Genomic DNA, 57,483 nt, shown 5'->3' with positions numbered 1-57,483 from the left:
TTCGCCTCACCTGCGGCACTGGGAACATCCTTTGCCATCGATGACAAATAATCCTGCACTCTTGGCTGAGCAACGGGACCTTCGGGTCCCGTTTCTTATGCCCTTGCACACACCCATTGATTTGGATAGGATTCAGGGATGGCATATACTGGAAAAAAAACAAACGCAATGAGGATCCTCGATTCCCTTTCGATCGAGTACGAGGTAGTGCTCTATGAGTGGGATGAAGAACATCTTGATGCCGTGCATGCGAGCCAGGCAGCAGGGCTCTCAAGCGAACAGGTATTCAAGACCATAGTCATGCAGGACAGTGATAATCTGGTCTTTGTGTTCTGCCTTCCTGCAGAGTTTTCCGTAAGCATGAAGAAGGCCCGCTCCCTGACAGGAAGCAAGGAGATGGAGCTCATCAAGATGGATAGCCTGCTCTCCACAACTGGATATATCAGAGGTGGCTGTTCCCCTTTGGGCATGAAAAAGCACTTCCCTACGTTCTTGGAAGAACTTGCCTTATTGCATGAGCATATCTACATAAGTGCCGGGCAACGGGGGTTGCAGCTGAGGATCCGGCCCGAGGATCTGCAACGGGCCGCTGAAGCAACGTTCGCTGACTTTACCTAACTGTGCCGGTTCTGGCTGGTAAAGAACCTTCTGATCCGCCGGCTTACCGAAACGCTTATCAGCAGGAGCATCAGTGCAACTGATGCCGAGAAGAGGCTTACCGACCAGCTAAGGGTCCAGATCCCTGAACCATACCGATTCAGAAAGAGGTCAAGGGCGGTAAAGGTCAGAAACAGCACGATCAGATTGAAGAATATCAGGTCAGCCAGGGGAAGCCTGGTCCGTTTCCGCGTCAGGAACAAAAGGAAAAAGAGCCCAACACCGGCGAACAGCACCAGGGATGTCGGCAATGCTACCGGGAAAAACCAGGATAGCTTTCCTACCACAACCAGGTTGATCATGGCCAGATAGCCCAGGGTTGCAAGCATCAGAAGTGATGCACTGCCCAACGGGCAGGTACGCGCTGTCCTGGTTGTGGTGAATACTGCATAGAGCCACAAGATGGCAATACCCCCTACAGCGATAACCGACCAGCTCAAGGGGCCGGATGATCCGTCAATGCCCAGCAGGTAGAGGGAGACCAGGATGAGGTGGGTAGTAGTCTGGGCAACATAGCTGTGCCGGGATACGAGTGCCATCGCTATGACCAGGGCTGCCATTGCAGTGCTGAACAGGGGGATGAAGCTGTGGGAGAAATTTCCCGAGTACCACATGGTAAGGGCTATGGTAACCTCGCTGACAACCAGCAGGGGGAGTATGAGTTCGATGATGCCCTTGCTGGTCTTGCTGATACCCCCTGTCCCCTTCTCCGGCAAGGGATGAGGGAATAGCGGCTCAGCGGGCTTTTCGACCACATGGGAGGGCAGGAGGACCTCTGTCCGACAGAGGGGGCACTGAACCGCCCCATCCTCAAGCTTGACTCCACACATTACACAATATGCCATTCATTGCTCCTTATGTTCGTCAGAACGGTTGGTCGCGATCTCAACAGGAACGCCATCCTGGACAAGGAATTGGCAGAACAACCGTTCAAGGTCGGTATCGGTGTTGAAAAAGCTGCTGAAGTTGATGGTAACCTTGTCCTTCCAGCCAACGATAGCCAGGGCCACTTTATTCATTTGCCCTGGGCAGAGGTAGAAATCCATGCGGGTAAGGGAACTCTCAAGCTCCGGGGGAATACTCACATAGCCAAGATTGGAGATGACTGCAGTATAGAGGTCATCGCCAAGGGAGTCGGAAAGCAGTTTGAAGAGGGGATTCTTGATGGCCGTAGGGGCAAAACGCATCAGGATGTGACGCTCCCCTCCCACATTCCTGCGAATCTGGCTACGGATCCTTTTTGGATCCTGGGAGAATGCCATGTCAAGGTAGATCTTCTGCAGAATCTCCTCAAAGGTATATTCCCCTAAGGCAGGTTCGATCCCAGGGACCGCAAAGAGGGTAAAATTCCTCATGGTATCGAAATGGAAGATGTTCCTGAGGTTCATGGGAACCGAGAGCTTGAGGGGCTTGCGTCTTTTCTGGACAGGGACCTCCTGTTTCTGGAGTTCCTGCAATGCCCAGAGAAGAATGGAGCATAGGTAGACCGTTACGGTATAGCCACGACTTTTGCAGCGCTCCCGTAGGGTCTTTGCATCAACGGTCGCGCTGATGACCTTCACCCTGTCATCGTAGGATCCCGTCCCTATGCGGTGATAGGCTCGTCCAGTGGAAGGGGTCCCGGGAATCTTGGGGTCAAAGAAGTGTTGGAACGGGTCGCTGAACTCTTGCTTGGACGGACGCTTGGAAAAGTCCAAGGCACCGCTGAAGGTAAACTCTGCTATGCCTGCAAGCCGGCAATACTCGCTTACGATCATCTTCAGGTAGACCAATGCACCTGACCCATCGGTGAGGGCATGGAAACACTCCAAGGCTATCCTATGCTTGCTGTAGAGCACCTTGAACAGGTAGCCGTTGTTTTCCTTGCGAAAGATACGTCCACTGGGAAAGGATCCCTCTTCATGCAGTATTGGGGTTTTATGGTTGGGTGAGAGAAAATACCAGAAGAACCCCTTGTGCAGGCTCACCTTGGCATAGGAGCAGCGCTGCAACATCTCTTGTACTGCAAGATCCAATATCTCAGGGACTATCACCTGCTTGAGGTCAATGGAGACCCGATAGGTATTCGCATTGAACCTTGCCTCGGTAGGAGGGTAGATCAAGGCTGAGTTGTCAAGGGCTATGAACCCATCAGGGGCGTAGCTTTGTACTCGTATCATCGCTCTTCGTCATATCTCTTCCCATGCTTGTAAAAGGGGGTCTTCACCAGCTTCGCCCGCTTTCGCTTTCCATGGATTTCAATGGTTACCTCATCACCAAACTTGAGTTTGATGTCCCGTCTGATCAGCACATAGGCGCAGAAAATATCAAGGGTCGGGCTCTTGGTCCCGCTGGTCACAAAGCCGATCAGCTCATCATCAAGAAATACTTCGCAACCTGAGCGAGGGACAGCCTTGTCGACCATCTCCACCCCGCGCAACGTTCTTGGGACACCCTCATCCTTCTGTTTTGCCAATGCATCCCTACCACAGAAATCCTCTTTCTCCAATCGCACAAACACCCCGAGGTTTGCCTCAAGGGGGGTGATGCTGTCGCTTATCTCATGGCCGTAGAGGGGGAGCTTCGCTTCGAGTCGGAGGGTATCACGGCAGCCAAGCCCACAGGGGATGATGCCTTCTTCCACTCCTGCCTCCAGAAGGGTATTCCACAACAGTTTTCCATCCTCCGAAGCGCAATAGAGTTCGAACCCATCTTCTCCTGTATAGCCGGTGCGGCTGATGAGGGACATGACTTCACCAACAGCACAAGGGGAACGATAGGTGAATGATGGCATATCACTGCATTCAGGAATGAGTTTTGTGAGCACCTGGACTGCAAGAGGCCCTTGCAAGGCAAGAAGCACCGTCCGATCGGAAAGGTCTACTATGGTGGGTCTCTCCTTTCCTGGGAAAGGGACTCCATCCTGCATCCATGCAAGATCCTTCTCGATGTTCGATGCGTTCATAACGACAAGATAGGAGGTACGGTCACGGCAGTAGATGAGCAGGTCATCAACTACTGTCCCGTTGGGGTAGCACATCATGGTGTACATGACCTCGCCCTTTTGCATGCCTCTGATGGCATTGGTGCAAAGGTAGTCCAAAAAGTCGGTTGCCGTCTCTCCGGTAACCAGACACTCTCCCATATGGGAGACGTCAAACAGGCCAACCTTGGTCCTGACAGCCTCATGTTCGGCCAGGATTCCACTGGAGTAGTTGACTGGAAGCTCCCAGCCTCCAAAGTCGATCAGTTTCACGCCTTCGTAGTGACTGTACACATCATAGATAGGTGTGCGTTTCATCCCTTCCCTCCTATTGGTTAGCCTAGAGCAGGGCTATCATCTCTATTTCAAGCGCTACATCCTTGGGAAGCCTGGCTACCTGGACTGCCGATCGGGCAGGGAGGATGCCTTCCCCAAAAAAGGAAGCATAGACCTTGTTTACGGCAGCGAAGTCATTCATGTCCCTCAGGAACACTGTGGCTTTCACCGCCCTGGAGAGATCGGTCCCGGCCTCTGCAAGTACAGCCTTCAGGTTCTCAAATACCTGCTTTGCCTGATTGGCGGCATCACCACCTACCAGTTCATTGGTCTTTGGGTCAACGGGAAGCTGCCCTGAGGTGAAAACGAATGGGGCAGCGATGACAGCCTGGCTGTAAGGGCCGATGGCTGCAGGTGCCTTGTCTGTATTGACCAGTTTTTTCTCAATCTTGTTACTCATATGCACGATCTCCTATCTGAATAGAATACTCTCTGGTTCCCTCTCATGCAAGCAGTTCCAGCTTTTCCAAAACATCCAACGCCATACAGGAAAATTCCCTATAACAAGGAGAGCAGCTCCTGGGGAGAGGAAACAACAGCAAGCATCGAGTCTGTCCTTTGTTGCCCTCGGGGGAATCCGAAACCATAGTCAACGGCGATAAAGGAGACATTGGCCTCTTTTGCACCTTCCTCGTCATGGATGGTATCTCCGATGAGGACTGCTTCAGAAGGATCAATGCCAAGGTCTTTGAGGACCATGTTGACTATATCAGCCTTGCTGAGCTTGGATGACATGTCAGCACCCCTGATTGAGGAAAAATAGGGTTCGAAGCCAAAATGGGACATCATGGTTAGGGCGAGGCTCTCTGTCTTGAGGGTTCCTACCCCAAGCAGGTACCCCTTCTCCTTGAGTTTGGCCAACGTCTCCTTGATCCCCGGATATTCGATGGCATTGAACTGCCCACGTGCAACGTACTCTTCACGATAGTGCCCTATCGCGCTCTCTATGAGCTCTTCATCCAGGTTATAGGTGTTGATGAAACATTGGACTATGGGAGGTCCAATGAACTTGCTCAGCTGTTTGATATCATGCTCGGGTGGGCGGCCCACCAACTCCACAGCCTTGTTGGCTGTAGCAAATATTCCGGCAGAGGTATCCATAAGGGTACCATCAAGGTCAAAGATTGCTAGTTTGAATTTCATGCATGAACCATATGCAATAACCAGTCTTGAATCAACCCATTTGAGGCAACCAGATCACAACGGGTGTCGGTAAATGGAGACAGGGGGTCAGCGCTAGCGAGGGCCCCTCCAGCCTCTTCTACCAGGCAGAGGCCCGCTGCCATGTCATAGTAGCCAAGGCAGAGCTCATAGTACCCATCAAGCCTTCCGGCGGCAATGTAGGCCAATTCAAGGGCACAGGAACCATAGGAGCGAAGGTCGCTACTCTCCATGAAGAGCCTCTTCATGGTCTCAAAATAGGCATCAGCCAGGTCATGGCTACGATGAGGGGGGACACAGACAAGAAGGGCATGGGCAGAATCCTCTATCCTTGAAACATGGATGGGATCTCCGTTGAGGAAGGCCCCTTTACCCTTGCTTGCCCAAAAGAGTTCGTTCTGACGGGGGTTGAACACCACCCCGACCAAGGGTTTGAAGGGTTCCATCTCCCACGCTATGCTGATGGTATAGTTGGGAAGGGACCGGAAGAAATTGGTGGTCCCATCGATCGGATCAATGATCCAACGCCCATGGGAAAGGTCCCCGCTAGCACCTGTCTCCTCGCCGAAGATGGCATCCTCTGTAAAGGTTTTCTTGATGATCGATATGATGAGCTCTTCTGAAAGCCTATCGGTTTCAGTGACAAAATCATTGGTGTGTTTGCTATGAATGGCATGATGACCCAGCTTCCCAGCTTCCAATACCAGTTTTCCAGCTTCTTTGGCAGCCAGTAAGGCTACCTCAAGATGCTCTGCAATAGAGTCTTCGATCATGCTCATTTCTTTTTCCTTTGGAGGATCCTCTCTCCAAGATTGACGACGTACTTCCAATCGGTCTGGGAGAAATCCTCAAACCTGATGGATTTCTCCTCTGCATGGAGAAGTAGTCCCGATACCGAGTAGTTCAGATAGAGAACTTCCCAGCTAGTTTTTTTCTGGCTATACATGATGGCAGCCACATTGTTTTTCCGGTCCCATGACCGAAGCATATCGCTACGTCCGGTTGTCAGGACAACGGTAAGGTCATACCCTGGAATGGTAAACATCTTGTCCTTGTTGTCAAAAAGTTGTGCCTGCCGTGCTTGCTCAATGAGGGCTGATGTCGTCTTCAGCAGGTCTATTTCTGCTGTCTTGCAAAAATCAAAGAAGACATTTTCGCCCTTCTCTTCAAGCTTTTCCAGAATATCGCGCAATCGATTGGGCAACGAACCATCCAGCGATGATTCCAGCTCCTCAAAGTGAATTACCGTCTCCTCCCCCTTATTTGCAGGTGCATCTTCGCTTTTCTGGGAAACTGTCTCTGCCAAGATAAAACGGGGAGGACCCTGTACTTTGGCAGGAGGTAGTTCAGAAATAGGTTTTTCAAAGCTAGGTGGCATTGCCGGCCTATCGTCGTGGTGCACAGGCTCAGGAGCGAGTTCTGCCTCAGGGACAGGTTCTGCCTCAGGGACAGGTTCGGCCTCAGGGACAGGTTCTGCCTCAGGGACAGGTTCTGATTCAGGGACAGGTTCTGCCTCAGGGACAGGTTCTGCCTCAGGGACAGGTTCTGCCTCAGGGACAGGTTCTGCCTCAGGGACAGGTTCTGCCTCAGGGACAGGTTCTGCCTCAGGGACAGATTCTGCTTCAGGAGCAGGCACAGGCTCTTTGGTATGCACTGGTTCTTCAGCGATGGGAGCTTCTTTTTTGGGGACAGTTGGTTTATTGGCTATCGAAGAGAGATGGGAAAAAAAGGAAAAAGAGCTAGCAGGTTTATCTGAGGCAATCTCTTGGATTGTGTCTTCCTCTTCATCTTCAGTATCTTTGCTAAGCTGGGTGTAGTCATATGGCCTGCTGTCGTCCTCGAGATCCCCTTCCATTTCATCGTCAGCCTGAATGAGGGAGCTTCCCATTGCTGGGAGGTCCCCTTCTACCTGATGATCTTCAAGGATACAAAAGGCTTCATCCTCATATTCATCCAAATCATCATCATCGTCATCTTCAGAATAGGGGGAATTATCAACGAGGTTGCCATGGGTAAACAGATCCCTGTCTTCAAGGCTAAAGAGCGAAGGCTGTTCTTCTGAAAGGGCAAGCTCATCGGCAGTCTCTTTTTCATCTTCCTCTAGGTCTTTATCGTCAAAATACGAAAATTCACTTTCAGATTCGTACTCCTCTTCATCAAGTTGTTCATCCTGCAAATAGAAATCATCTTCAAAGAACAAATCATCATCCAAGTCAACCCTGGGGGCTTCTTCCATTACGGTAGGCTCTTCCTCTACGGTAGGCTCTTCCTCTACGGTAGGCTCTTCCGCTACGGTAGGTTCTTCTGTTGCTGCAGGCTCTTCCATTACGGTAGGCTCTTCCGCTACGGTAGGTTCTTCTGTTGCTGCAGGCTCTTCATGATGGTGTTGCCCAAAGGTTGGCAGGCCCAAAACTTCCTTGATCTGGCTTACTCCTTCCCAAGTTGTGGCAAGCTCTACAAGTTGGATAAAGGAAAGCGTCAGTTTGTTCTCTTTCAGCTCCATGGGATAGCTTATGCTCTTGTTGGTGATGTCAACAACAACTGAAGGATGGGTGCTCTGGCCCAACAGGGTTATGGCTTCGCGTTCACTCTCCAGAAGGAGGAGGGCATCCTCACTGTGGGTAAAAGGATTATAGGGGTAGTAACCGATGTGGGTCGCAGGAACCTGCACACGCAATACCCGTTGAGCATCCTCAAAAACAGCATCAATGTAGCCATCACCTTCCAGGACATTCCTGGTGTAGTTCATGGTACCGAGCATCGCCGAGAAAAACGTGACCGGTACGAGGGCCTGCTTTTCCTGCTCAATGGTTTCCCAACGGAATTTCAGTTCATCGCTTTTTGCACATACAGCCTTTCGTATGATCCAGTATGCTCGATGGAGCAGGGTTTCCCCATCAAAACAGAGGATGGAATTGTATATCCGCAGAAAAGGTCGTTCGGTCAACAAGGAGGGTCTGGTAAGCCAGCCCTTCTGTTCGGAATCCAGAAAATTCGAGTCATGGCCTGCATCCACGGAAAGGAGGAGGGCATCAGACAGGGAGAGTTCGGTAAGCTTCCGTACATCGAAAAGGTCGTAGCCATCCCTTCTTCCTACAATATCGGAGACCCAGCTCTCCCAACCCTGCTCACGGATTACCTGCTCCATGAGCTGCTGCACACTACCCTTCACTGTCCCGCGGCTTTTGAGCACCTCAAGCTGCAACATACTCGCCTGCTTGAAAACAGAGCTGTCATCACGGAGCTTGTCGATCCCTTCGTGGGCATTGGTTACCAACTGGGAAAAGGCTGCAAGAAGCCCATCAAGACCACCTTCAAACACTTCAGAAATGAGGGCATTGAATGGTTGCAACTGATATTTGAGGGCCATTTTCTGTTTGGATATGGTATTTTTTTGGGGCACTGGGGGCAACATGAAGCTTGTTGCATACTCCTGGAACGCAACCAGAAGGTCCTCATCAGCAATGCTCTTTGCTGAATAGAGGGAAAGTGCATAGTTATCCACATGGCGGATGCTTTTTCTGCACAGGTCCTCAAACAACTGGACAAGCCGCTTCCAGTCCTTCTCTTTAATTTCGGCATTTTGGGAGAAGGGGCCTTTCTTGGCCCCAACAACCGACTGAAGATAGGAAACCAACCTTGCGGAAACCAGCTGGGAGAATTCATCATTGGGACGGTCATGGGCTATCCTACGCTGTTCCCAACATGCCATCTTGAGCAATGCCAAAGGATGGTACCGGTCGAGGATTGCAATGATATTGGAAACATCATTGGTGAGGAAAATGGATACCTCTTTCAGGTTCTTCTGAATCTTCTCAGCTGAAACATCCACCATACTGACAAGATCCCATCCTAGGCTGTTCTTCACAAGTAGCATCTCCTTACCTTTGAGCATAGCACACCTTGCGCCCTCATTCAAACTTCCTCTGTTTTCCTGAGCATCCAAGCATGGTCAATTTCCATACCGCAGTACTATCCAGCAATGTGTCGATCTGATTGGCGATCCCAACCATGTTTGAAGGAGCGAACCTCTGGCACAAAGCTGCCAAAGCCCGCTTCTTCTCCAGTTTGTCCAGAACTTCTGTTGCTTCGGCAAAGAAGGTTGCACTCTCATAGACGACAGAAAGGGCAGCCTCGTCACTGACGGCTTGTCCAACACAGGTGATGCATACCCGCCCATCAGATTTGAGGTTGTCCACCTTATGCCCTTCGGTGGCACAATGAAAGTAGAAACAACCTCTCGATTCCACAACTGATATGGGAACGGCATAGGGAGAACCCAATCCAAGAGGGGATTCTGTTCTGCAATTGACCGTTGAAAGAGTAACCCAAAGGCACTCTCGGAGCAACTGGTAGGCTTGTCCTTCCTCCATAGCCCTATCGGACCTTCTCATAGGAACCATTCTACACCTCTTCTATAGCCGGAGTGCGCATTTTTTTCCAAAATACCAGACACAGGAGTACTGAGAGCATGGAAAAAACGGAAAAACTCTCAAACATCACCTTATAACCAAAGCCCTCAGTCAAGATTCCACCCAAGGTTGCGCCCAATACCGAGGGAAGGCCAGTACCCAGGGAGATATACATCGACATGCCCAGGGCACGATGGCTCCGCTTCACTCGCCTTGCCACAAGCTGGATGGCGGCGGGGTGGAAAAACCCAAACCCCACACTATGGAGCAACTGCCCGACCACAACCCCTGCAAGGGAAGGAAAATGAGCGTAGATGAGCAGGCGCAGGACCATCCCCAGGCCACTGATGAGCAAGAGGAAGACCGGCAGCACCTTTTTCTTCTGGATAAGATAGCCGGCAAAGACCATGAACAAGAGCTCAGCACCTGCCGCCAAGGCATTTATCAGGCTGATGGCATCTATGTGCAGCTCCTCCACAAGGTAGAGTGAGAGAAAACTTGATATTGCAGACATGCTCAACCGGTTCAGGGCGATGATGACCAGCCCGATGACAAAGGCGCTGTCAAACCAGGGGTCAACAGAAAAAGGAACCCGCTTTACAGGTTCTTTCGATTTTTTTGGTTGGGGAACCTCCTTCCAGCTCAATACAGGCAGAAAGAAAAGCAGACAGCCCATGAGGGCATAGCGAATGATACTCGAATTGTCGCTAACGACAGGTATGCCCAAGGCAGCGAAAGCCAAGGAGAACACCACGAAACCCAAGGTTCCGAACGAGCGTATGTATGAGTATTTCTGGGCATCCCCGTTGAACCTGTTGGTTGCAACCGTATCGAGCAGAGGCAGCAGCGAGCGCAGGAAGAAGGCCGAAATGGCAAGGGCAACGATGGTAAGCCAGACAGGGCCTGAACGGACAAGGAGGATCAGGCCAAGAGAAGCTGCAGCAGTTGAGACCAGGATGGTATCCTTCAGCCTACCGGTCTTGCCGACTATCCTGCCCACCACCAAGGGCCCGACGATGCCAGCAATCTCAAAGATGGCCAGCAGGATTCCTACTGCCTCATACGAATACCCACTGTTTCTCAGCAGTACCTGCAGAAAAGGATTGATTACAGCAAAAATGGAATAGAGAAAGAAAAAAGATATATAGAGTTGCAACATATGCAAGCATTGTATGCTTTTGTGCAAGCTCACTCAAGCAGGTTTTCACATCTGGAGAAAGGATTGTGCTTTTCTTACCGTTGATGGAGGGAGGCGGAGGTCTTCCAATGAGGAGATGGCACAGCTTCCCCTCCCCTGGATGATTTTCTCCACATAGGAAGGGCCAAGGCCGGGGACCCTCAACAGCTCCTCCTTTGATGCCCTCTTGATGGACAGGGGGAACAGTTCAGGATGGCTTTCAGCCCAGACCAGCTTGGGATCCTTATGCAAATTCAGGTTACCACCCTTGTCGAAGACCAGATCCTGATAGGAAAATCCGTAGCAACGCAACAGCCAGTCAGCCTGATAGAGACGGTGTTCCCTTACCAGCAGGTCAGGTGAGGCTCCCACCTGCGGTCCCAGGTCAAAAAGGGAGAGCTGTTCGCTCTGAATCTCAACCTTCTGCTCGCCTGGGATGGAAGGGTCGCCCAACCCACTCTGGTAGGCACTGTAGTAGAGCCTTCCCATCTGCAGGTTGGTATACATACGGCTGCCATAGTTGAGGATCTCCTGGTCGCTTTCGTCGCTTGCCCCGACAATGAACTGACTTGAGGTGTGGACACGGGAGTATCGACCACCCTTCTGTGTCTGTTCCGCAATGAAGGTCAGGGGTTCAATGATATCCTTCTGGTAGTTTTTTCTATCGGTAAGCTTGGAGAAATGTCCCCCACCAGGGGTCTCGATATTCAGGGAAACGGCTGAGGCATACCTGAGGGCACTCTCTATGCTCGCCCTACTCGCTCCTGGAATGACCTTCAGATGGATGTATCCACGATAGCGGAAGTGTTTTCTCAGGATTTCGGCTGTGGCAACCAGCTGGGCCATCGTCTTTTCGCCATCGCCAAGGACGGCACTGGAGAGGAAGATCCCTATGAGAGGGCGCTTGAGCTGGAATTCATAGAAGAATGATGCCATCTCATACGGGGAGATAGCCACAGGACGGAAATCCTGGTTTTCCCTGAGAGGACAGTACTTGCAGTCATTGGCACACCGGTTTCCCAAAAGGGTCTTCAAAATGATACCCGGTCCCCCACTTGCTGTCGTGGTTGGGTAGAGCCATCCATCACCGGCCTGGTTCTTCCTCCGATGTTCATCGGGGTTTTTTGTGCCACAGGCACAGGAGAGGTCATACTGGGCATCACGGCTAAGAATATCCAGTTTCTGTTGCGTATCCATACAGACAGGGTAACATCAGTATAGTAGTTTTTACAAGACTTTTTTGCGATCTCTTTTGTATTCCGATACCAAAAGGCCCCCGAGGGTAAGGGCAGTCCCTATCGCAGAGGTGGTGGTTATGACCTCCCCCAGGACAATGACGGAGAATACAATGGTTATGACAGGGCTAAGGTAGAGGTAGAACGAACTCTTCACCGCCCCTATGCTTTTCAGGCCGAAGTTCCACAGGACAAAACAGAGGGCAGAGGCTATAAGGCCCAGAAAGAGCAGATGGTACAGATAGGGGGGCTTTACCATCAACGTTGGGGATGGCAGCTCTCCATGGATGAGGGTGGCCACCACCATACCCAAGAGGGCATAGAAGAACATCGTCCTGGTTGCCAGCAAGGTAGGATAGCCACGCCGTGAGACAACACGGGTAAGGGTTGTGTAGAAGGCCCACACCACGATTCCCAATACCGCAAGGAGATCACCTAGGGGGTTGAGTTTTAGGTCAGCCTGCCCACTATAACTGATGAGAGAGATCCCTACCATGGAGAGCAAGAACCCCAAAAAGTATTGGCCCTTGAGTTGTTCTTCCTTAAGGACAAAGTGCACGACCAGCAGGATAAAGAAAGGGGCAGTAGCGACTATGACACCGACATTGGAGGCAGAGGTAAAGACGAGGGCGGTGTTCTCCACGTAGTAGTAGAGGAATATCCCGCACAGACCGGCAGCGGCCAGGAGAAGACGATCGCCTTTCTGCTTGTAGACCATCTTCCTCGGATTGCACAAAAAGAGGAAAGAGAAGCCCAAGATCGTCCTAATCAGCAATATCTGCATCGGGCTAAAGGCCTCGAGCAGGATTTTGGTGGAGATGTAGGTGGTTGCCCAGATCACGACGACAGAGAGCACAGCAAGATGACCCAAAATCCTCGTCTTTGGAAGGATGACCGGTGAATTATCCATAATGAGGGGCAGTGTACTGCTTATAGGTACCTGTTGCAATCACTCCATGGTATACTGCAGATGCCATTGGAGGTGCTCATGATTACTTACCGAAAGGAATTGTGGTTCAACATCAACAAACGGCGCGGTCTGGTCAATATAACCGAGGCCGTACAAGAAGCCGTGGTGGAAAGTGGCATCAAGGAGGGTCTTGTTCTGGTAAATGCCATGAACATCACCTCAAGCGTCTTCATCAACACGATCGAAAGTGGGTTGCATGAGGATTTCGAGCAGTGGCTTGAAAGGCTCGCCCCAGAACTCCCCTACGAGCAGTACAAGCACAACAAGGGGGATGAGCGAAACGCTGATGCCCACCTCAAACGTACCATCATGGGGCGTGAGGCTGTGGTTGCCATTACGGCTGGGAGGCTGGATTTCGGCTCATGGGAGCAGATCTTCTACTATGACTTTGATGGGATGCGCAACAAGCACGCCCTCATCAAAATCATAGGTGAATAGAAGAGCCTAGAGAGTCTGGCCAAGGACTTGGGTGCGATAGGCCTTCAAGCCTGCATCAAAACACTTGAGGGCCTGCTTGAGATCCTCAGTATTGAGGACATAGGCTATACGCACCTGCTTGCGACCAAGGCCCTCCGTCTCATAGAAATCCTCACAGGGTGCTACCATGACAGTCTGTCCATCCAGGGAGAAATCCTTGAGCATGAAGGTGGCAAAGGCCTCTGCATTGTCGACCGGAAGTTCGGCGACCAGGTAGAATGCCCCCTTGGGAGCATTGCAGACCACCCCGTCAATCTTCTGCAGTCCCTCAACAATGAAGTTTCTGCGCTTCTCATACTCGGCCTTGACCTCCAGGAGGTAGGAGTTGTCAGTCTTCAGGGCAGCACGGGCAGCAACCTGCTCGATCTCAGGTGGACAGAGCCTTGCCTGGGCAAGCTTGAGGGCATTGGCCAGCACATCGGGGTTCTTGCTGACCAGGGCACCGATGCGTGAGCCACACATGCTGTAGCGTTTGGAGAAGCTATCGACACAGATGACCCTATCGGCGAATTCAGGAAAAGCGAGTACGCTGGTAAACTGCTTGCCATCATAACAGAACTCACGGTAGACCTCATCCACTATCAAAAAGATGTCATGTTTCTTGACAAGGTTGAGCAACTGCAGCAGTTCATCCTCGGTGTAGACATGTCCGGTAGGGTTGTTCGGACTGCACAGGAGGATCGCGCCGGTCTTGCGGGTAATCCTCTTCTCGAACTCTGAGATGTCTGGAAGGGAGAACCCATCCTCGATCTTGCTGGTGACAGGGACAATGGTGACCATCGCCGAGTGGGCAAATGAGGATACATTGGTATAGTAGGGTTCGGGGATGATAACCTCATCATAGGGGTCGCAGAGGGTCATGAATGCAAATTGCAGAGCTTCACTACCACCTGTGGTGATGAGGATGTCATCGCTTTTCACCTCAAGGCCGTAACTGGCATAGTAGGCGGGCAAAGCCTCCCTAAGGTCCTGCCTCCCCTCACTGTTACCGTAGGCGATGATCGTCTGGTCATAGGTGCGAACGGCCTCAATGACCTGTGGTGGGGTCTTGATGTCAGGTTGCCCGATGTTGAGGTAGTAGACTTTGATGCCTCTGGTTTGGGCATCCCGGGCATAGGGGGAAAGGCGCCTGATCGGTGAACATTGAAAAGCTGAAATTCTGTTAGACATCTGCATGGTGAAATCTCCAAGCGGTATATTTGAGTACAGTTCATTACCCTCGCAACCCTACGGGAGGAGATGGGTAAAGTGGAATAACCCGGAGGCCGCGAGCACAAGGCTAATCGCGGTCCGGGTCACTAGCGCTGGCAGGTGCCATTGGCGCTTGGGGATTCGCCTGACTGTTATCAATCATGATTTGGATGAATTTTCTGTTGTCCAGCAGAGGGCTGATGGAACGGCCATGGTGCAGACGGCTGATGACACGGGCAAAAAGCTCGGTGATGTCAGCCTGGATGTACCACTCCTTGTCGAGCAGATCCCGTCCATGATAGACGGCATTGGTGCCGATGATCCGGTAGAAGACACCCTCCTGGTAGGCCTTCTCAAACTCCTCGACAGCATTGGCGTTGAACAGCGGCAGGCTTACCATACAGATGACTTTCTTGGCTCCGAGGCTCATGAGCTCGCGCATGGCGATGATCATAGTCCCACCGGTGGCGAGCATGTCGTCCGCCATAAGCACGGTCTTGCCTGAGACATCACCAAGCAGGTTGATGCTCTTGATATTGGAGTGCTTGGCATCGCGGCTGACAATGGAGTAGTCGCGTTCCTTATAGAGCATGGCAAGGGGACGGTGCAGAGCCTGGGCGTAGAACTTGTTACGGCTGATGGCTCCGGTATCAGGGGACACCACTACCAGGTCAGGGTCGTTGAAGTCTATGAGCTTATGCAGTGCAATGAGGGTCTGGTAGGAACCATGGAGGTTCTCAAGATGGAGATGGGAGAAACAGTTCTCGATCTCCCTGCTATGGATATCAAGGGTGATGATCCTCTCCACACGCAACATCTCACAAATACGGCCGAACATGGCGGCTGTGAGGGCTTCACGTCCACCCTTCTTGTGCTGTCTTGAGTACGGATAGGTAGGGAGCACCAAGGTCACACTCTCGCCGCCTGCCAACTGGATGGCATTGATGGTGGTAAAGAGGAACATGAGGTGGTCATTCACGGAAAGGGCAATGGGCTCATCAGAGCCGGCAACACGGACAGGCTCCATGTTGGAAAGGTCATAGACAATGAATACACGGAGGCCCCTGACTGGATCAAGGATCTCTGCCTTGACTTCGCCATTGGCAAACCTGGTGTATTTAGCCTTGATCGTAAAATCGGGGCACTGGAAGGTGGTTGGCCGCTTGCTTCGGGGAATCCGCTTGTTGTTCAGATCGTCAAGCAGGGTAACGGTCTTGAGAATCTCTTCTTCAGTCATATCATGACGCTTGGCCAAGGTTGAAGAGAGTTTTGCATAGCGTTCTAGATAGAGACGTCGCAAGTGTTTTACAACCTTGCCGGTGAAGTATTCTGAGCCCGGACCCGAGATGATTCCAAGCTTTTGCGGTTTGATGATGCTCATGGGCAAACCATACAACAACACCCATGAAAGTTCAATCCGTATTAGACCATGGAGCGGCCTGGGGAAATGCTGTTTCTCTCTTTTTCAAGGAATCCATCCCTCCATGGAGTCACTTGTAAAAATAAATCTTCAGCCAACTACTTTACCAAGGTGGCACATAATTGATACGTTTGAGCCGATATGAATATTATTATGACCCTGTTTAAGATTATTGGCAGTCTGGGCCTTTTCCTGTATGGTATCAAACTTCTTAGTGAAGGTCTCCAAAAAACTGCCGGTAATAGACTTAAGTCCGTTCTCAGGCTTATGACAAAGAATCGATTTGTCTCTGTAATGACCGGTATCATCATCACCATCCTCATCCAGAGCTCTTCAGCAACGACAGTCATGGTAGTCAGTTTTGTCAACGCAGGGCTGATGGACCTCTTCCAGGCTATCGGGGTCATCCTTGGCGCCAACATCGGTACCACCTTTACCGGTTGGATAGTGGCCTTGCTAGGCTTCAAGATGGACATCTCCACCCTGGCACTCTTTTCCATCGCCATTGGAGTTCCGATGATGTTCTCCAAAAAAAGCAATATCCGCGAGTTGGCCGACATCATGCTCGGTTTCGGGCTCCTGTTCCTTGGCCTCAACTTCATGCAGCACTCCATGCCCGACCTAAGCGGGAACGTAGAGGCCCTTGAGTTCCTCAGCAGGTTCAACAAGGACTCACTTTTGATGATTTTGACCTGTGTGCTTATCGGAACCGCCGTAACCGTCGTGGTCCAATCCTCTGCCGCAGCGATGACCATGACACTCACCATGGCCTTCAATGGATGGCTTGGCGTCACGGCCTCAGCCGCCCTGATCCTTGGCTCGAACATCGGTACCACCATCACAGCCTATCTTGCCTCCATAGGCACCAGCACTACGGCAAAACGTGCTGCCCTGGCACACATACTCTTTAACGTGACCGGCAGCTTCTTGGCAGTCATATTCCTCAAGCCCCTGCTGCTGTTGGTGAATGCTCTCACCCTCAAGGACATCTACTCGCTCTCCCCTGAGGCCCTGGCCCAACAACTGCCCCTCTTTTTGGCGATGTTCCATACAGTATTCAACGTTCTGAACACAATATTGTTCTTTCCCTTTGTTCGACAATACGCAAACCTCATTGAAAAGTTGGTCCCTCCCAAGGACGAATATGACGAAGGGACCTACCATTTCAAATATATCGGCGGTACTTTCATAGATTCCCCTGAGCTCTATATGATCACTATCAGGGATGAGATCCAGAAAATGGCCAACCTTGCATGCAATATGCTTACCCGCTACCGCAACATGTTCAACAACCCCGATGCAAACATGGAAGCGGACGTCCAGGCGATGAAACATGATGAGGAGTATGCCGACCAGATGCAGGAACAGCTTTCAGACTTCTGTGTGCATCTTTTGCAGGACTCCCAGACCCCTACCAATGCATCCTCCCTCAACTGCCTCATTCGGGTAATGGATGAGCTTGAGTCCGTTACGGACAGTTGCTACAACCTCGTCATGCTTGGCCAGAAGCGATACCAGCAGAACTGGACATTCGATGCAGAGACCGATGATGAGCTACGCCAGTACCAGACTCTTGTCCAGGAGTTCCTTGACTATGTCCGAGACCGTATGGACAGGACCCTTACCAAGGCGGAGATGCAGAAGGCAAACGAGTTTGAGGAGCAGATCAACACCTGGAGGAACCACCTTACCAATCTGGTTCAGGCAAGGCTCTCCATCGAGAAGGCTGATGTCCGCAAGGAGCTGCTTATCCTCGAAAAGATTCGCCACCTGGAACACATCGGCGACTACTGCACAAACATTGCCGAAGCCTACCATCAGGCTGTGAAGCATACACCGATGCTCCAAAAGCGCTCCGGTCGTCCTATTGCCATTCTGGTAAAGGATGAAGAAGAAGGGACCTGATACTCCTATCAAGTCCCTCTTTTCACTATCTATTCATATCAGTGGAATAAGGTACTCAGTACAACACAGTCTCCACCCCTTCGATACCGCACAAGGACTCGTAGGCCTCACCATAGGAGTCCAATACCTGGGTGCAGCCATCGATCATGAGGTTGACAAACATGAGGTCATCATCAAGGGCGAGGTTTCCAGTAGTACCCAGACTCGTACGGGTTTTGATGGTCTCTATTGGGTCCAGAGCAGCAACAGCGTCAAGGTGAAGCCCCACATCCTTGTAGGTATCACGGAAATTCCCACCTTCAAGAACCTTTTGCATGACAATGTCTGTAGCATAGAGGGATGGCACGCATGCCTGTATAAGCTGTTCCTCGTTGACAATGAGCCCATCGAGCATCAGAGCCATGATCTGCACCAGGGTCCAGGTGGCTTTGGTCCCCTGCATCAGAGGCTCCTTCGTATCCTGGAAATCCCTGTTGTACCCAGAAGGAAGACTCCTGATGATGGACTTTACCTGCATCGAACAGGCTGAGACCAAGGCGGAGCGGCTTCTCGCAAGCTCAAGGCCATCGGGATTCTTCTTCTGGGGCATGATGGACGATCCTGTGCAGAGCTCCTGGGGAAGGGAGAAGTATCCAAATTCCGGCAGGGTGAAGAGGATGAGGTCCTGGGCAAGCTTGCTGATGGTCAGGCCGATATAGTCACAGCTATCAAGAAGCATGGCCTCAAACTTGCCCCGGCTGTTGTTTGCATAGAGCACGTTGTTCTGGACCCGGGAAAAGCCCATCTCAGAGGCAACGAACTCCCTGTCCAAGGCGAGGGGAACCCCGTAGGAGGCGGCAGAGCCCAAGGGACTCTGGTCAAGCGTCCAGGATAGCTGCATCAGGTGCTGGGCCTCATCATAGAGTTCCTCAGCAAACGAGGCTGCCCACAACCCAACCGATGATGGCATCGCAATCTGCATATGGGTCCTGCCGGGCATCGGGACAAATTCATATCGTTTGGCAAACAAGAGCAGGTTTTTGGCCAGAGTCCCTGTCTCCCTGCAGAGCTTGAGGGAAAATTCCCGCATCCAGAGGCGTAAGGCAGTCTGCACCTGATCGTTTCGGCTCCGTCCTGTATGGATACGCTTGCCGGCCTCCCCTATCCTATCGGTAAGGAACCCTTCAATGGCGGTATGACAGTCCTCATCGCTCTTGGTTATGGGAAATGCATCCTTCTGCCTCAGGCGGATAACCTCCTGCAACCCCTCTTCAAGACTAGAGAGGTCCTCTTCATCCAAAAGCCCGATCAACTCAAGCCCACGAGCATGGGCTATCGATGCCAGGGCATCGGCAATGACCAACTGTTGGTCCAGGATGTAATCCTTGCTTACCGTAAACTCTTCCATAAGCGAATCAAGCGAATAATCTTTCTGCCAAAGCTTGGACATTGGTACCCCCCAAAGATGGTTCAAGTCTAGGTTTTTTACTCCCTTTCTGTCAATTGAAGCAATTGCCTAACTTACGCGCCAGTGCTGGTATGAAAACATGTAAACTGATACTCATTTCTGTCTTTCTGGTTGTCCTGCTCACCAGCGGCTGTGGGTGTAACCAAGAGGGTCCTACCGGCATAAACCTCTTCGAAAAACAGGACAGCACCCCACCGAAACTTCTCAGCGCGCAGGCTGTCGATACCACTTGCATCAAGCTCATCTTCAGTGAGGACATCCAGGGGAAAACCATCAACTTGCTTGTCAATGGGGTAAAGACCACCAACCTGTTGTGCAGAGGTGAGACCATCCTCCTCTATCTCACCACAGCCATGGATATTGCCAGTTCGGCAAGGCTCGAAGGGAGGGTGGAAGATTTTTGGGGTAATAGCACCCGGTTCTCCCTCTCTGTCTGGGCACACAACCCCAACAGGGCAGAGGTTCTCATCAATGAGTTTTCGACCAAAGGATCTGGCAACAACCCTGACCGCGTGGAGTTATTGGTAACCAAGGCAGGCAACCTTGCCGGTCTCACCGTCGCCAATGGGGTCGGGCCATTGGCAAGTGATAGGTGTATTCTGGGAGACAAGTGGGTATACCAGGGTGATTTTGTGGTGATAGGATTTCAGGAAGGGGGAACTGAGGCTTTGTATCCTAGCGAGAACCTTGGCGGGTTGAGCTCCAACAACGGTTGCATCACCGTTACGGAATCCCCTGACTGGGAGAGCACCATCCTCGATGCTGTAATCTACAGCAACAAGACAACCACCACCTTCAGCGGCTTTGGTTCGCGGGAGACGGAATTGGGGGCCAGCCAGCTCTATGAAAGTGGTGTATGGAACTCCCCCTTGGCAGAAGAGGCCATCGACTCCACAGACAGTACTGCAACACGGTCGATCTGCAGGGAGAGCTATATGGATACAAACAGCCAAAATGATTGGTACATCTGCGACACCAAGGGTGCCAGTTTTGGCAGGGAGAACTCACCTACCAGATATGCGGGGCAGTGAAAAAAAAGAGGAGGCAAAAACCTCCCCTACATGGCCGTGTTGTATTGCTCAGAGATTCTGGTTTACAAACCCTTCCAGAACAGCAAGGGAGGCGGCTCCCATACGTTGGGCTACCACTTCACCTTTCTTGAAGATCATCAGGGTAGGGATGCTGCTTACGTTGAATTTGCTGGCAATGGACACAACCTCATCGACGTTGACCTTCGCAACTATCAATTTCCCTGAGTACTTCTCAGCAATCTGGGCAATGGCTGGGGCGATCATCTTGCATGGGCCACACCAGGGCGCCCAAAAGTCGACCAGTACCGGTTTGTCCGCCTTCAAAATCTCAGTTTCAAAATTTTCCGAGGTAATGATTATTTCACTCATAGGTAAGGCTCCTTGTCTCGAGAACCATAATAGCGGCAAACCGGGGAAAAAGATAGAGCTATCAACAACTTCACCTAGAGGGAAACCTCTTCATCAAAAGGCATCTCCTCCTCTGGACGCAGGTCAGGTACCTTCTCGGAGTTTTCCGGCTTGAACTCCACATGCTCTGCCACCACCAGGATTTTCTCCCGGTTGTCCCCATCCTTGTCGGTCCACCGCTCTTGGCGTAGCCGTCCGACCACCCGCACTCCCCTTCCTTTCTTCAGGTAGTTCAGGCACCCCTCTGCCAATCCTCCCCAGACCTGCACCCCTATGTACATGACCTCCTCAACGGCCTCTGCCTTGGCATTCTTGTAATAGCGGTTCACTGCAATGGAGAAGCGCCCCATGACGCTGCCGTTACTCCCTACCAATACCTTTTCAGGGTCACGAACCAGGTTCCCTTCCAGCAAGACCGAATTCAAGTTGTTCATCCGTACCATCCTTTTCCTCACAAAACCCTTTCTACCTGCACAGCTCAGGCCACGCTTTCTTGGTATTTTTGTTTGTGATCTCACTTGTGTAAGAAAGAAAGGGCATGGGTTCACTTCAAGTTTCAAAGTTCCAGAGTACGTGATTCCGTTAAGAAATGTGTTAATTTTTACCTATATTTGACGTTCCATAAGGGACTTAATCGTTGATTGGGTATCCTTCTCACTGCTTTCTGAGGGTTCTTCATGCTGTAATGGGCACCCTTTCTTACACTATTCCCCTCAGAGCCCACTTCAATATTTAAGCGGTTTTCCCTCAGCTTCTGAACCTGGACAAAACGCTACTCGTCGATGATTACAAGGTGATGGTTTGTAGACCGGTGAACTTCATCGGAAAAGGGAGTCCTTGTGAGATCAAAAAGGAGAGATATTTCTGCTTGAGCCGCTCTTGTACAAGGGAGAGGACATGAAGGTCTTTCCTACCGATACCATGTTGGACACAAAAAGCCATCAGACAGCCATTGCTGTGCCTGTCTGATCGATATTTGTGACCAAACTCTATCGGGCAGTCCTTGGCGGTGCTTTTGCACACCATGGGGTATCGATGCGCATCAGTTCCTTTTCGGAACCAAATGGTGATCTCTACACGATTTCAAAGATACAATGTCCGGTGAGAATTACGGAATATTCAAGGTTCTGGAAAGTGTTTCTGCCGATAGTGAGATCAAATATCTTTATCTACAATTCAATCAACCAGAACTCTTCTCATGAAAACAGCAGAATCAGCTGCCAACTTATCAAGATCTGGATTTTCAATGACATTGCGCCAAACTGAAATATCCTGGCCAACTTGCCCACCGGACATAACAAATGGTTCCTGAATTATCTGTCCATTAAAGTGAATCGTATCCAGAGCTTCTCGTATTTCTTTCCACGGTATCCTGCCCAAACCTACTGGCTTTCTATTAGTTTCCCCACAATGAAGCCCTTTCATGTACTTTCCGGCAAGGATAATTGCTTGAGACATGGAATCTTCTTCAATATTCATATGGAATGTATCGAGCAACAGGCCAAGATTAGGGCTATCAATGGCACTGACAAATGGCAAAGCCTCGGCAACAGTATTGAAAATAAACTGCTCAAAGCGATTGAGGATCTCCATGTTGACTATAACATTGCAGTCTTCAGCCACCTTTGCCAATTGCTTCATGCTTTTGAAACTCTGGTCAACATATTGCTGCTTGCTTTCTCCGAGCGCCAACTGCTTTGGCCATGCGCAGTATGTGGAACCTTGGATCACTCCTCCTCCCATCCTTCCAATAGCATGGATTAGTGAAGTCATGTATCTCAATCCATTCTGACGAATGCTCTCATCGGGAGAAGAGACATCATTCTCAGAGCTACAGCCTAGTCCGTATGAAAGCTGGATACCTTCATCCTTGGTTGCTTTGGCTAGATCCAGTCTTTTTGACTCAGTCCAATCAGCCAGTATCCCACTGTGCACCTCAAGAATGTCATAGCCAAGTTTCTTTACTTTAGGGACCAACGGAAAGAAATCCGCGGCCCAATCATGTGTCCAGAATGCGTAGTAGATGCCAATCTTTCTCATTTGGCGCTCCTTTTTATCATATGTATTATCTTGTTGGAAATCTCTCTCCCGAAAAGAACAAGTATAATGATAGAACCCCAAATTGCTGTAACAAGGTAGGGATCAAATCTCTTCAGGTTCAGGCCTGTAGAAATCAACTGAAGGATGATGGAGGCCATCACAGTGCCTAAAAGTTTCCCGAATCCACCAGAAGGCTTCACTCCCCCAAGGAAAGTCGCCAGAACTGCAATCAAAACATATGATTCATAGTAGTCTGCCTTGACTGAGTTCATCTGACCAATCATAACCATTGAGGCGAAAAAAGACAGAACAGCGGATAAAATGTACTCCAGAATGATGACCTTGTCTGTATTGACATTGGAAAACCTAGCAGCCTCGGGGTTTGCTCCTGTCATATAGAGCTGTTTCCCGTACACCGTGCGGTCCAAAACAAAGTGAAGACCAACTACGACGACAATAAACAGGATAATTGACACGGGAATTCGAAGAACCTCCCCTACCCCGAACCAAGTGATCTGCTTTGGGAATCCAGAGATGGTATACCCCATGGTTATTAGGATGCTAAGCCCCTGGAGAAATGTGGACATACCCAATGTAACCAGAAGAGCAGGAATCTTCAGTTTTGAAATCAGCAACCCATTGATAAGCCCAATCAGGATACAAGCCAGAAGGCCTACCAAAAGTGCAATACACACCTGGATATTGCCGGAATTTGCAGTATTACCAGATGTGAGAGCCTTGAGTACCACATGGATTATGATGCCGTTAAAATTGGCAGCTGCGACAATAGAAAGGTTAATACCGCCGGTAAGCTCAGATATCAGCATGCCAATGGCCATAAAGCCAATGGTCGGCATTTGGTACATCATAGTTGTGAGATTTCTGAAAGACAGGAATCTAGAGCCATTGAGCAGATACATGAAAAGGAATATTGCTATGATGGTAATCAGAAGCGAAAAGAACTCACTTTCCCTCATTCTCTGGAAGATATTCTTATTGATCATACAGCAGCCTCCTTGATGTCAGCTTCAACTTTAACTCTAATGATCTGCTTCTTTTGCTGTATTTCTTGAACTGCATTTAGAATAAGGCTGAGTATAATGATGGCCCCTGTGAATACGTTGTACCAGTATGATGAAATTTTCAACAAGGTAAGACTGTTGTTCACTATCTGGAACAGCAAGACACCCAGAATGGAACCGAGCACAGAACCTCTTCCTCCAGAGATTGAAGCACCTCCAAGAATGATTGCAGCGATTACCGACATCTCAGTGCCTACAATTGAATTTGGAATTACCGTCTGGACTATAGCAACGTGGGCTATTGATCCTATTCCAACAATCGCCCCTGCGATACCGTAGACCAGCATCGTATTACGGAACATGTTGACACCGACTCTTTTAGCTGCTGTTCGGTTGCCACCAACCCAATAGATGGTTCTGCCAAACGTGGTTTTCCGCAGTACAAAGTCAAGAAAGACTGCCATGACGAACCAGAGAACCGTGACATAACTGATCCCATAGGGAGAACCAACTGCCTGTGCCACCTTGAATATCTTGCCATCAGCTAAAGGCCAGATATATTCTGGGATGGTATACAACAATTTTCCCCTCGTAACCACATACATCAGGCCATAAAAGAGGTTTTGAGTAGAAATCGTGATAATGATAGCGGGCATCTTGAAATGATCAATCAGGAAGCCATTGAAAAGCCCCATCATGGCCCCGACTATACTTGCCAAAAATATAGTTTGCAACAGATTGCCGTGTGTAAACCAGTTGACCATGAAATATACACAAAAATACTCTGTGACTTGTGCAATAGCTGTAAAAGATACATCGAATCCTCCACTGATGATGATTATCAGCACTCCCAAGGAAAAGATACCCGTGACAGAACAAGCCTTGAGCACATTGGTTAGGTTTCCATAAGTGAGGAATGTCGGTGCCATGATTGCAACGAAAGCCGAGTAGACCAAGATTATCATTGCAAGCAAGGCCTCTCTCTTTTTGAGGATATTTTTTAGTTGTTTCATGCTACTACTTCCTAAATTGCTCTTTTTTGCTCATCAAGAATGTTTTTGATGTATTCATCATCTATCTCCTGAGGGCTATCCAGAATCCTGCGGAGCCTTCCATTCTGCATGACCAAAATACGGTTGCAATTGGCAGTCAGCTCACGAATCTCATCAGAAATTAAAATGACAGACATCCCGTATTTCTCAACCATCTCGTGGATTGTCTTGAAAATACTGGCTTTGGCGCCGACGTCTACGCCAACCGTTGGGCCATCCAGGATTAGCACTTTAGGATTCATCTCCAGCCACTTAGCCAATACGATCTTCTGCTGGTTTCCTCCTGAAAGAGTTTTGACTTCCTTGAAAACATCATCTGTCTTGACTTTCACCTCATCAATCCAAAAGTTGGCCTTATCAGTCATCCTAACCTCGTCCAAAAGACCTTTTTTTGAGAATTTGCTGATTGTGGGAAGAATAATATTATCTCTTTGGGAATAATCCATCACCAACCCTTGGGTTAGGCGGTTTTCCGGAACATAGGCTATGCCATGGTTTACTGCATCCTGAACGTTGCCGATTGAAACGCGCTGTCCATCAATCTCGATCTCCCCGCTGTCTGCCGGAGCAATTCCAAATAAAGCAGTGGCAATTTCAGTACGACCGGAACCCAGAAGGCCAGTAAATCCTATGATTTCACCTTTCTTAAGATCAAATGAGATATCCTGGAAATTGTTGGTTTTAGACAAGCTCTTAACCTTGAGCATATAAGAATCACTGTTGAGCAATGAATCATCGACATGCTTGGTATAGACAGTGGATGCTCCAACCATTAGTTTCTCTATCTCAGCAACACTTACATCGCAAATCTGCTTGACATCGATTACTACTCCATCCCTCAGTATGGTAACGACATCGCAGATTTCCATGATCTCATCAATCTTATGGCTGATGAAGATGATAGATATACCCGTTGACTTCAACATCTCAATAATTTTAAAAAGATTGTTTATCTCCCCCCTGGTAAGAGCAGTGGTTGGTTCATCAAATATCAAAAGCTTTGGATTATTATTCAATGCTCTGGCTATTGCCACCATCTGTTGTTTGGCTATGGGGATTTCTCCGACAATATCGAAAAGGCTGATATTGGCATCTAGTTGGTCCAAGATGCTCTGGACTTCATTTGAGTGCTTTTTGACAGAGAAGAAAGTTTTCTTGCCCTTTATCTGATTGGAAAGGCAGACGTTCTCCAGTACTGTTAAGTTCGGAAACAAGGAAAAATCCTGATAGATTACGCTGATTCCATACTGCATACCGGAAAGAGGACCATAGGAAGCCATCGGTACCCCGGCAATGGTTATCTTTCCGGTATCTGCAGAAAGCGAACCCGCTAATATGTTGATAAGAGTAGATTTTCCGCTTCCATTCTCCCCTACAAGGCCATGTATCTCTCCCTTCTCGACAGAGAACGAGATGTCCTTCAAAGCCTTGACTCCTCCAAATGCCTTGCTGCAGTTTTCAATTGCAATAAAATCCATCTGCTCCCCTCTTTTATGGCTGAATCGTGCAAGTGGGGGAGGTAAACCCTGCCATCCTCACTCCGTCAATCATACCGCACAGCAAACGAAGATCCAACCAAACAGACTATTTTTTAAATTGTACCTGAATTCAGGCACAAAACCATACGGTACTATGCATTTTGCAGGAAGCGCCAAGAACGACCACTTCGTGTCATCCAAATTGAAGCATTCCTAAATAATCCTTGTGTCGATCAAGAGCCAAATACTTATCATTATTCCTCTATCGGCAGGATGCCATCCTTTTCCGGTCTGGCTGATTCATTCACCTTATAAGAAAGCAACAAATATCCAAGCAGAAAATTTTGCTCTTGATTTTTTTCTCGTTTGCATCATGACATGCAACATACAATCAGCTACCTAATTCGTTGAACCGTACCCTTGAGAGGTTCTCTTTCATTGACAGTTCAGATGTCAGCCTTATTACTAAATGTGCGGGAGGGAATTCTCCCAATCCCGCACATTAAAAGTAAATCAATGCAAACTAGAAATTGTACTTGTCACTGTTAGTCTTATCAACAATAAGCGGGAAATCAAATATCAGGTTCATGCCGTCTACTGTTGGCTTACCCAGTCCAGGAATCTCTACACCCTGCTTGATCTGATCACGCTTTCCCTCAAGGACAAGCTTTGCTATATAGACCATAGCTTTCGCTGCATCTCCAGAGGACCAGAGGATGCATTCATCGATGGAATTATCCTTCAAGAACGGAGAGGCTTCTGCCGGGCTGGTGGTGCAGATTACGGTTACATCAGCAGTTCTACCAACTTCTCTGAGAGCTTGTGCAGCACCTGGGCCACCCTGACTTCCGAATCCGAGAATACCTTTCAGCTTAGGATACACCTGAAGCAACTCAAGAGTCTGCTGGCGAGCTGCATTCCTGTCTTCTGATACTGGGAATTTGCTAGCAACAAGCTTTAGGCCTGGGTAGTTCTTCTTGGCATACGCAATGGCTGCATCCGCCCAGATATTATGTGCTGGAACTGTCAGGGATCCTACGAATATAGCATATTCACCCTCTTTCGAACCTGTAATTCTCACGAATTCATCGATAAACTTTTCGCCAAACTTGACATTGTCAATCATCTCAATATCAAAGTCGGCTTCAGGCTGATTCGGTGACTCATGGGTCATTACCACGATTCCCTGAGCTCTAGCTTTCTTAAAAGTCGGAACAAGCGAGTTCGCATCGTTAGGAACTACAAGAAGAGCATTTACTCCAGTATTGATAGCATCCTCAAGTATCCGAACCTGCTCGGCCTCGTCTGCCGCTGCACTAGCCTTGAAATAGACCTTTGCGCCATATTCAGTGCCTGCAGCAATACCATCGGTTTCATAAGGCTCGAACCAAGCTGAAATGAGCTTTGGATTGAGTATCATCTCCGGCTGGGTCTTTGCAGCCTCCTTTGTACCCTGTGCGAAAAGTGAGAGTGCAACGAATGCAATCACCATTACCAACACAATTTTTTTCATACCTTTGTCTCCTTTTTTACGATTCTTCCACTTATTCAGTGTTTTGCTTCCTTTGTCTATTTCTAAGGATATGTCCTTAGCGGTGCAGGAATCGAGCCAGCATTGCCAATTTCTATTACCGTCCCAATCGTGTCCTCAGTGGAAAGGTAATAAAATTCATCATCCCCAATCTCTCCTGACTGGATGACTTCATATCCTTTCTTCTTCAGCTCCTCGATTTTCTTCTTGCAATCCTTGTAATAGAGCTTGAAGTGCTGAATACCACTTTTCCCATTGGACTTCTCAAGAAATTCGTTATAGATGCTATATCCATCAATCGGTTGCATCAGCTCAAATTGAACCGGCCCGATCCAGCACACAGCCAGCTTATATCTCTGTAGGTTCGGCTTTCCGCGATACATAGAATTACGTACCGTTGTCGGTCCGTACTCATAGATTTCCCAGGGTCCCATTCCAAAGCCTTCCCAAAGAGCCTTCATTGCCTTGTCGATGTCGGTCACAACCTCTGCTATCTGGCAGATATCTCCATCTTTCATACCCAGTCCCCTTCTATTTCGTGAATGGTTTCAACAATCCTTCCAGATTGGTGTGTCTCTTATGCATCTTGTCGATATCAATATGATTTTTCTCGATGATCATCATGGTAACGATGTCGGTGAGCAGGAACATCGACTGCTCCAGAATTGTGCACATCGGCTGGATTGATTTGACTTCGCTTGGATCCCCGAAGAACTGCCCAGGAACCCTGACAGTGAAATCTGCCAGTTGCCCAATCTCATTCTCCGGATGGGGGCTGAGAATACCGATAGTGGCTTTGGCTTCCTTTGAAAGCTTGACTATGTTCATCTCCACATTGGTCATGCCGCATAGAACCAGCAACAAGTCTCCTTCCCCTATGCAAGGCGTGGTAGTGTCGTAAACGACATAAGCATCATAGCCCATGTGCTTCAAACGCATGGTGAAGCCTCTCATGGAGAGTCCCATCCTGCCCATCGCATAGAGTTGAATGGTCTTAGCTTTATCAATTTCCTCAATCAAGCGGTTTATTTCCTTGACGTCAATCCTATCCAGTACCTGTCGGTTCTCCTCAAGTATCACGTCAGCAAGTTTCTTGAAATCCATCTTGCTACTCCTTATCATCGATCTAAATTCTTATATAAAATATAATTTTCACCAGCATCGAGAGTAAGCCACAATCGCTCTACTACATAATCACATTCCTCAGCATTATCTTTAGAATGTATCTAGCACTACTTGTTAAAGTTCTACCATTACATTGCTAATATGTCAACTTTTTTACTAATAAATGCTTCATTTTTGATAAATTTATTGACTATTGTAGTATTTAGTGTAATAAATTTAGACATGCATTGTTAATAAGTTTATCATTATAAGGCATCAGGAATTTCAAAAAATGTAGTATCAGAGGTATCTATGGTACTGAAAACTGTAAAAAAACGGATCCAGTAGTTGATTAATTCAAGTATCCTAAGGCAAACCAAGCCAATCAAAGGTAGGAGAAAAACATGCCGATAAAAGAAAAATTATCCATTCTGGATTCATCAATCGGACAACTTGGGTTTGTCGTGGAAAACGTTGATACCATGATCCAAGGTTACTATGAGAAATTTGGCATTGGCGATTGGAAGATCTACACCTACGGTCCACAAATCCTATCATTCATGACATACAAAGGCGAACCTACATGCTACTCTTCACGAATTGCTCTTGGATATTTTGGGAGTACGAGAATTGAACTTATCCAACCTTTGAAAGGTCACACCGTGTATACCGATTTTATTGAGAAACATGGGTACGGTCTGCAACATCTTGGCATCTATGTACAAAATATGAAAAGCTCTCTTGAAATCGTCAAAAAAAATGGAATATCAGTAATCATGGAGGGAGGAGGTTTTGGTCTTGATGGTGATGGCCATTATGCATATTTGGATACAGAAGAACTGTATGGAATTTGTTATGAATTGATTCAACGACCGTTACGTCGTCGCGAACCCGAAAGAGTCTATCCTTTCTTGAATAGCACTTTTTCTCATGAATAATTTATTATATACTGAGCAGCAAATGAACACCTTGAACAACAGACAACAAAAAGAAGTAGATATCATCAACAATCTTCACTTCATTACCATCAAAGACTTAGCGAATACTCTTAACGTATCCGAAATGACTGTGCGCAGAGATTGCACACTCTTGGCAAGCCGAGGATTAATCAAGCAAGTCTTTGGAGGTGTTACGTCGCATATACCTGAAAAACTACTTAATTATACCGTTGACTCTGAACTCAAGAAAAACATGATCATCAAAGAAAAAATAGCAAGCAAGGCCATTAGTCTATTGAAGCCAAATGAGGTATTTTTTTTAGATTCAGGAACTACTGCGGCTACAATAGCTAGATTATTACCTCGAGAATCATCCTATACCATTATTTCTCCATCTTTTCTTGCAATAGAATTACTCGTTAAACTTGACCAATCTTCGGTTATTTGCCCCGGTGGTATATACTTGAATAAACCTCGAGTTTTCTATAATCAGGAATCTGCCGATTTTCTTCAACATTTCCGTGCCGGGAAATGCTTCATCGGTGCGACCGCCTTTGATATCAATCACGGAATTACCTGTGGTTATTTTGAAGATGTACCATTGAAACAAGCAATGCTCGATTGTAGTCAAGAACGGATCCTCATCACTGACTCGAGCAAATTCGATAAGGTAAGTACATGTGTATTTACTAATATTACAACTTTGACAGCAATCATAACTGATGACGGAATCTCACAAGTTTATAAGGATTTCATAACCTCTAATGGGGTTAAGCTTTATATTGTTTGATTTTAAGTATAATATGAGATTGCTTATTAGATATAAAACCCTCAACGTCTTTTCATACAATAGCACCTTCAATTAGTCAGGATTGGGCCTTTCACATCACTATCCAGACATCTGAAGCTTACTGGAATATACTTTTAGTAAATCATCTTCGAATGATCTGCTTCAGCTTCGGTTGCTTTATAAACAGGTAGCCTTCTTCAATAAATACCGTCATTTCTTTAACACTCAAAAGGTCCGAATTGAATCCCAATAACAGCTTCTTCAAAAGGGACGGTTCATATTGGTATCTTCTTCAGATTCACAGGAATGACAAAATTGTTCCTGGTAATATGGATTGTTTGAATTTTTGCTTTCAGCACATGAAAAAGGACCTTTGTATGCTACCCCTTAACGTCCAGAACTTTGATTTTCTGTTTCATAGCTTCCCATCGGAAGGAATTACGTTGCTAAATCGCATAGTATGAATTATTATTTCTGTAGAATTTATTTTAATTCTATAGAAAACAGGAGGTACAGTATGAAACAAGGAAAAACATGGAAGTTGCTCTATCTTGCAATAATCCTGATGGTAGGCGGAAGCCTGTTGGCTTCATGGGTAAACTCAGGGCTTGGGAAAGTCAGAGTTGACGAGGTTTCCATATGGCAAGAGCCAGGATTCTCGGTCAGTGCCTACGTATACACGCCCAAGAATGTAGCAGAAAAAATGCCGGCAATACTCGCCATCCACGGCTTGAACAACCAGAAGAACCATATGGCAAATACTGCATTGGAATTCGCAAGAAGAGGATATGTAGTCCTTTCCATGGATATGAGCGGCCATGGAAGAACCACAGGGAAAAATCTTGACCATGGCGCCGGTGGTCCCGCTGGTTTGGCGTATCTGAAAAGCCTTCCGAATGTTGATACAGACAACATTGGTATTGTAGGCATGTCCCAGGGAGGCTTCGCGGGGGCCATGGGCGCCATTCTTTCAGACCCAGAAGGGTACTCATCTGTGTTTTTCATGGAATCAGAGGTCTCTTCCCCTGGTTCCATGGATCTCTCAGCTGCCAAATATGTTAAAAATGCAGCGTTCAATATTGGAACTGTTACAGAACTTGGAGTGATGATATTCGTCGGAAAGGGTTCTGAAGCACCAGTTTCGCCTGTCCTACAACCACTTTTTGCTACCGATGCACCAATTGAAGCAGGAAAAATCTACGGATCGATTGAAGATGGAACCGCCCGAATTCTCTATCAGCCATGGGAAGACCATGCAGGGGCTACAGATTCGATACCCGCCATTGCAAATGCCTTGGAATGGATGCATCTGACGTTGACAGGAGGAAACACCCTTTCCCCAAGAAACCAGATCTGGCCCATTAAGCTCATTGGTACCACTCTTGCCCTGCTAGGTGCAATGCTTTTCCTCTTCCCAATGGGTTCACTGCTCCTCAACACCAACTATTTCGGTGAGCTGAAAGAGAAACTTCCGGAGTATCGGGGGTATGAAGGGAAAAGTTGGTGGGTAAGTGCATTGATCACCACAGCCCTTGGCCCTCTTCTGTACCTTTTTGTATGGAATAATATGTTCTTTGTTCCGTGGATCAACCCAAACAGACTCTGGCCACAGAATTTCACCAATGTGTACATGGTTTGGTCTGTCCTTGTTGGGGCGATTGCCATAGTTCTCATGATCGCGGGTCATTACACAACACTAAAGGGAAAGGGAGCTCGGTTGGAACACTACGGCCTCACTGATGCTTCCGGTACATGTAACTGGGTGCGTATCTTCAAATCGGGCATTTTGGCAATCTGTACCTTATTGCCAGTCTACCTCATTCTGGTATTCATTGATTCAGTATGGAAGGTCGACTTTAGGGTTTGGGTTGTCACACTCCTTCCTTTTACTGGAAGGCGATTCTTGGCATTTCTCGGCTATTTGGTTCCATTTGCACTCTATTTCATCCCCCAAGGGATTATTCTTTCCGGATTCCAGAGGCCAAAGAAAGGCAACCTTAGTCTGGGAAAAGAAATGTTGATCAACTCCATTGTGATGACTCTTGGGGCTGTCATTTGGCTATTGATCTTGTATATCCCCATACTCGCCGGAGGGTCGATTATTTTCGGCTCAAATCCATTGGTCCAGACAGCAGCCGGAATGGGTGGCATCTATTACCTACCCCTTCTTGTGCTTTGGCCACTTGTTGCTTGTCTATATACCTATTTCTTCCGAAAGACAGGCAGGGTGTATGTGGGTATCAGCATGACAACGCTGTTCATCGTATGGTATCTGACAGCAGCTGGGGTGTTTGCGGTTGCCTTGTAAACGGTACGTGTAGTATTCTTTTCCGGTGCCTTGGATAATCCAAGGCACCGGGTTGTTCTATCATTGTTGCAATGATGTCTGATATACTCAATAAGAGTTTCTTAGGAAACCCTTTTGCATTATATTTTGTGGAGTTTGGAGTATTTCAATGGAATTGAGTTGGATGGGACGCTATAGGGGTTTGGTCGGCCAGCTGATTAGATATGCCAACATATACGTACGTGGGTATAATATTGAGTTGGGCGGCCATGAAGACATTCTTCTCTCAGCCCAGAGCTGGCAAGTATTGGAGTGCATCATTGAACATGAGGATGAGTACTTGAAGATGAATGAACTTTGCCGCTTCCTTGGCATGCCCCAAAGCACTTTCTCAAAGTATGTAAAAAAACTTGTCCTTCAAAACCTAGTTGAAAGATACAGGAAGGAAGATAACCTTAAAAATATCATTTTACGACCATCAGAGTTTGGAAAAGCCTTTTATATCGAGAAAAGCAAAGGGCTTTGCGAATTGGGCTTCAAGGAAATGTTTTCCCAGTTGGATAGCCTGTCTGAAGAGGATCTCAAACATGTTGTCTCTGCGATTGGAAATCTTGCCGACCATCTTGACTCTGATACCAACAGTTTCACAAAAACTCGGTTGATAAAACTCTAGGGAGTGTGCCATAGAGTATTTCCCTCTTACGCTACGGTCCAACACCATATTTGCGTAGGCTCCTGGATAAAAAGGGAGGATACGGCCTACCGTGAAGAAGGCATACTTCCAATGAAGATTTTTCAGGATGTCATCTGAAAAGTTTTAAGGAAATGTTGTATGGCGATATCTTGCCCTGCACCTCGCCATGGGAAATCGGCAACAGGGCAGGATCATGCACCAATACCCTGGCCCTACCTGCTTCTTGGCATAGCTCTAGTCATTGTTGGTGATGGTTATACAGATTGTTACCTGATAGCCTCCCCCAACACGTTCAAGTACCTGGCTTTCGTCAATATTACCAATAGACAGAGACCGTGTATTCATTGCAGGAGTCAACTCGTCCCAAAGGATTGGTGTCCCATACAGTACCTGACCTGATCCAAAATAGAGGGTAAAGTCTATGCCAAACCCATCACCAATGACTGGTTTGAGTTGAAAAGAGTTGGTTGTCCCTGTAGTGGAGAAGGTTACCTTTTGTGCATATTCTCCTCCTACAACCCCATTCACTACTTCCATCCGAGCTGTATTGATCTCTTTTTTCTTGTTCCCGTACGCAGCACTCAGGTCAAAGGAAACAGAGTTTTCCAAGAACGAGAAGAGGTAGGAAACCGGTTGGGGAACCTGATCACCATACCAGAACCCGTCATTGCCACCTTCACCGGAAGTATAGCCATTGGGGTCTACTACGGGGGTCGTCCCTTGCCCAACAACACCATCGATGGGTATGAATTGTCCTTGAGTTGGGGCGCCAGCTTCAGGAAATACATAGGGCCCCTGGTCGAGAGCATCGGTAATGCCAATGGTAAAGTGGGGGTTGAAAAGGTTTTTGAAGGTATAGGGAGAATCCAATTTGAAAAAAGCGCCATTGCTATTGAGGTTTGAAACGAGTCCCGTGTTGGTTGTTCCCCCGTAATCATTTGCATTCACCAGATAGATATCCACATAAAAGGGAGTTGTTGTCACCTCCTGGTTACTCCAGCCCCCCAACAGGGGCTGTTTGTCCTTGATGGCCCTGATGAAAGCCGTCCCACCCAGTCCCTCGGGATAGGAGACAGCGAGCACATTCATCTGTATCTCTTTCGTGTAATTCCAGGTGCCTGTTTCACTCCATCGAAGAGGCCCTATCAGGTAGACGTTGTAACTGCTGTCTACACCGGTTATCAGGATCGTTGGATTGTACATAGGGGTACTGGAATTGATGGTCAGACGTCCTAACTTGGCGCCAAAGATTGATGGATGGGTAAAAGTTCCTGGGGATTTCTGCAGATAAATCGGCGATTCCGCAGCATATGAAGCAGCGACTCCCAGCAAGACAAAACAAGAGCATGCAATGAGTAGAAGTAGTGTAATACGACGAAAACGTACCATTCTATCCATACCCTTTCCAACGTTAGGCGTAGGCCTCCGTTGATTCCGTGTATCTCATAGCAGTAGTATCATCATCTATTTGTGAGAGTAACACACCTTGAAAGCAAGCACAATCGAATGGGTTGCACAAGTATTCTCTTATCAGGATATACAATACATCTATCTATACGTGGTGGTACTACAATAGAATTACTTCTTTTCGTAAACCGAAATAAAACTTTCCTCCTCCTACAACTTCCAATAGCCAGTATGTTGGGTGCCCTTCGACTTTTCCTTTCACTTCCGAAAGATGGCAGACAAAGCATATGCAAGCTCCTCGTTGATGCGTTTGGTCAGCAACAAGCATCCACATATCTTGCAGATCCTGTGCTGCAGGAGCTTTCAGGATCTGGAAAATACGGATGAGCTTGGTTACAGACCTCATTGCTTGCAGAGGAGCAAAGCCATAGATGCACTATCTGAAATGGCCCTTTCGTTCGATTTCATACCGGAATGCGGGATATGCGTCAGTGAACTCTTTCCCAATGCAGGCCTATGAGGTAGTGTGTATCCACAGTTTTCTAGAAATACGATGCCGAGCAAGCAGGAGATACTGCATCCAATACATCTAATGGTTCCAGCCAGTACCATGCTGAATGGGAACATCCATACTGACTGTTAGCCAGAGAAGGAGCGTTACCGGTGAATGACCTTATCAGCAATATCCTTCGGAGTAGCGTCTCATCCGTCATGAATGTGATCCTCCTGTTTACCCTGACCAAATCCAAAATCGGCAGAAAGACCACCATCGCTGTCGCCATCTTCGTCTTTGTCATCAATATTGCCAGCACACTCTGGTTCTATCGGTATGGAACCCTTACAGGACTGTCCCGCTTCAACCTGGTGCTCTTTGTTGTAGTCGGCCTTGCGCTCAAACCCTTGACCAAACTCAACATCATGCAGTGGAGCTTTTCCTTCCTCACAACCGTCAATATCGCAATGGCAACCATCGTCCTCAGTTTCCATCTAGGCAGGTTGTTCCCCTACCCCATCTATGCCCACACCATGATTCGCTTGGGACTCTACATAATTGTCATTCTCGTTTTTCAGAGATACTTGATCTCCTTGTACCAATCGATGGCCAACAACTGGCCGATATTCTCATTCTTGATCCTCTGCATATTCCTCAACCTTGCCTATTTCCTCTTCGTCACAGACGATATCCTCAATAGCCTGACTACCTACAAATGGCCCCTTTTGCTTTTGGTCACCCTTACCTTGTCAGCCTATGGGACGGTTTTCTACTCCCTGAAGAAATTTTCGGAAATGCATGCACTGGAAAATGAGAACCTAAAAATCCAAAAGGAAACAGGTAGACTCCATGAAGCTGCTGTGCAATTGGAGAGGTACGCCAACTACGACATGTTGACGGGTCTCCCCAATAGAAGGTTCTTCTTTGAGAATTTAGAAAGGTTTGTAACGGAGAGTGAAAGGGATTCAAGCAAGTTCATCCTCCTGTACATCGATCTGGATGGATTCAAGTTCATCAATGATACATACGGTCACGAAGTTGGGGATAGGGTTCTCATTACAGTCGGAAACAGGATATTGAAGACCCTCCGGAAAAACGATTTCGTGGCACGGCTGGGTGGAGATGAATTTGCGGCCATCATTCATGATGCCGACGATATGACTGTTGCGATACATCTTGCCAACAAGATACATGAGAAAGCTCAAGAAGCTATCCACATGGGTGCACTGGAGTGCAGGGTAAATGCTTCGATAGGCATTGCCATATACCCTGACTCCAGCAAAGATAGTGAGACCCTGATAAGAAATGCCGATTCTGCAATGTATGAGATAAAAAGAAACGGCAAAGGGGGGATCGGGATCTTCAAGTAGTAACCCGATCCCAGATAGGGCCTGGTTCCTTACCGATCCCTACCCTAATACAACACTAGCCAGACGCCCACAAACAGTGCTACGAAGAGTATGTTAATCCAGGTAAAGGCAAACAGGTATGTTCCTGCACCAGAAGGCTTGTACTGTGCATAATACTTGAAGGATATAACCGAAGCCATCGAGGCTATTAGGGTTCCGCATCCTCCGGCATTGACTCCCAGAAGGAGCTGCCTGCCGTTTTCGGTAAACTGGGAGAGCAATAGGGTGGCAGGGACATTGCTGATGAACTGGCTCGCTAGCAGCGAAGTGAGAAATTCCCTGCCCTGCAAGAGACCTTGCAAGGCCTTGCTCACCTGTTCGAGCTCACCAAGATTGCCCACAAACACAAAGAAGCCAATGAAGGTCAACAGCAGAGAGTAGTCGACCTTCCTCAGCAAGGTCTTCTCCGAAAAGAGAATGACCAGCACTACGGCAAGATACCAGGGTACCAGGTTGAACACAGCCCCTATCGAGAGCAAGAAGAGCAAGAGGTACCTCAGCAACTGTTTTCCGTCCAGTTGAGGGACCTCCTGGACCTGCAGGCAAAAATCGTCGGAACGGGAAGGTACCAGGAAAAGCAACACCCACAAAAGCAGGGCCCCAATACCCACAAAAGGAAGCATGGTGAGGAAAAATGCCGGTAAAGGGAGTGAGTAGAAGGAGTAGAGAAACAAGTTCTGGGGATTCCCAACCGGGGTAAGGGCACTGCCCACATTTGCAGCAACGGTTTGGAGTACCACTGTCATGAGAATGGGTTTCTGCTCATTGCAAAGAGAAAACACCACAATGGTCAGGGGCACAAAGGTGATGAGGGCAACGTCATTGGTGATGCCCATGGAGGTGAAGAAGGTAAGCCCTACCAACAGTGCGGCAACCTGCCTTGGGGTGTGGGCATACTGCAAGAGCACCGTCGATAGCTTGGTAAAGAGGAACATTTTTCGAAATCCCGCCACCACAAGCATAAGTGCAAACAGACAGCCAAGCACCTTCCAGTCAATGTACCGTAGGTATCGGGGAGAAGGAAGGACAAAGGCCATGGATGCAAGGGCAAGCACCCAGGAAATTGACAGAACCGGCTCTTTTTTGATGAATGCCACTATGTTGGTCTTGCTCATGAAACTGGGCTCCCTCTTGTGTCTAGGCAACGATATAGCTGATTCAGCTCTTATGCAATTGGGGGATGAGGAGTGTCAAAACGTTGTATGTCCTGGGCATAGGCATATGCTATAGTAGTCATACGCATCTGAGGATGCAAGAGAGGGTATCCGGTGGATCATTCGAAGAGAATCTCAGCCAAAGGCTTTCTGTTTGCCACCATGTTGCGCCTGGTGCGAAGGTCGTGGCGGGTACAGGTCGAAGGAAGGTCCTACCTTGACCAGTACTATGAGAGTGGGAGGCGCTGCCTCATAGGATTCTGGCATGGGAAATATGTACCGATCTTCCCATTGCTCGAAGGCTATGATGCATGCGTAATCACCAGCCTTTCTGTCCGGGGTGGCATCCTAGGGGAAATATGCAGAAGCTTCGGCTACCAGAATACCCAAATTCCGGATGAACCCAAACTTGATGCCTTCAAGCAGATGTTGCACGACCTTGCAGAGGTACAGGTAAGCGGAACCGCCCTCGATGGCCCCCTGGGGCCTTACCATCAGACCAAACAGGGCCTGATCCGCCTGGCAGGGATGCTTGACCTCGACCTGGTCTTGGTCAATGTCTATGCAAGAAGGCACCTTACCGTATCAAAACGATGGGACAAGTTGGAGATCCCCCTCCCCTTTTCCCGCCTCTGCCTGGTTTTCGGAGAGCCTATCCCCATCCCACACCATCCCAGCAGGGCTGAACTCGACACCCTTTCCGAACGGATAAACGGAGAGCTTGACAGCCTGCAGAAGAGAGCCGAAGCTATCCTCAGGAGAAAACGAGATGTCTGACCAGCAAATCAAAGCTTCCCGTCCTTTCAACAAACGCAAGCTCTGGACCTACCTTGGCTTGGCCATCCTCTTCTTCACCCTCTCCTATCTGAGTGTCCTCTTCATGCACTCCTACTTTTCTTCCGGAAAGCTCAGCTTGCCTCCCTCTATCCTGACGGCAAGGAACATCTTGATATTGACCGTATTGCTGGGGCTCTACTTCCTCGCTGATGCTCTGCGCCTCTACTGCGTGATCCGTGCCTTGGGAGCCACTATCCCCTTCCCCTACCTTCTCAAGCTTGTCTTTGTGAACATCTTCATTTCCAATGTAACCCCCTTGGCGACAGGAGGAGGCTTCATACAGGTCTACTTCATGACCCGCAAGGGCATGTCCCTCGGTCAGGCGACCGCTGCAACCACCTTACGGACGATGATCTCTGCTTTGATCCTCTTCATCCTTACCCCGATCATCATTTGGATAGACCCCAGCCAGTTCAGCATGTTCTCGACCCGGAGCCTGCTCTATATCATCACAGCCCTATCGGTCGGATTCCTGTTTTTCTTCTGGGTCTTCCTGTTCAGGATACAGGTGGTGAAACGCTGGATGTACCATCTCCTGCTTGTGCTCAGGAAACTCAGGATCCTCACCCCTAAAAAGTTCCGCACCCTCTATGTCAAGCTTTGTGCCGAACTGAGATCTTTCAGCGAAGGCTTCAAGACCTTCTTTCAGGGGAGACCAGGATGGGCTAGCCTATCGGTAGCCACCACCGCCCTGTTTCTGCTGTTGCTGTTCTCCTTTCCACTCGTGATCATGAGGGCCATGGGCTACCAGGCCTCACCATGGACAATCTTGGCCTTTCAGGTGGTAGTAACCTTTTTCATGTATTTTGCCCCAACCCCTGGGGCTTCAGGAGTTGCAGAAGGAGGCTTTGGCCTATTGTTCGCCCAACTGGTACATACTCAGGATATAGCCCCCCTTGTCCTGAGCTGGAGGTTCCTGACCATCTACATCGGGGTGGTAATTGGTATGCTCATCACCTTCGGAGCATTCTTCAAGCGCGGCAGGAGAGGCGAAGATGCACTATAAACAACGGCTGACCCTACTGCTGGTTCTCCTTGTCCTGCTGATGGCAAGCCTGGTCAGCTACCGTATCTATCTCTTCTTCAATGAAGGGGATTACCAGAACCGGAATGTTGACAACATCACCAGGATTGAAACCACACTTGACGGAGGCCAGGGTTTCCAATTTGCCGTGGTTGGGAACATACGGAACTCCATGCGCCTGTTCGAACAGAGAATCATCCCCCTCATAGAGGGTAACGATGTAGACTTCATGGTATCGCTTGGCAATGCAGTCTACGACGGGGCCGAAGGGAAATACCGCCTCCTCTACCGCGGCCTGAAAAAACTCGCCATCCCCCAAGTGATGACGGTTGGCAATAATGAGGTGGAGGATTTCGGATCCACCCTGTTCTATCGCCACTTCGGCCCCTACTTCTTCTCTTTTCCGCTACAGAATGCCTATTTCTTGTTTCTGGACACCACGGGCCAGACCTCCTGGCAGTGGCAGTACCATTGGATTGAACAGGAACTGAAACAGGCACAACACTACCAATACCGATTTGTATGCATGAACCAATCGATCTACAAACTTGAAGGATATGGGGCAAAACACGCCACATATGTTGTGGATGAAGAGGTAGGCAAGAAACTCCATAGCCTGTTTGTCACCTATGGGGTAACGGCAGTATTCTCAGCAGGATTCCCCACCTTCTTCCAGGAAGAGCGTGATGGGGTGCAGTACATTATCTCCGGGGCAGCGGGAGGCTTGCTTCTGGAGAGCGATTCCCCCTATCAGATCGTACGAGTCACTGTAGGCCCTACCACCGTTTCCTACGAAAACATCACAGCCCCTGATGCCATCTCCCGTTTCAGTGAGGGCTTTGAGCGGCTGAAGCTATCACTGCACTCCTTTGTAAGCATGAGCCTGTTCAACCTGATGCTGATAGTGACCGCCATCGGTCTCATTGCCCTTCGCCTCTACTTTTTGATCCTCAAGCAGGAACATCTCTACCGGGATTTCAGCGTGGACGAGGAAGCCGAACACAAGAGCCTTTCGGTCGTCATGTTCACCAACAACTACCTCCCCTTCATTGGGGGGGTCCCACTCTCCATCCAACGCCTTGCCTCAGGGCTTACCCAACTGGGAAACCATGTGCACATCTTTGCCCCAGCCTATCCTGAGCCTTCGGCTGACGACGAGAGGGACCATGTCATCCGCTGTCCGAGGCTCCTGAATGCCAATTTGTCAGGATTCCCGATCGTCAACCTCTTCACGCACAAGATTGCACATGCCTTCAAAGCCCTCGATTGTGACCTAGTACACATCCATCACCCCTTCTGGCTTGGCGTCAAAGGGTTGCATCTTGCTCGACGGAGAAAGGTCCCGATCGTGCTGACCTACCATACCCGTCTCGAGAAATACATCCACTATCTGCCTATCCAGGGAGCGCCGCTGAAGAACATTCTCGCCCACCTGAGGATCAAGCATGTTGCCAACCATTGTGATGCCATCATTACCCCGACAGCGTCCACCGAAGAGTACCTGCGCAACCTGGGGGTCAGGGCCCTGATAGAGACCATCCCCACCGGTATCAAGCTGCAGGATTATGACTCCTGGACTGACGAGCAGGTAGAGCAGTGCCGCCTCTCCTATGCCAAGGAAGATGAGTTGCTGCTCATCACCGTTTCACGCCTTGCCGAAGAGAAGAACCTTGATTTCCTCCTTGCCGGGCTGGCAAAGGTCAAAGCCCTCTGCCCTGTCAAGTTCACCTGCCTGTTGGTGGGTGATGGGCCGCAGCGTTCCCACCTGGAAGGGAGGGTGGCAGAACTAGGACTCGGAGAGGTGGTTACCTTTACCGGCAACCTGGAACCCAGGGAGGTTACCCGCATCTATCGTGCAGGGGACCTCTTCGTCTTCTCCTCAACAAGCGAGACCCAAGGGATGGTGTTGGTCGAGGCAATGGCAGGGGGGTGTCCCGTCGTTGCAGTACGCTCCAGCGGTGTGCACGATGTCGTCAAGAATGGGTACAATGGAATGATGGTCCCTGAAAGTACCGACAGCTGGGCAGCGGCTGTAGCATCCCTGCTGTCAGACCCAGCAGGGCTCAGTGAGCTTTCTGCCAACAGCAAAATCTTTGCCCAATCCTATTCGGAAGAGAACATCGCCCAGAAGGTGGAGGCCCTCTACCAGCGGGTGGTACTCCTATACAAGGCAAGACAGCTCTGAAAAACCACCACAGTACCCCCAAGGCATTTGAAGCAGAGCCCTGTCTTGAGACCCTGCCAAAATCCTTGTTCCCTTTTCCCTCAGGCCTTTTGCAAGGAAACAGAACATTGCACCACTTCTCTGATTGAGAACTGCCGCATTATTTGGTAGGATGGGGAAGCGGAGGAATAGATGAACAATTTGGCAGTCATCTCATTGGGCGGATCGATCATAGCACCGGACAAGGTAGATACTACCTTTCTCAAGGAACTGAATGAAAACCTGAGAGCATATCTCAAAAAAGATAAGAGCAGAAAAATCATATTGGTCTGTGGTGGTGGAGCCCCAGCTAGGGTCTACCAGCAGGCCCTGAGAGAGATCATGGCAGATGCCCCGAGTGAAGAGCAGGACTGGCTTGGCATCAGGGCAACACACATCAACGCACAGTTGGTGAAGGCGATGTTCAGTGACCTGTGTACGGACAACATCATCACCGACCCTACAGGACACATAGTGTTCAAGGGCCAGGTTCTGGTGGCTGCAGGGTGGAAGCCCGGCTTCTCTACAGACAATGATGCGGTAATCCTTGCAGAACGCTTCCAGGGAAAGCTCATCATCAACCTCTCAAACATAGCCAAGGTCTATACCGATGACCCGAAGCAGAACCCAGATGCAAAGCCCTTGGACACCATCAGCTGGGATGAGTTCAAGATCCTGGTAGGTTCTACCTGGGTCCCGGGAAAGAACACCCCGTTCGACCCCATTGCAAGCAAGAGGGCGGCAAAGCTACGCATGAAGGTCATCTGTGCCGATGGCAGAAATGTTGCAAATACCATGGCGATCCTCAACAAAGAGGAGTTTGTCGGGACCGTGATCGGGTAACAGGAATTGATCATAAAAAAAGGGGGATATTTCCATTGGGGGTATCTCCCTTTTTATGGCCTAGAGGGAAACACTCCTGTGGTGTTCCTTCAGTTCCAGGAAAAGGGGCAGCACATCGGCAAAGCTAGCTGGAAAGGGAACATCCTGGTTGAAATCGGGTATCCAGGAGATATTCTCGCTGAGCTCCTGCACAAAGCCATCCTCGATGCCAAGCTCATCCAACAGGGAGAGCAATTCGTCATACTCCTCTTCGGTGATCTCAGCAAAGACGACATCACCCAAGGGAGGCACAAACTGAACCATCAGGGAGAGATAGGCAACATCCTTGAGCTCCTTGGCAAAATACCGCAGGAACTCCTTGGTAGCGTCCAGGGTCCCCGGAAACAAGAGATGCCTGACAAGCAGGCCCTGCAGGCTCCCGTCCTCCATCACCTCAACGCGGGGGTGGCGCTCCTTCAAGTACTCCATCACAGGGATAATCTGCCCGGCATAGTCAGCAAGCCCGCAAAATGCTGCGCTTACCTCCCTATCGAGGGTCTTTACATCGACCAGATAGAGGTCGACATAGGAATCAATGAGGGAGAGCCCCTCCAAGGATTCAAAACCTGAACTATTCCAGACTATGGGCAGGGTAAGCCCACCCTCCCTTGCCAATTCAATCGCCTGGACAATGGAAGGTATGAAGTGTGTACCCGTAACCATATTGATGTTTGCTGCACCAAAACCCTGGAGTGCGAGCATGAGGCGGGCAACCTCCTCGACGGAGAATATGCTTCCGACCGGGTTCTGCCCCCCTGAGATCTGATGGTTCTGGCAAAAGGCACAATGCAAGGGACAACCGGTAAAGAAGATCATCCCCGATCCGTTGTCACCCGTTACTGGGGGCTCCTCCCCACGGTGCAGGCCAGACCAGGCAATCCTCATTTCCGCCGTCTCGCCACAAATGCCGACCTCTCCCAGAAGGCGGTTGACACTACAGTGGTTTGGGCAGAGAAGACAGGATTCGTACGCTTGGAGACCGTTGTTTGTATGCATGGGTACATTCTAACGAATCAAAGACCGTTTCGCTAGAGACCCTTTCTGCAGTAATCAATGATACATTATATTATTCCTATTTGGGAATAATATATAGCATATTCTTATATTTATCCCTGACAGCTACTCATCTTTTTTGCTTTAGAATTGTGCATGCTTGACCGACACGGGGAAATATATCACTCTTACCTTATGGCAATACGCGACTTTTTCCGAAAAAATACACCCGAGGAAACCCAGGAAGAACGATATATCCTCTCCATCGATGGAGGGGGGATGCGTGGCATAATCCCAGCAATCCTGCTCAACAAAATAGCTATGCTTCTTGAGGAACAGGGTGATCGGCGACCGCTCTATGCCCATTTTGACCTGATAGCAGGCACCTCCACAGGAGGCTTGTTGGCCCTTGCCTTGGCAGCCCCAGCAGAAAAGACAAAACTCACCCTCGATGGAAGGTTCATCAGCTATATCTATGACCAGAATGAGCTGACGGTTACCGACAAGCTCCTTCGCAGAAAAGCCTCACAGACACTGATGGGGACCCTCCCCTTTGGCATACAGGTCAGTGCCCTTGAGCGACTTTACGTCAACCATGGCAAGGAGATCTTCCCGAAAACCCAAGGCAGACTATTCTCCCAGATATTTACCGACAAGTATGACAGCGAACCATTGGAAAGATATCTGAAGGATACCTTTGGAGACATTGCACTGAAGGATGCAGTCGTCCCTCTGATGGTGATGGCCTATGATGTGGCAAACGGCAGACCGTTTCCCCTTTCCAGCCGGGACAGCCATGGGTACCTCTTCTGGGAGGCAGGCAGGGCCACCAGCGCCGCCCCCACCTACTTCAAGCCAGCCTACCTGTATGACCGTCAGGATGAGTGCATGCAGACCCTCATCGATGGGGGAATCATAGCAAACAACCCTGCACTCTTTGCCTACAGCGAAGCAAAGAAGCTCTACCCCGATGCAAAGAAGTTCCACATCCTCTCGCTTTCTACGGCAAGCAGTGATTTTGGCTTTACCATAAGCGGTGCAGGGTCGGGAGTGATCGGGTGGATTGACCCTGCAAAGGGAACCCCCATCCAGAAGATCTATGCAGGCTCCCAGCTGCAGGCAGCCGATGCCATCGCATCGGTCATCCCCGACCTGTGCTACACCCGTGTCCATGGGACACTCGGCGAGCAGGTCAAGCTTGATGCCACAGGCACCTCGGCCCTTGCCATCATGAAGGAGAAGGCCCTGGAGATCTATCGGGACAATGAAGAGGGAATCCTCTCCTTTGCAGAGAAACTCAAGGCCCGGAAACTGTTTGACCAGCTCACCCTTGGGCCTAAGGAGATTGACCAACTACCTGCTCCCACCATTGTGGAGAGGGCAAAGGAAGAACCTCCCATGCAAAGCCCGGAACTCTCCTCGTACTACTCTTTCCTCTCCCGATACAACATCCAGGAAGATGACGGGAAACAAGAGGGCGTCCAGACATGAGCAGCCATCCCAAACAGATTGCACTTGAGGCCGTCATGCGCAAAATGTGCGATGAACTGGATGACCATCTGGAAGATCTGTTTGGTGACCACTACCCGCGTCACCCGAACAGGCCGGCACGTGGCAAAGCTGCAAGTGTGGCCTATGACGGACTCTTCTCGACAGGCACCCAGTTTACCCTCGGCTATGGAAGCGAGCTGGGCCGGGGCTACATCCTCAGTGTTGAACTACGAACCCTTTCACAAGTCAGGCAGGAGGATGAGTTGGCAGTAGAAAAAGCAGCCGCTGAGAAGATCGAGCAGCTCATTCCAAAATACTTTCCCGAAAGGGCGATCAGGCTGGAAAAGGATGGGAAGGTCTATAAGTTGGTAGGGGACTTCTCGCTGGGAGCCTCAAGCAACGAGTAGAGTACCTGTACAAAATGCTGGTTGGCCTTCTGGCAGAATACCCTGTAGTTCTTGGGACGGCGGCCTTGAGCGTCATCGCTGATGACCCGGCAGACCGTACAGGGAATGTTGTGCATCCTTGCAGCCAGGGCAACCCCGTAGCTCTCCATATCCGAAAAGCCAAGGCCAAGCTCATCCACCAGCCAGGGATTGGCTTCCCGCCAAGGCCGTAGGAGGAACCTGTCGGATGACCCTCCCTTGGCTAGGGTTGCCCCTGGGTAGGGAGGAACGGAAAGGGAAAGCTCACCAACCACTTCGTTAGCACCCCTACCAAATGTTTCGCCCCGCTTAAGCCCAAAAGGACGCAGGTCAAGCTCAAACTGCACCACCGATGTTGCCAGGATAGGTGTGCCGATCGCAAGGGACCTATCAATGGCGCCAGCATACCCGACACAGAGGACCGCCTTCGGCTGGTAGTCGATGATGGCCTGCAGGGTATTGAGCGCACTCTGCACCTGGGAGACCCCAACAGCGAGGAGAAGATAGCTCTTTTCCTTATGGTAGGAGAGAATACCTACTTTTGTTAGGAATCCTTCCAATTCCCTTTCGCTGGAGGCAACGACCAGGCAATCAAGAGCCATACTGGGCCCTCTCTTCTATGAGGGATGGGAATATGAGCGAAGGGGCTATGCCATGGCGCCTCTCGTATCCAGCCTTCAGGGTGCGGTCTATCGCCAGGGTGCTATAGGCTACAGCCTTCTCTACCGCTGTTTGGAAGGGTACCTTACTAAGGAGGAATCCTGTCATCATGCTGGCAAAGAGGTCCCCGCACCCCGGATATGATGAGGCAAGATTCTCATAGTACACAAGGCCACACTCACCCTCATGGCAGTGCGCCACAGCATGAGCATCCCCGATAGGGACACTGGTGATGGTTACCCAGCTTCCAGCCAGCTCTGAGAGCTCCCTTGCCCAGAGAAGGATCTCATCTTCACTGAAAGTATCCTGCATCGGCCTATCCAACAGCAAGGCTGCTTCGGTAGTGTTTGGGGTGATGAGGTCGGCCGCAAGGACCAGCGATCGCATCGCCTCTATAAGGGGAGCATCGACCGGGTCGTAGGGCTTTCCCCAATCCCCCAGGACGGGGTCTACCACCACCAAGGGGTTGTGGGTGGCTCGTTGCTTGTCAATGAAATGCCGTACGATTTCAACCTGTCCATAGGAGCCCAGAAAGCCGGAATAGATGGAATCGAAACGAAGGTCGAGCGCGTCCCAATGGGTGAGCACCTTGGTAAGAGTCTCTGTGTTGTCCTCAAAATGGTAGTGGTCAAACCCGTCGGTCTGGGTGGAAAGAAGCGCTGTGGGAAGGGGACAGGCCTCAATGCCAAGCACCTCAAGGGTGGGCATCACCACAGTTAGGGAACTCTTGGAATACGAGCAGAGGTCATGAAAGGCAGCACAGGTTGGTATCATAGAAACCACACTACAACACATCTGCAAACTGCGCAATATATGGTATACTCGGCTTGCGGAGGACCCTATGCTTGTATATGACCACATCAGCCACCTCATCATCGCCGATGACCAGTATGATATCCTTTCCTTTCCACTCCCTAGCAAGGAGGAGGTGCAACAGGCCCTTGATTCCATGATCCTCTCTGCCTCAGGATGGAGGAAGGTCTTTGCAGAGAGTGGTGATGAAGAGGATGCCGGCAGGAGCATCAAGGAATCCGATGGGGTTCTCTCCATGTTTGCAGCCCTCGCCCTTGCCAGGCATCTGGGCGCCCCCGCAGCACAGAAGGAAGCGATACAGAAAAACACCGGAGTCTGCCCACCCTTGGATGGGAGCAGCCCAACCATCCTTGTCGGCCTCGATGCTAGGCCAACAGGAAGACTTATTGGCGACCTGGTGTGCCGCACCCTGGTCAGCCTTGGCTGCAGGGTCCGTTACCTCTTCATCTGCGCAGCCCCTGAGATCATGGCCGACTGCAACCTCTTCCCCGATGAGGCGGATGCATTCCTCTATGTTTCGGCCAGCCACAACCCGATCGGGCACAACGGCTTCAAGTTCGGCAAGGCAGGAGGGGTCTATTCCGGGGAGGAGTCAAAAAAGCTAACCGATCTGTTTCGCTCCCTCTTTGAGGAAGAAGGCGCCGCATCCTATATCCAGAACCTCTCCGCAAACCTCGACAACCAACGGTACCTGGATGTCCTCACCTCGGTGAAAGGCCAGAAAGAACAGAGCCTTGAGCGGTATGAGCAGTTCATCCTCACAACGGCAAGCAAAAGCGAAACCATCAAGGACCATCATGCCCTCTCCCGCTTCATCAACGAAAGGAATGAAAAGAAACCCCTAGGCATAGTTGCCGAACTCAATGGCAGTGCCCGTTCGGTGAGCATAGACTATACCTTCCTCAACTCCCTGGGCATCAAGATGGCCATGCTCAACAACAAGGTTGGCCAGGTAGTCCATGGCATCGTGCCTGAGGGAGAGAACCTGGAACCCTGCAGGGAGACACTGGAATATCTGCACAAGAAAGAGAGTGCGTTTATCCTTGGCTATGTGCCGGACAATGATGGGGATAGGGGAAACCTCGTATTCATCAGGGAGAGCACGGGGAAAGCCGAAATTATGGAAGCACAGAGTGTCTTTGCCCTTGTTGTCCTTGCTGAGCTCTGCCAGGCCAGGCTGGAAAACCCTTCAGCGAAACTGGCGGTAGCAGTGAACGGGCCTACCTCCATGAGGATCGACAAAATCTGTGAGGCACTCGGGGCCGAGGTCTTCCGTTCCGAGGTAGGGGAAGCAAACGTAGTTGAGCTGGCTGCCCAAAAACGAACTGAAGGGTATCAGGTACCTATCCTTGGGGAGGGCTCGAATGGGGGAAACATCACCCACCCAGCCAAGGTCAGGGACCCGATGAACACCATCATGAGCCTGGTAAAGCTACTGACCAATGACGAGCTTTTCAGGCTTTGGGCAAAAGCGAACCAAATGAAGATTCCCATGAACATTTCGTTGGAGACCATCATCGATACCCTGCCCCGGTTCACCACCACCCCATCCTTCTCTGACAAGGGGAAGATGCAGGTCACCTCTTCCCAGCGTGCTTTGAAACAAGCCTATGAAGAACTGTTCCTCCTCGATTGGGAAGCCAGAGGAGAGGAACTCTCCCTGTTTGGTATCACCGGCTACAAGGCCTACCAGATGGAAGGGACCACAGTTCATGAGGGAATGGGGGAAGAGAATCGCAACGAGCCTTTCAGTGGTGGCTACAAGATAGTCTTCACCAATAGTGAGGGAAAGGCTACGGACTGCATCTGGATGCGTGGCAGCAAGACCGAGCCGGTCTTCCGTGTCCAGGCCGACTGCGAGGGCGAGGATGCTCATCGGCATGAGTATTTCATCGACTGGCAGCGGGACCTGATAGCAAGGGCCGATGCACTGGCATCGGTCAATCCAAGGCCCAGATCTCATTGACCAACCCCTGAAGCGTCGCCTCCCTGACCGAACGGCCCTTCAGCTCGCACTCCCAGACAACAAAGACTCTCCATCCTTCTGCAACAAGGGTGGAGACAGACCTATCATCCCGAATCCTGTTCTTTTCAATCTTCTCTTTCCAGAAGAGGGAGTTCGTCTTGGGCAGGACAAAGAGGGGGCATCCAGCATGCCCATGCCAAAAGCAGCCATTGACAAATATCACACTTCTGTATTTGGGTAATACAATGTCAGGCCTCCCTGCAAGGCGCCTGTCGTTGGTACGGTAGCGTAGGCCTTGCCTGAAGAGGAAGCGCCTGACAGCAAGCTCTGCCTTGGTGTCCTTGCCCTTGATGGAGCTCATGACCTTGCTTCTCTGAGCCGGGGATAGTCGGTCTGCCATATGCCGAGAGTAGCACGAAACAACAGGAAATGACACCTTCATCCAGGGAAAAGGTCCTTCCATATCAAGGGTTCTTTCAAAGTGGTTTTATCCACAACAGGGATTGAGCAAGAGGAAAAGCACCGTTACAAAAAAGAGGGGAAGTCAAAGGTGTGGTAGGTACCGGCTACTTCTTTCCATCCTCTACCCTACACATAGGGCAAGGGTCCGAATATCTGGCCTGGAACAGGGGAAAAGTCCTTGCCTTCGGAGGGCTCACACCCTTACACTGTCTCCTGTTTCCTTGCAGTCAGCTCTTGCAAACGAGGCTATCATGGAGGTACAGGTGAAAAGAACCTTGCTCAATTGGTTGGGGTTGCTGGGATTGTCCAGCCTTTTGTCATACACGGCGGCAGTTGTTTTTTCCCCTTTGGCGTACCCTGGCTATGACTGGAAAAGCCAGGCAGTCAGTGACCTCAGTGCAGCAGCCTCTCCTTCGCTCGCCTTGTGGAACCAACTCAGCAGACTGTACGGTGTGTGTGGAGTTGTGAGCATTACCCTGGTCTGTCTGTTTGTCGTGGGGAAGCTGAACAAGACCATCTGCCTGGGGATATATCTGTTTGCGGCGATGACCTGGGTCTCCTATGTCGGGTACGCCATTTTCCCTCTCTCAGCCAGCGGCTTTGCAGGGACATTCCAGGACAGGATGCATCTCTACGTGGTAACGACCTCAGTAGTCATCCTTTCCCTAGGCTCCCTGATCCTCATTATGGTTGGTGGCTTCAGGAAAGGGCAGTATCCATCCCTGGCGTTCTGGGCGACAGGAGCCCTATCGTGCATGGTAATCGGAGCGATAGGGAGTGGCCTGGCACCGAAGGAGCTCTTCGGCATCTTCGAGCGGTTCAGCGTTTTTTCCGCCGTTGGATTCAATGCACTCCTTGGCATATACCTGTTCAGGGGTTTTCCCCAGAACGCAGGGAACGAGAACTGAGGACCTACAACCAAGGAGCAGACAAGCTCCCTGGTTGCAGACGGGAAGCCCTACACACTCAGGCCCGCGATGGCAGCCCCGATGGTCGGAGAATCATCGATCCTGACAAAGCTATAGTAGCGCTTATTCTCCAGCTGCAGGTATTTGTGCAGATAGTACTCCGTGTACTTTTTCAGATACTCGGTCTTGTAGAACGTGGTGCCGTCTGCATTGATGCACACAGGTTTCCTTGGGTCAGTTCCAGCCCCACTCTTCAATACCGTCGCTGCAAGGTTGGCAGCGGTAAGCTTGCCAGCCTTGGCGATGATGGCATCCAGGATGGTCCACAGCGCAATGGCATCATCGTCACTGCCTTCACAACAGGATACCAGGGCATACTCCCTGTTGAAGGGCATCTCCAGGTAGTTGCTCATCACTGTCGTGTTTATGGGTGCCACTTCCTTGAAACGCCTGGCGAACTGCTGGCTGAGCAGGCCTTCCTCGATGGCCTTCCCTATCACAAGGGTACTCAGAGGGCCAAGGTAGGCCCCGCTTATCATCTTCTCAAGATGGTACTGCTCAGGCTGTTTGGTGGAGTCAAAGAAAGAGCGGTCAAGAGGCCCCGGGCAACAGTCAAAGTTGCCTGACTCGATGTTGATGATCTGCCTTTCGCCATCCTTGAGCGGAATCTTGCCTATGTTGGCGTTGTCCTCCACATAGGCCGTATTGGTCCCGGTTCCCAGGATAAAGCCGATATACCCACTGTAGGGGATGGTTGACGGTGCGGCCTTTCCTGCAAGTAGGGTTGCAACCGTATCATTGAGGACGGCTACCTTCTTTCGGGATACATCGTAGCCACGGCGCCCTAGCTCGGCGAGCAGGTTGGCACCGACAGGCTTTCCGATGACCTCGGGTGCCTTGATCTCCTTGGAAAACACCAAGGGTATGCCATCGTGGTCTTCTGTGATGGTAGCGGCATAGGAGAAGCAGAACCCAATACGGTCACTCTTGTCGATGAGCCGCTCAACCTCATCGGCAAAGCAGTTGAAGAACTCCTTGGCACTGACCTCTTGCTTTACCCCGGGCATGGCAGTCTTCCTGAAATCCTCGATCTGGGCCTTCCCCTCATCGTCAAAGGTAACCAGGCAGGTCCTGAAGTTGGTCCCCCCTGCATCAAGGACGATGACGCTCTCCCCCTTCCTGACCTCGTCAACCACCTTGGTATAGGTAGGTATCATCTGCAGTGAGCTGGACTTCTTGCCCTCAAGGCCCCGTTCCATCTCTACCTTGAATGTCTCAAGCAACCCCTGCATGTCAATGCTTGAGGGGGATACTCCCCACTTGGCAAGGAATGCCTCACTTCTCTCAACGATGTCTGCCATACTTCCTCCTAATCATCAAACAAGCGGATTCTCTCCGTTTATGGTAAGCTCAACCGGCTTCACTTCAAAATATCCCTCAGCATCACTCTGGATAAGAAAGACACCCTCGACATAGACAGGCTCACTTACCCTGCGCCCAGATACCATCACCTCAACGGCAACGGCGATGGGAGGCACCCCTCCCTTCATGACAGCTGCTCCCATCAGGGAGCTGAGGGTGACCCCATCACCAAAGAAGGTGACAGCAACCCCGTTGAGGATCGCATGGCCCTTCTCCCAGGCATGGACCGTCAGGTACTGCAAGGCAATATCGTTGAGGGGTCCTTTGGCCGAACGCAACAAGGAAGCGAAAAATGACTGGTCGGCCGGCCCCTTGGTTTTCTCAAACACAGGCAGATAGTTCCCCAGGTCAGAATCGGAGAAGGTCAGTGCATAGGGAAGTGTCTGCTTTTCCCGAAACAGCAGTTCAAGGCCTTGCAGCTCCAGGGCAGGGGTGTTCAAGAAGCCTGCTACAGAACAGACTGCGGAATCGGTGATGGCGGCAAGAGCTACGGTGACATCATTTGCTGTAGGTTTTGCAAATGCACCCAGACAGAGGAATAGGACCATCAAGCCGACAAGCAATCTTTTCATATGCAACTCCCCTTCATAATATGCCACTAAAACAAAGAGAACAACCGGATAGAGAAAAAAGACACAAAATCAGTTCTGTGCTATGATAGGGACATGAACCCAAACCCTAGAAAACCCACCATATTCTGGTATGACCTGGAGACATTCGGCCTCGACAGCCGCCATGACCGCATAGCACAATTTGCGGGGCAGAGGACCGACTACGACCTCAACCCCATCGGCGAGCCCGTTGTGCTCTACAACAAGTTGAGCGATGACTACCTTCCCGACCCCCTTTCCTGCCTCATAACCGGCATCACCCCCCAGGAAGTCAATGAGAAGGGCCTGTGCGAAAGCGATCTGATCGAACAGATAAACCGTGAGTTCGCTACCCCCAATACGGTGGTGGCAGGCTTCAACAACATCCGCTTCGACGATGAGTTCATCCGCAATGCCCTCTACAGGAATTTCATGGACCCCTACAAGCGGGAGTGGGACAACAACTGCAGCCGCTGGGACATCATCGACCTGGTCAGGGCTGCCTATGACCTCAGGCCAGAAGGAATAGCCTGGCCTCCACGGAAAGAGGAGACAGGAAACCCCACCTTCCGCCTTACGGCCCTGACAGAGGCCAACAGCATCCCCCAGGAGGGGGCCCATGACGCCCTTGTCGATGTGAAGGCAACCATCGCCATCGCCCGCCTGATCAAGGAAAAGCAGCCCAAACTCTACTCCTACTACTTCACCCTCCGAAACAAGACCAAGGTCAAGGATGTGGTACAGACCCCCTTTGGGGAGCCTGTGCTCCTCACAGCCTCCTTCTTCAGCAACAAGCAGGGTTGCTCGCGCCTCATCACCCCGATCACCCACCTCAAGGAAAATCCAAACAGCATCCTCTGCTTTGACCTTACCAAGGATACGGCACCTCTGTTCCAGGCAACTGCCGAGACCATCTTCAAGGTCGACGGGGTATTCACCATCGCAGTGAACAAGTGCCCCTTTGTCAGCCCCCTCTCCGTCCTGAGCGATAGCCTTGCCATCAAGCTGGGACTCGACAAGCCCCTGGCCCTGTTCCGCCACGAGCAGATCGCCAACAACACAAACCTCCTGCTGGTGGGGAGGGAAATTTCCGATACGTTTGAGTCTGTCAAGGATGTGGATTTCCAGCTCTATGATGGGTTTTTCCCCAACTCAGACCTGAAACGGTTTGAGCTCATCCGAAAGGCGACGCCCAAGGACAAGCTTAGGCTCAACCTCGACTTCGAGGACAACCGCTGTGCCCAGATGCTGTTCAGACATGTAGGCAGGAACTGGAGCGAGGTGCTGGATGAGGAGCAGCGACGCAAGTGGCGAAGCTTCTGTGCAAACAGAATCCTCAACCCACCAGGGACGATCAAGATCAACCTGAATTTCTACAAGAGAAAGGTCGAGGAGAACCTGGCAAGCACCGACTTCAATGCAGAAGACAAACTGGTACTTGCCAAGCTCAAGGAGTATGGCCTGGCCTTGGAAAAGAGCATCTTCGGCTAGATCAGGGACATCTCCTTACCCACTGCAATGAAGGCTTTGACGGCAGCGTCAAGGTCTTCCTTTGTATGGACTGCCGACAGCTGCACCCTGATCCTTGCCTTCCCCTTGGGAACAACAGGAAAACAGAATCCAATGACATAGATGCCCGCTTTAAGCAATCTGTCAGCCATTTCTACCGCCTTGACCTCATCATAGACCATCACTGGCACGATTGCAGTGTCGCCCTTTACGAGGTCGAACCCGGCCTCCTCCATCTTCTTGCGGAAGTAATGGGCGTTGGCTAGGGTCTTCTCACCCTTGACCGTACCCTCCTCGATGAGGTCGAGCACCTTCAGCGTTGCACCGCAGATGGCGGGCGCCAGGGTATTGGAGAACAGGTATGGCCTAGCCCGCTGCCTGTAGAGATCGATATATACCTGGCGGCCGCTGATGCACCCACCGCTTGCACCTCCGCAGGCCTTGCCGAAGGTGGTGGTGACAAGGTCGACCCTGCCCTCAACACCGCAGGCCTCAAGGGTTCCGCGACCATGCTTTCCGATGTATCCGGTGGCATGGGAGTCATCGACCATCACCAGAGCCCCGTAGGTATCGGCCAGGTCGCAGATCTCCCTGAGCTTGGCAATGTCGCCATCCATGGAGAAGACCCCGTCGGTTGCGATGAGGATCCTTCTGGAAGCCTTGGCCTCAACAAGGCAAGCTTCGAGGGCCTTCATGTCGCTGTGGTTGTAGCGCAGACGTTTCGCCTTGCAGAGCCTGATGCCATCGATGATGGAGGCATGGTTGAGTTCATCGCTGATGACCGTGTCCTCTTCACCCAACAGAGGCTCAAAGAGAGCTCCGTTTGCATCAAAGCAGGAGGAGAAGAGAATCGTGTCGTCTGTGCGCAGGAATGAGCTGATACGACCCTCAAGTTCCTTATGGATGGTTTGCGTCCCACAGATGAACCTGACCGAGGAGAGGCCAAAACCCCACCTGTCCATCGCCTGCTTGGCCGCCTCTATGACAAGGCTGTTGTCAGAGAGCCCAAGGTAGTTGTTGGCACAGAAATTCCGGACATTGGCAGAGCCTACCTCGATGGATGGGCCCTGGCTACTGAGGAGAATCCTCTCCTTCTTCTCCAGCCCCTCACTCTTGAGGGTATCGAGAAACTCCTGCAACTCTTGTTCGACACGCTTGTTCACAGCTCCCTCCTCTTGATGGTATTGAGCATATCCTCAGTCATGGCAGCCAGCTCATACTGGGGTTTCCAGTCCCACTCGACACGGGCTGCATAATCCTCAAGTGAATCGGGCCAGGAGTCCGCAATGGCCTGCTTGACCGGATCGATCTCATACGAGATGGTGAAATCGGGGATATGGGTCCGGATATAGGCAGCCTGCTCCTCAGGGCAGAAGCTCATGGCGGCGATGTTGAAGGCGTTTCGGTGCCTGAGCCTCGCAGGATTGGCCTCCATGATCTGGATGGCTGCCTGTACGGCATCCGGCATGTAGATCATGTCCAGGTATGTATCCCCCCGCAGAAAACAGGTGTAGTGGTGCTTTCGCACAGCTTCATAGTAGATCTCCACAGCGTAGTCTGTCGTGCCACCGCCGGGAGGCGTCAGGTTGCTGATGACTCCAGGGAAGCGAATGCCCCGTGTATCCACATCATACTTATGGTTATAGTAGTCGCAAAGCAGCTCCCCTGCAACCTTGGTGACCCCATAGATCGAGGTAGGACGCTGAATGGTGTCCTGGGGGGTGAACTTCTTGGGGGTCGTCGGCCCAAAGGCCCCGATGGAGGAGGGGGTAAAGACAGCACAGCCCATCTGGCGTGCGATCTCCAGGGTTATCATCAGCCCGCCCATATTGATGTTCCAGGCGTTGAGGGGATTCCGTTCGGCTGTTGCCGAGAGGATGGCCGCCAGATGGTAGATGGTGTCGATGTTGTGCTTTTTCACAATCTCGAGGATGGCCTCCCCATCCCTGCAGTCAACCTTATAGAAAGGCCCTCCCTGTACCAGAGGCAGGTTGATGTCATCACGGATGTCGGTAAGCACAACATTGTCATTGCCATACCGCTTGCGACATTCGTACGCTATTTCCGAACCTAACTGCCCAAGCGAACCCAAGATCAATATGCGTTTCATACCTACCTCCGAAACTCCCTTTCCTTGACAACGGTGTAAAGCAATATTACAATGTCTTTGTTTAGTATATTAAACAATATTCACTATGTCAAACTCAATATAAGGAGTCACTATGGAAACCCCTCCAGCAATCGGCAAAAACATACAACGCATAAGAAGCAGCAGGAAGCTGACCCTCAATGTACTATCAGAGCGCTCTGGTGTTTCCAAGGCGATGCTCAGCCAGATCGAGAGTGACAAGGTGAACCCAACCGTTGCAACCGTATGGAAGATCGCCCGGGGCCTCAATGTCGAGCTCAACGACCTGCTGGACTCCGAAGGGGAGCCCAAACGGGTCTTCGCCCTCAACCCCGCCGATGAGGAGGAGCCCAAGCTGGTTACCAACGACAAGGGGGTTACCATCCGCATCCTCTCACCCCTCAACATGGTGGAGGACCTGGAGATGTACATGGTCTCCTTCGATGCCCATGCCAAGCTTTCCAGCGAACCGCACTACCCGGGAACCCAGGAGTTCATCACCGTCGTTAAGGGATCGGTACAGGTAAAGGTCGGGGAGAACACTGCAGAGATCAAGAAAGGCGACTTCCTCGTCTACCACTGCGACATCGAACACTCCATTACCAACCTCTCAAGCCAGCCGGCCCAGGTACATATGGTTGTACGGTTCACCCAGGACAAGCGCTAAGCAAACATTTTGACAAACCACGGTGTACGCTGTATAAAGAGGTAAACAGAAAGGAAGGTCCTCATGGCAAAGACACCGATCATGGCATCGTATGGGTTTGGGAAATTCATTGCAGAGTTTCTGACTGGTGCCTTTGGCTCCATCGTCTTCATGTTCTATGAGACAGAGGTAGGCCTGGCTGCAGGATATGCAGCCCTGGCCACCATCATCTACTCCGTATGGAATGCGGTCAACGACCCGGTCATCGGCTACATAACCTATATTTCACAACGATAAATTCTAACGACAGCTTTATTATCTCTTAGAAAATGGCAG

General features: G+C 50.0%; 55 protein-coding genes (1 of these 55 only partly in view). 22 read left to right on the top strand and 33 right to left on the bottom strand.

Annotation, left to right across the window (positions count from 1 at the left end; genetic code table 11):
- Positions 1–51, top strand: the end of a protein-coding gene (locus ROJ03_RS07345) for an ABC transporter permease (protein ID WP_313726367.1). The gene continues 921 nt to the left of window position 1, outside the view; 51 of the gene's 972 nt are visible here — the last part of the coding sequence; its start codon lies off the left edge, out of view; it ends in the stop codon at positions 49–51.
- An 87-nt stretch (positions 52–138) separates the two neighbouring features.
- A complete protein-coding gene (ybaK, locus tag ROJ03_RS07340; RefSeq protein ID WP_313726366.1) occupies positions 139–618 on the top strand; it encodes a Cys-tRNA(Pro) deacylase in 480 nt (159 codons plus the stop codon).
- Here ybaK and ROJ03_RS07335 read toward each other — a convergent pair.
- The 11 genes from ROJ03_RS07335 to ROJ03_RS07285 all read right to left on the bottom strand — a co-directional run bounded on the left by ROJ03_RS07335 (position 615) and on the right by ROJ03_RS07285 (position 12,850).
- The gene (locus ROJ03_RS07335) at positions 615–1,502 is read right to left on the bottom strand and encodes a hypothetical protein (RefSeq protein WP_313726365.1); all 888 of its coding nucleotides are present in this window, start codon (positions 1,500–1,502) and stop codon (positions 615–617) included. The genes ybaK and ROJ03_RS07335 overlap by 4 nt on opposite strands.
- Positions 1,503–2,816, bottom strand: coding sequence for a hypothetical protein (locus ROJ03_RS07330; protein ID WP_313726364.1), 1,314 nt, complete (start codon positions 2,814–2,816; stop codon positions 1,503–1,505).
- Positions 2,813–3,937, bottom strand: coding sequence for a glycine cleavage system aminomethyltransferase GcvT (gcvT, locus tag ROJ03_RS07325; RefSeq protein WP_313726363.1), 1,125 nt, complete (start codon positions 3,935–3,937; stop codon positions 2,813–2,815). The genes ROJ03_RS07330 and gcvT overlap by 4 nt, the downstream gene beginning before the upstream one ends.
- 22 nt (positions 3,938–3,959) lie before the next feature.
- Positions 3,960–4,355, bottom strand: coding sequence for a RidA family protein (locus ROJ03_RS07320; RefSeq protein WP_313726362.1), 396 nt, complete (start codon positions 4,353–4,355; stop codon positions 3,960–3,962).
- Positions 4,356–4,453: 98 nt separating this feature from the next.
- Positions 4,454–5,098 (bottom strand): HAD hydrolase-like protein, encoded by a 645-nt coding sequence (locus tag ROJ03_RS07315; protein ID WP_313726361.1) that lies wholly within the window; start codon positions 5,096–5,098, stop codon positions 4,454–4,456.
- Positions 5,095–5,895, bottom strand: a complete 801-nt coding sequence (locus ROJ03_RS07310) for an inositol monophosphatase family protein (protein ID WP_313726360.1) — start codon at positions 5,893–5,895, stop codon at positions 5,095–5,097. Before ROJ03_RS07310 ends, ROJ03_RS07315 begins: the two co-directional genes overlap by 4 nt.
- Entirely contained in the window at positions 5,892–8,984 is a 3,093-nt protein-coding gene (locus ROJ03_RS07305; RefSeq protein ID WP_313726359.1) for a hypothetical protein, read from the bottom strand. Before ROJ03_RS07305 ends, ROJ03_RS07310 begins: the two co-directional genes overlap by 4 nt.
- A 43-nt stretch (positions 8,985–9,027) precedes the next feature.
- Positions 9,028–9,489, bottom strand: a complete 462-nt coding sequence (locus ROJ03_RS07300; protein ID WP_313726448.1) for a pyridoxamine 5'-phosphate oxidase family protein — start codon at positions 9,487–9,489, stop codon at positions 9,028–9,030.
- 31 nt (positions 9,490–9,520) lie between these two features.
- Positions 9,521–10,687, bottom strand: a complete 1,167-nt coding sequence (locus tag ROJ03_RS07295; protein WP_313726358.1) for an MFS transporter — start codon at positions 10,685–10,687, stop codon at positions 9,521–9,523.
- Positions 10,688–10,732: 45 nt separating this feature from the next.
- Positions 10,733–11,902 (bottom strand): radical SAM protein, encoded by a 1,170-nt coding sequence (locus ROJ03_RS07290; RefSeq protein WP_313726357.1) that lies wholly within the window; start codon positions 11,900–11,902, stop codon positions 10,733–10,735.
- A gap of 30 nt (positions 11,903–11,932) precedes the next feature.
- Positions 11,933–12,850, bottom strand: coding sequence for a DMT family transporter (locus ROJ03_RS07285; protein WP_313726356.1), 918 nt, complete (start codon positions 12,848–12,850; stop codon positions 11,933–11,935).
- 78 nt (positions 12,851–12,928) lie between these two features.
- Here ROJ03_RS07285 and ROJ03_RS07280 point away from each other — a divergent pair, with 78 nt between their 5' ends.
- Positions 12,929–13,348, top strand: a complete 420-nt coding sequence (locus ROJ03_RS07280) for a secondary thiamine-phosphate synthase enzyme YjbQ (protein ID WP_313726355.1) — start codon at positions 12,929–12,931, stop codon at positions 13,346–13,348.
- Between the two features lie 6 nt (positions 13,349–13,354).
- On the opposite strand, the gene ROJ03_RS07275 is transcribed toward ROJ03_RS07280, so the two are convergent.
- Both ROJ03_RS07275 and prs read right to left on the bottom strand, forming a co-directional pair.
- On the bottom strand, positions 13,355–14,557 hold the full coding sequence (locus ROJ03_RS07275) for a pyridoxal phosphate-dependent aminotransferase (RefSeq protein WP_313726354.1): 1,203 nt from the start codon (positions 14,555–14,557) through the stop codon (positions 13,355–13,357).
- Between the two features lie 109 nt (positions 14,558–14,666).
- Positions 14,667–15,959: a ribose-phosphate diphosphokinase gene (prs, locus tag ROJ03_RS07270; protein ID WP_313726353.1), complete on the bottom strand. Its 1,293-nt coding sequence runs from the start codon at positions 15,957–15,959 to the stop codon at positions 14,667–14,669.
- Positions 15,960–16,139: 180 nt separating this feature from the next.
- On the opposite strand from prs, the gene ROJ03_RS07265 reads away from it, so the two are divergent.
- Positions 16,140–17,903, top strand: a complete 1,764-nt coding sequence (locus ROJ03_RS07265) for a Na/Pi cotransporter family protein (protein ID WP_313726352.1) — start codon at positions 16,140–16,142, stop codon at positions 17,901–17,903.
- Between the two features lie 55 nt (positions 17,904–17,958).
- Here ROJ03_RS07265 and argH read toward each other — a convergent pair whose 3' ends face one another.
- A complete protein-coding gene (argH, locus tag ROJ03_RS07260) occupies positions 17,959–19,332 on the bottom strand; it encodes an argininosuccinate lyase (RefSeq protein ID WP_313726351.1) in 1,374 nt (457 codons plus the stop codon).
- Between the two features lie 89 nt (positions 19,333–19,421).
- Here argH and ROJ03_RS07255 point away from each other — a divergent pair, with 89 nt between their 5' ends.
- Positions 19,422–20,381, top strand: a complete 960-nt coding sequence (locus ROJ03_RS07255; protein ID WP_313726350.1) for a hypothetical protein — start codon at positions 19,422–19,424, stop codon at positions 20,379–20,381.
- A gap of 48 nt (positions 20,382–20,429) precedes the next feature.
- Here ROJ03_RS07255 and trxA read toward each other — a convergent pair whose 3' ends face one another.
- From trxA to ROJ03_RS07210, 9 genes are all read right to left on the bottom strand, one after another.
- Entirely contained in the window at positions 20,430–20,750 is a 321-nt protein-coding gene (gene trxA / locus ROJ03_RS07250; RefSeq protein ID WP_313726349.1) for a thioredoxin, read from the bottom strand.
- A gap of 74 nt (positions 20,751–20,824) precedes the next feature.
- Entirely contained in the window at positions 20,825–21,223 is a 399-nt protein-coding gene (locus ROJ03_RS07245) for a single-stranded DNA-binding protein (protein ID WP_313726348.1), read from the bottom strand.
- Between the two features lie 742 nt (positions 21,224–21,965).
- The gene (locus tag ROJ03_RS07240; RefSeq protein ID WP_313726347.1) at positions 21,966–22,829 is read right to left on the bottom strand and encodes a sugar phosphate isomerase/epimerase family protein; all 864 of its coding nucleotides are present in this window, start codon (positions 22,827–22,829) and stop codon (positions 21,966–21,968) included.
- The gene (locus ROJ03_RS07235; RefSeq protein ID WP_313726346.1) at positions 22,826–23,833 is read right to left on the bottom strand and encodes an ABC transporter permease; all 1,008 of its coding nucleotides are present in this window, start codon (positions 23,831–23,833) and stop codon (positions 22,826–22,828) included. The genes ROJ03_RS07240 and ROJ03_RS07235 overlap by 4 nt, the downstream gene beginning before the upstream one ends.
- On the bottom strand, positions 23,830–24,864 hold the full coding sequence (locus ROJ03_RS07230) for an ABC transporter permease (protein ID WP_313726345.1): 1,035 nt from the start codon (positions 24,862–24,864) through the stop codon (positions 23,830–23,832). The genes ROJ03_RS07235 and ROJ03_RS07230 overlap by 4 nt, the downstream gene beginning before the upstream one ends.
- A gap of 11 nt (positions 24,865–24,875) precedes the next feature.
- A complete protein-coding gene (locus tag ROJ03_RS07225; protein ID WP_313726344.1) occupies positions 24,876–26,381 on the bottom strand; it encodes a sugar ABC transporter ATP-binding protein in 1,506 nt (501 codons plus the stop codon).
- Between the two features lie 523 nt (positions 26,382–26,904).
- Entirely contained in the window at positions 26,905–27,894 is a 990-nt protein-coding gene (locus tag ROJ03_RS07220) for a substrate-binding domain-containing protein (RefSeq protein ID WP_313726343.1), read from the bottom strand.
- A 62-nt stretch (positions 27,895–27,956) separates the two neighbouring features.
- Positions 27,957–28,430: a VOC family protein gene (locus tag ROJ03_RS07215; protein WP_313726342.1), complete on the bottom strand. Its 474-nt coding sequence runs from the start codon at positions 28,428–28,430 to the stop codon at positions 27,957–27,959.
- 13 nt (positions 28,431–28,443) lie between these two features.
- A complete protein-coding gene (locus tag ROJ03_RS07210) occupies positions 28,444–29,016 on the bottom strand; it encodes a sugar isomerase (RefSeq protein ID WP_313726341.1) in 573 nt (190 codons plus the stop codon).
- 404 nt (positions 29,017–29,420) lie between these two features.
- Here ROJ03_RS07210 and ROJ03_RS07205 point away from each other — a divergent pair, with 404 nt between their 5' ends.
- The 4 genes from ROJ03_RS07205 to ROJ03_RS07190 all read left to right on the top strand — a co-directional run bounded on the left by ROJ03_RS07205 (position 29,421) and on the right by ROJ03_RS07190 (position 33,704).
- A complete protein-coding gene (locus tag ROJ03_RS07205; protein ID WP_313726340.1) occupies positions 29,421–29,954 on the top strand; it encodes a VOC family protein in 534 nt (177 codons plus the stop codon).
- A gap of 22 nt (positions 29,955–29,976) precedes the next feature.
- Positions 29,977–30,744, top strand: coding sequence for a DeoR/GlpR family DNA-binding transcription regulator (locus ROJ03_RS07200; RefSeq protein ID WP_313726339.1), 768 nt, complete (start codon positions 29,977–29,979; stop codon positions 30,742–30,744).
- A 517-nt stretch (positions 30,745–31,261) separates the two neighbouring features.
- Positions 31,262–33,052, top strand: a complete 1,791-nt coding sequence (locus ROJ03_RS07195; protein WP_313726338.1) for an acetylxylan esterase — start codon at positions 31,262–31,264, stop codon at positions 33,050–33,052.
- 148 nt (positions 33,053–33,200) lie between these two features.
- Positions 33,201–33,704: a MarR family transcriptional regulator gene (locus ROJ03_RS07190; protein WP_313726336.1), complete on the top strand. Its 504-nt coding sequence runs from the start codon at positions 33,201–33,203 to the stop codon at positions 33,702–33,704.
- Between the two features lie 255 nt (positions 33,705–33,959).
- On the opposite strand, the gene ROJ03_RS07185 is transcribed toward ROJ03_RS07190, so the two are convergent.
- On the bottom strand, positions 33,960–34,928 hold the full coding sequence (locus ROJ03_RS07185) for a hypothetical protein (RefSeq protein ID WP_313726335.1): 969 nt from the start codon (positions 34,926–34,928) through the stop codon (positions 33,960–33,962).
- Between the two features lie 267 nt (positions 34,929–35,195).
- Here ROJ03_RS07185 and ROJ03_RS07180 point away from each other — a divergent pair, with 267 nt between their 5' ends.
- A complete protein-coding gene (locus ROJ03_RS07180; RefSeq protein WP_313726334.1) occupies positions 35,196–35,519 on the top strand; it encodes a hypothetical protein in 324 nt (107 codons plus the stop codon).
- A gap of 276 nt (positions 35,520–35,795) precedes the next feature.
- Positions 35,796–36,995: a GGDEF domain-containing protein gene (locus tag ROJ03_RS07175; RefSeq protein ID WP_313726332.1), complete on the top strand. Its 1,200-nt coding sequence runs from the start codon at positions 35,796–35,798 to the stop codon at positions 36,993–36,995.
- A gap of 44 nt (positions 36,996–37,039) precedes the next feature.
- On the opposite strand, the gene ROJ03_RS07170 is transcribed toward ROJ03_RS07175, so the two are convergent.
- On the bottom strand, positions 37,040–38,149 hold the full coding sequence (locus tag ROJ03_RS07170; RefSeq protein ID WP_313726331.1) for an SLC13 family permease: 1,110 nt from the start codon (positions 38,147–38,149) through the stop codon (positions 37,040–37,042).
- Positions 38,150–38,302: 153 nt separating this feature from the next.
- On the opposite strand from ROJ03_RS07170, the gene ROJ03_RS07165 reads away from it, so the two are divergent.
- From ROJ03_RS07165 to pyrH, 4 genes are all read left to right on the top strand, one after another.
- Positions 38,303–38,965, top strand: coding sequence for a hypothetical protein (locus ROJ03_RS07165; protein ID WP_313726330.1), 663 nt, complete (start codon positions 38,303–38,305; stop codon positions 38,963–38,965).
- Positions 38,958–40,031 (top strand): lysylphosphatidylglycerol synthase transmembrane domain-containing protein, encoded by a 1,074-nt coding sequence (locus ROJ03_RS07160; RefSeq protein ID WP_313726329.1) that lies wholly within the window; start codon positions 38,958–38,960, stop codon positions 40,029–40,031. Before ROJ03_RS07165 ends, ROJ03_RS07160 begins: the two co-directional genes overlap by 8 nt.
- Positions 40,021–42,234: a glycosyltransferase gene (locus ROJ03_RS07155; RefSeq protein WP_313726328.1), complete on the top strand. Its 2,214-nt coding sequence runs from the start codon at positions 40,021–40,023 to the stop codon at positions 42,232–42,234. The genes ROJ03_RS07160 and ROJ03_RS07155 overlap by 11 nt, the downstream gene beginning before the upstream one ends.
- Positions 42,235–42,405: 171 nt before the next feature.
- Entirely contained in the window at positions 42,406–43,095 is a 690-nt protein-coding gene (gene pyrH, locus ROJ03_RS07150) for a UMP kinase (RefSeq protein WP_313726327.1), read from the top strand.
- 60 nt (positions 43,096–43,155) lie between these two features.
- On the opposite strand, the gene ROJ03_RS07145 is transcribed toward pyrH, so the two are convergent.
- Positions 43,156–44,130 carry a radical SAM protein gene (locus tag ROJ03_RS07145; RefSeq protein WP_313726326.1) on the bottom strand — a complete coding sequence of 325 codons (975 nt, stop codon included), beginning with the start codon at positions 44,128–44,130 and terminating at the stop codon, positions 43,156–43,158.
- Between the two features lie 192 nt (positions 44,131–44,322).
- Between ROJ03_RS07145 and ROJ03_RS07140 the strand changes: the two genes are divergently transcribed.
- Entirely contained in the window at positions 44,323–45,618 is a 1,296-nt protein-coding gene (locus ROJ03_RS07140; RefSeq protein WP_313726325.1) for a patatin-like phospholipase family protein, read from the top strand.
- Complete coding sequence (locus ROJ03_RS07135; protein WP_313726324.1) at positions 45,615–46,025, top strand: hypothetical protein; 411 nt, start codon at positions 45,615–45,617, stop codon at positions 46,023–46,025. The genes ROJ03_RS07140 and ROJ03_RS07135 overlap by 4 nt, the downstream gene beginning before the upstream one ends.
- On the opposite strand, the gene ROJ03_RS07130 is transcribed toward ROJ03_RS07135, so the two are convergent.
- Together ROJ03_RS07130 and ROJ03_RS07125 are read right to left on the bottom strand one after the other, a co-directional pair.
- Positions 45,977–46,645 (bottom strand): hypothetical protein, encoded by a 669-nt coding sequence (locus tag ROJ03_RS07130; protein WP_313726323.1) that lies wholly within the window; start codon positions 46,643–46,645, stop codon positions 45,977–45,979. The genes ROJ03_RS07135 and ROJ03_RS07130 overlap by 49 nt on opposite strands.
- Complete coding sequence (locus ROJ03_RS07125; protein ID WP_313726322.1) at positions 46,635–47,477, bottom strand: pyridoxamine kinase; 843 nt, start codon at positions 47,475–47,477, stop codon at positions 46,635–46,637. Before ROJ03_RS07125 ends, ROJ03_RS07130 begins: the two co-directional genes overlap by 11 nt.
- A 67-nt stretch (positions 47,478–47,544) precedes the next feature.
- Here ROJ03_RS07125 and ROJ03_RS07120 point away from each other — a divergent pair, with 67 nt between their 5' ends.
- Positions 47,545–49,482: a phosphoglucomutase gene (locus ROJ03_RS07120; RefSeq protein ID WP_313726321.1), complete on the top strand. Its 1,938-nt coding sequence runs from the start codon at positions 47,545–47,547 to the stop codon at positions 49,480–49,482.
- Here the strand turns inward: ROJ03_RS07120 and ROJ03_RS07115 are convergent.
- Positions 49,457–49,882, bottom strand: a complete 426-nt coding sequence (locus tag ROJ03_RS07115; RefSeq protein WP_313726320.1) for a DNA mismatch endonuclease Vsr — start codon at positions 49,880–49,882, stop codon at positions 49,457–49,459. The genes ROJ03_RS07120 and ROJ03_RS07115 overlap by 26 nt on opposite strands.
- 325 nt (positions 49,883–50,207) lie before the next feature.
- On the opposite strand from ROJ03_RS07115, the gene ROJ03_RS07110 reads away from it, so the two are divergent.
- Positions 50,208–50,852 (top strand): DUF998 domain-containing protein, encoded by a 645-nt coding sequence (locus tag ROJ03_RS07110; protein ID WP_313726319.1) that lies wholly within the window; start codon positions 50,208–50,210, stop codon positions 50,850–50,852.
- A gap of 50 nt (positions 50,853–50,902) precedes the next feature.
- Here ROJ03_RS07110 and ROJ03_RS07105 read toward each other — a convergent pair whose 3' ends face one another.
- Complete coding sequence (locus ROJ03_RS07105) at positions 50,903–52,213, bottom strand: hexokinase (RefSeq protein ID WP_313726318.1); 1,311 nt, start codon at positions 52,211–52,213, stop codon at positions 50,903–50,905.
- A 15-nt stretch (positions 52,214–52,228) separates the two neighbouring features.
- Entirely contained in the window at positions 52,229–52,846 is a 618-nt protein-coding gene (locus ROJ03_RS07100; RefSeq protein WP_313726317.1) for a hypothetical protein, read from the bottom strand.
- Between the two features lie 93 nt (positions 52,847–52,939).
- Between ROJ03_RS07100 and sbcB the strand changes: the two genes are divergently transcribed.
- A complete protein-coding gene (sbcB, locus tag ROJ03_RS07095) occupies positions 52,940–54,355 on the top strand; it encodes an exodeoxyribonuclease I (protein WP_313726316.1) in 1,416 nt (471 codons plus the stop codon).
- Here the strand turns inward: sbcB and ROJ03_RS07090 are convergent.
- The gene (locus tag ROJ03_RS07090; RefSeq protein WP_313726315.1) at positions 54,352–55,536 is read right to left on the bottom strand and encodes a glycine C-acetyltransferase; all 1,185 of its coding nucleotides are present in this window, start codon (positions 55,534–55,536) and stop codon (positions 54,352–54,354) included. The two genes, sbcB and ROJ03_RS07090, sit on opposite strands and share 4 nt — an antisense overlap.
- The gene (locus tag ROJ03_RS07085; protein WP_313726314.1) at positions 55,533–56,483 is read right to left on the bottom strand and encodes an NAD-dependent epimerase/dehydratase family protein; all 951 of its coding nucleotides are present in this window, start codon (positions 56,481–56,483) and stop codon (positions 55,533–55,535) included. The genes ROJ03_RS07090 and ROJ03_RS07085 overlap by 4 nt, the downstream gene beginning before the upstream one ends.
- A gap of 112 nt (positions 56,484–56,595) precedes the next feature.
- On the opposite strand from ROJ03_RS07085, the gene ROJ03_RS07080 reads away from it, so the two are divergent.
- On the top strand, positions 56,596–57,168 hold the full coding sequence (locus ROJ03_RS07080; RefSeq protein ID WP_313726312.1) for an XRE family transcriptional regulator: 573 nt from the start codon (positions 56,596–56,598) through the stop codon (positions 57,166–57,168).
- A gap of 63 nt (positions 57,169–57,231) precedes the next feature.
- Positions 57,232–57,444 carry an MFS transporter gene (locus tag ROJ03_RS07075; RefSeq protein WP_313726311.1) on the top strand — a complete coding sequence of 71 codons (213 nt, stop codon included), beginning with the start codon at positions 57,232–57,234 and terminating at the stop codon, positions 57,442–57,444.
- The last annotated feature ends 39 nt before the right edge of the window (positions 57,445–57,483 follow it).

It is taken from the genome of Sphaerochaeta sp. PS (assembly GCF_032144095.1).
GTDB lineage: Bacteria > Spirochaetota > Spirochaetia > Sphaerochaetales > Sphaerochaetaceae > Sphaerochaeta.
Note: the sequence above shows the minus strand (reverse complement) of the source record. Positions and strands in the feature narration are given on the sequence as shown.

Coding starts and splice junctions, on each gene's coding strand:
- ybaK (WP_313726366.1), top strand. CDS start 139: ATGGCATATACTGGAAAAAAAACAAACGCAATGAGGATCCTCGATTCC.
- ROJ03_RS07335 (WP_313726365.1), bottom strand. CDS start 1,502: ATGGCATATTGTGTAATGTGTGGAGTCAAGCTTGAGGATGGGGCGGTT.
- ROJ03_RS07330 (WP_313726364.1), bottom strand. CDS start 2,816: ATGATACGAGTACAAAGCTACGCCCCTGATGGGTTCATAGCCCTTGAC.
- gcvT (WP_313726363.1), bottom strand. CDS start 3,937: ATGAAACGCACACCTATCTATGATGTGTACAGTCACTACGAAGGCGTG.
- ROJ03_RS07320 (WP_313726362.1), bottom strand. CDS start 4,355: ATGAGTAACAAGATTGAGAAAAAACTGGTCAATACAGACAAGGCACCT.
- ROJ03_RS07315 (WP_313726361.1), bottom strand. CDS start 5,098: ATGAAATTCAAACTAGCAATCTTTGACCTTGATGGTACCCTTATGGAT.
- ROJ03_RS07310 (WP_313726360.1), bottom strand. CDS start 5,895: ATGAGCATGATCGAAGACTCTATTGCAGAGCATCTTGAGGTAGCCTTA.
- ROJ03_RS07300 (WP_313726448.1), bottom strand. CDS start 9,489: ATGGAGGAAGGACAAGCCTACCAGTTGCTCCGAGAGTGCCTTTGGGTT.
- ROJ03_RS07295 (WP_313726358.1), bottom strand. CDS start 10,687: ATGTTGCAACTCTATATATCTTTTTTCTTTCTCTATTCCATTTTTGCT.
- ROJ03_RS07290 (WP_313726357.1), bottom strand. CDS start 11,902: ATGGATACGCAACAGAAACTGGATATTCTTAGCCGTGATGCCCAGTAT.
- ROJ03_RS07285 (WP_313726356.1), bottom strand. CDS start 12,850: ATGGATAATTCACCGGTCATCCTTCCAAAGACGAGGATTTTGGGTCAT.
- ROJ03_RS07280 (WP_313726355.1), top strand. CDS start 12,929: ATGATTACTTACCGAAAGGAATTGTGGTTCAACATCAACAAACGGCGC.
- ROJ03_RS07275 (WP_313726354.1), bottom strand. CDS start 14,557: ATGTCTAACAGAATTTCAGCTTTTCAATGTTCACCGATCAGGCGCCTT.
- prs (WP_313726353.1), bottom strand. CDS start 15,959: ATGAGCATCATCAAACCGCAAAAGCTTGGAATCATCTCGGGTCCGGGC.
- ROJ03_RS07265 (WP_313726352.1), top strand. CDS start 16,140: ATGAATATTATTATGACCCTGTTTAAGATTATTGGCAGTCTGGGCCTT.
- argH (WP_313726351.1), bottom strand. CDS start 19,332: ATGTCCAAGCTTTGGCAGAAAGATTATTCGCTTGATTCGCTTATGGAA.
- ROJ03_RS07255 (WP_313726350.1), top strand. CDS start 19,422: ATGAAAACATGTAAACTGATACTCATTTCTGTCTTTCTGGTTGTCCTG.
- trxA (WP_313726349.1), bottom strand. CDS start 20,750: ATGAGTGAAATAATCATTACCTCGGAAAATTTTGAAACTGAGATTTTG.
- ROJ03_RS07245 (WP_313726348.1), bottom strand. CDS start 21,223: ATGAACAACTTGAATTCGGTCTTGCTGGAAGGGAACCTGGTTCGTGAC.
- ROJ03_RS07240 (WP_313726347.1), bottom strand. CDS start 22,829: ATGAGAAAGATTGGCATCTACTACGCATTCTGGACACATGATTGGGCC.
- ROJ03_RS07235 (WP_313726346.1), bottom strand. CDS start 23,833: ATGATCAATAAGAATATCTTCCAGAGAATGAGGGAAAGTGAGTTCTTT.
- ROJ03_RS07230 (WP_313726345.1), bottom strand. CDS start 24,864: ATGAAACAACTAAAAAATATCCTCAAAAAGAGAGAGGCCTTGCTTGCA.
- ROJ03_RS07225 (WP_313726344.1), bottom strand. CDS start 26,381: ATGGATTTTATTGCAATTGAAAACTGCAGCAAGGCATTTGGAGGAGTC.
- ROJ03_RS07220 (WP_313726343.1), bottom strand. CDS start 27,894: ATGAAAAAAATTGTGTTGGTAATGGTGATTGCATTCGTTGCACTCTCA.
- ROJ03_RS07215 (WP_313726342.1), bottom strand. CDS start 28,430: ATGAAAGATGGAGATATCTGCCAGATAGCAGAGGTTGTGACCGACATC.
- ROJ03_RS07210 (WP_313726341.1), bottom strand. CDS start 29,016: ATGGATTTCAAGAAACTTGCTGACGTGATACTTGAGGAGAACCGACAG.
- ROJ03_RS07205 (WP_313726340.1), top strand. CDS start 29,421: ATGCCGATAAAAGAAAAATTATCCATTCTGGATTCATCAATCGGACAA.
- ROJ03_RS07200 (WP_313726339.1), top strand. CDS start 29,977: ATGAACACCTTGAACAACAGACAACAAAAAGAAGTAGATATCATCAAC.
- ROJ03_RS07195 (WP_313726338.1), top strand. CDS start 31,262: ATGAAACAAGGAAAAACATGGAAGTTGCTCTATCTTGCAATAATCCTG.
- ROJ03_RS07190 (WP_313726336.1), top strand. CDS start 33,201: ATGGAATTGAGTTGGATGGGACGCTATAGGGGTTTGGTCGGCCAGCTG.
- ROJ03_RS07185 (WP_313726335.1), bottom strand. CDS start 34,928: ATGTACAATCCAACGATCCTGATAACCGGTGTAGACAGCAGTTACAAC.
- ROJ03_RS07170 (WP_313726331.1), bottom strand. CDS start 38,149: ATGAGCAAGACCAACATAGTGGCATTCATCAAAAAAGAGCCGGTTCTG.
- ROJ03_RS07160 (WP_313726329.1), top strand. CDS start 38,958: ATGTCTGACCAGCAAATCAAAGCTTCCCGTCCTTTCAACAAACGCAAG.
- ROJ03_RS07155 (WP_313726328.1), top strand. CDS start 40,021: ATGCACTATAAACAACGGCTGACCCTACTGCTGGTTCTCCTTGTCCTG.
- pyrH (WP_313726327.1), top strand. CDS start 42,406: ATGAACAATTTGGCAGTCATCTCATTGGGCGGATCGATCATAGCACCG.
- ROJ03_RS07145 (WP_313726326.1), bottom strand. CDS start 44,130: ATGCATACAAACAACGGTCTCCAAGCGTACGAATCCTGTCTTCTCTGC.
- ROJ03_RS07140 (WP_313726325.1), top strand. CDS start 44,323: ATGGCAATACGCGACTTTTTCCGAAAAAATACACCCGAGGAAACCCAG.
- ROJ03_RS07135 (WP_313726324.1), top strand. CDS start 45,615: ATGAGCAGCCATCCCAAACAGATTGCACTTGAGGCCGTCATGCGCAAA.
- ROJ03_RS07130 (WP_313726323.1), bottom strand. CDS start 46,645: ATGGCTCTTGATTGCCTGGTCGTTGCCTCCAGCGAAAGGGAATTGGAA.
- ROJ03_RS07125 (WP_313726322.1), bottom strand. CDS start 47,477: ATGATACCAACCTGTGCTGCCTTTCATGACCTCTGCTCGTATTCCAAG.
- ROJ03_RS07120 (WP_313726321.1), top strand. CDS start 47,545: ATGCTTGTATATGACCACATCAGCCACCTCATCATCGCCGATGACCAG.
- ROJ03_RS07115 (WP_313726320.1), bottom strand. CDS start 49,882: ATGGCAGACCGACTATCCCCGGCTCAGAGAAGCAAGGTCATGAGCTCC.
- ROJ03_RS07105 (WP_313726318.1), bottom strand. CDS start 52,213: ATGGCAGACATCGTTGAGAGAAGTGAGGCATTCCTTGCCAAGTGGGGA.
- ROJ03_RS07100 (WP_313726317.1), bottom strand. CDS start 52,846: ATGAAAAGATTGCTTGTCGGCTTGATGGTCCTATTCCTCTGTCTGGGT.
- sbcB (WP_313726316.1), top strand. CDS start 52,940: ATGAACCCAAACCCTAGAAAACCCACCATATTCTGGTATGACCTGGAG.
- ROJ03_RS07085 (WP_313726314.1), bottom strand. CDS start 56,483: ATGAAACGCATATTGATCTTGGGTTCGCTTGGGCAGTTAGGTTCGGAA.
- ROJ03_RS07080 (WP_313726312.1), top strand. CDS start 56,596: ATGGAAACCCCTCCAGCAATCGGCAAAAACATACAACGCATAAGAAGC.
- ROJ03_RS07075 (WP_313726311.1), top strand. CDS start 57,232: ATGGCAAAGACACCGATCATGGCATCGTATGGGTTTGGGAAATTCATT.